Below are 56,635 nucleotides of genomic sequence, written 5' to 3'. Positions count from 1 at the left end.
ATAACTTTATTTACTCATTTCAGTCTGCTCACTTTCGTAGCTAAGTTGCCATCCTATTCCAAATTTATCTATTAAAAATCCGTAGCATTTGCTCCAAAAAGTTTCTTGAAGATCCATAACTACAGTACCATCAACTTTAAGTTTGTTGAATAATAATTTAATTTCATCCATATCCCTACTGCCAATTACCAGGCTAATATTATTTCCAACCACTAAAGGCATATCTGGAGGAACATCTGAAAACATTACTGCGCTTTCTTTTATTTTAAGCTCAGAATGCATTACCAAATTCTTTGTTTCTTCAGCAAGTGGAAACCCTTCCTTTGATGGCACATCTCCAAATAGCATAATTCTAGGCTTCTCTGTATTAAAAACCTCAGCATAAAATTCCACAGCTTCACGACAATTTCCATTAAAATTTATATATGTTTGTACAGCCATTATAATCACTCCTTAATTTTATATTTTAAATAATCCTTCTTATATATTTTCTATTGTTCTTCCTTCGGTATACTTTTTGAAATTATCTAGAATCGCTTGCCATCCCTGCTGTTGCTGCTCAGTTGGATAGGTGCTTTCCGCATCAAAGGTTTCAATTATCTCTGTTTTGTTTTCTTCATCTATAAAAGTAATCTTAACTTTTCTTCCATCACCTATAGTGTAAGAAATAACTTCATTTAATTTCACTTCATCATAAACGCCGCTAAAATCAAATCCAAAACTTCCATCCTTGGCTTCCATTCTTGAAAGAAATCTCCCACCAACCCTTAAATCATTTTCAGAAACTGGAGTGTGCCAGTCATCTGAAGCATTCATCCATTTTGTTATATGTTCTGGCTCCGTCCAATATCTCCATACTTTTTCTATTGGCGCACTGACTGTTGTTCTTATCTCTATTTTTAAATTATTACCTGTTTCCACTTTATTCATTCCTCTCATAACTTTTTTCAAAAGTATTAATTTTCCTAAATAGAATTAATTTTAATAGCTGTTAGTTCAGGATTCATATTGCTTTGCTTTCTAGCTAGCACTAAATTAACTCAAAGTTGCTTCTAACCATTGATTTATTATTTTTATCATTGAAGCTCTTTTTATTTTTATTTCATCTATACTGTAAAAAGTTAGTAGAGCTCTTTTGTCTGCAACCCATTCTAATAAACCAGTTTGATCATCAATTACGTGGCCTTTATCCTTAGTATCTTTACCTTTGGCTCCAGTATGAAAAACAAGCTGCACACGATCATTTTTATTTAGTTTGAAAGTCATTCTATCATCATTTCTATAGCAAAAGCTCGGAGCATTCCATTTTATATGTTCAGTAATTTCTTTATTGGTACTTAAAATAATTTCTCTTATTTCTTCTATTAGCTCCTTTAAAGGATGTTCTAGATTTTTCATAAAATCATTCACATCAATGTATTTAGATTTACTAGACATTTTTCCTCCTATAACTTCAATATTTTTAAAACTTGAGCTAGATATAAAACTCAGCAATTCCTTCTTTTGACCTGATTTTCTTTTAAGCAATACTCTTAATTACTTATCTATAGTTAAAACCTTTATCTATGGATTATAAATTGAATTGTATAATTTTAATATACTATAATGGATATATTGAGTCAATATTTTTTATTTTCAGATAATCATTATCTTTTATTAGCTTTTTGTTTTTGTTACTCTCTTTATCCTTCCCACTCTTTAAAATAATAATTAAATGAGCCAAGGTAGTAAATACCTCGGCCGGATGCCTTTGTACATTCCATATATAAGAAGAGCTCCATTTAGAGTTCATAGTTTTTATATTAAAGCACATTCATTATAATTTATTCTCTATGTTTAGTATACACTCCAAGTGTTATGACTTATTTTCATAAAATATTCTTCTATACTCTGGAAGCAGGTATTTACCATAAATTTTATTTCCTCTTCATTAATAATGTATGGAGGAATAAAATAGAGTACATTCCCAATAGGTCTTAACAATAATCCTTTGGTAAGAGCAATCTTATAAATCTCATAACCTACTCTCATGTGCCAAGGAAAAGGTTCTTTCCTCTTCCTATTTTTTACTATCTCAATAGCTGTTATCATACCTATACTTCTTACTTCACCTATGTATTTTAAAGCTTGTGCCTTTTCATTAGTAAGTTTTCTTATCAGCTCGCCTTTTCCCTTATTGCTTTCTATAATATTATCTTCTTCAAATATTTTTAAACTTTCTAATGCAATAGCGCAACCTAAAGCATTACCTGAATAGGTATGACTATGAATAAATGACTTACGCTCATTATAATCACCATAAAAACAATCATATATTTCATCTGTTGTCATAACTACGGACATAGGCATATACCCAGCAGAAATTCCTTTTGAAAGGCACATAAGATCAGGACTTATTTCAGCATGATTACAGGCAAACATCTTGCCGGTTCTTCCAAAGCCCATTGCTATCTCATCTACAATAAGGTGTATCTCATATTTATCACAAAACTCCCTCAGCTTCTTTAAATAAATTTGTGAATAAATCTTCATACCTGCCGCCCCTTGAACCATAGGTTCAACTATTATAGCACTTATCACGTGATGATTTTCCACTAAAGACTTTTCCATAGACTCAAAGCACTCTGCATTACAGTTTTCTCTATTACAACCATATTTACACCTATAGCAATCCGGGCCCTCTACTCTTATGGTATCTAAAAGCAAAGGCTTGTATATCATATTAAACTCATCAATATCACAAACAGACAAGGCACCTAAGGTCTCTCCATGGTATGCATCGCTTAGTGCTAAAAATCTTCTCTTTTTAGTTTTCCCCTTTTGCATGTTATAATGAAAACTCATCTTTAAGGCTATTTCTACTGCTGAAGATCCATTGTCAGAGAAAAAAACTTTTGTAAGGTTCTCTGGTGTTATATCTATCAGCTTTTCTGATAACTCTATAGCAGGCTTGTTTGAAAAGTTTGCAAATATAACATGCTCAATATTATCAATCTGTCTTTTTATCGCTTCATTAATTCTCTTATTGCTATGTCCCAAGGTATTTGCCCACCAGGATGATATGCAGTCTAAATATTTATTTCCATCAATATCGTAAAGCCAAGCTCCTTCTCCTTTTTCTATAACTATTGGATTAAGCTCCTCATAGTCCTTCATTTGTCCACAAGGGTGCCATATGTATTTCAAATCTTTTTTTACATAATCATTCATTTTTTCACCTTATCCTTTATTTAAGCTCTTCCATTACTTCTATTATCTTCTCAATTTTAAAGGCTTCTTCAGCCTTTGTTCTTATGGCTTTTATCATATTATCCTCTAAGCTTTCAATGTTTTTAAATTTTCCTATAATGGGTACTTTAGTGAGCTTTTCTATGATCTTGATGTTATCATCGCAAAGAAAATCTTCTTTATAGTTGTTTATTATAATGCCCTTGATTTTAATTCCTAAGTTTTCTATATATCTTACTGTAAGCGCTGTATGATTTATTGTTCCAAGCCCAGCTCTTGCAACAATGATAACGCTCATATTTAACTCCTTAATAAGATTTTCAAGGGTGTATACTCCTCTTTCATCATCTATCAATGGACATACTATTCCGCCACTGCCTTCAGCAATTATAAAATCATACTTTTCTTTTAGAGCATCATATTTTTCTCTTACAATATTTAAATCCATAGGGTTATTTTCCAGTTTTGCAGCAAGATGAGGAGATACTGGCGCCTTATAAATATAGGGCGTGATGTTTTTATAAACTTCTTCTAAATTACTAACTTCACTTACAAGCTTGGCATCACCTGTGATAAGCTTATTGCCTATCTTTAAAGCACCGCTTAATGCTGCTTTAAAATAGGCGGCATTATAGTTATTACTTCTCAAAACATGCATAAGCCCAGCAGCTACGATAGTTTTTCCCACGTCGGTGTCTGTTCCAACTATAAATATTCCCTTAGTCATTTTTTCTGACCTCTAGCTTTAACTCTCTTACCATTTTCTTATCATCACATATTTTATTGCCTGATGTGGTCAGATAGTTGCCTGTGATGGTAGCATTGGCTCCTGCGTTAAAGCAATTTTTACCAAACTCATCAATGAGATTTCTTCCTCCAGCAAGCCTTATAAGTGCTTCAGGATTTACCAATCTGAAAATTGCAATGGTTTTTAGTATCTCCTCTTGACTGAGACTCTTTGCGTTTTCTAAAGGTGTACCCTTAACTGGGTTCAGTACATTTATGGGAATAGATTTAACCCCTAAGTCCTTTAGCTGGAAAGCTAGTTTAACTCTATCCTCTAAGCTCTCACCAAGACCTATAATTCCCCCTGAACAAATAACCATTCCAGCCTTCTTAGCTGAATTTATAGTATTTATCCTTTCATCATAGCTGTGAGTTGTGCATATCTTTTCATAGTACTCTCTACTAGTTTCCAGGTTATGGTGGTACATAGTTATACCCTTCTCTCTCAGCTTAAGGAATTCCTCATATCCTAATATTCCCAATGAGGCGCATAAATCCATTTTTACTTCCTTATTTAACTCCTCATATATAACTAAAACCTTCTCAAAATCGCTTCCAGTAATACCTCTACCGCTTGTTACTAAAGAAAATCTATTCACTCCCTCACTTTCATTTTCCTTTGCTAGCTTTAAAGCTGCTTCCTTTGAAACCAATCCATATACTTCTACATTAGTTTTATACTGTGCAGATTGTGCACAAAACTTGCAGTCTTCAGAGCAACGCCCTGACTTTGCATTCATAATGGTGCAAAGGTCTATTTCTCTGCCACAAAAAAATTCTCGTATGTTAGTAGCACTTTTGCATAATTGATCTACATCTTCTTTTGCTTCAATGGTTGATAATTTCATAGTCTCTTCAAAAGTAATACATTCTTTTGCTAAAATCCTTTTCTCTATGTCTCTAATAAATTCTTTCATGTTATGCTACTCCTCCTTCTGATTTCTCAAACAATATACCGATTTTTCCCCTAATATAGGCAATATTTTTACCGAAATATAAGCTGTAAATACTGTTAGCACTAAGTCTCCAGCTATACAGACCACAAAGCCATAAAAAAATGCAAAGTAAAAAGAAACACTTTTTCCTAGGTAGAAATTAAAGCTAATATATAAGTGTACCACTCCAAATAAGTAGATAAAAAACAGACCTGAAAGCATCATAAGTATGGCTTTAGTAAAGGTTAATTGCTTAACATTCTCTCTTATTTTCCCTATAACATAAGCTGCTATGATAAATCCTATAAGATACCCAAAGGTAGGTTTAAATATGTAATTGAAACCACCGCCCTCAGTAAAGACAGGTACCCCTAAAAGTCCAATAGCCACATAAACTATCTGTGATAAAGCCCCTAGTTTTGAACCTAAAATTACGCCAGCTAAGGCACAAAATAGATACTGAAGGGTAAAAGGTACATAGGGTATAGGTACCTTAATAAATGCTCCAACTGCCGTTAAAGCTGCAAACATAGACACTAAAATTAAATTTCTTGTGTTTGTCATAAAATATACTCCTCTTACAATATTTATTTTCATATCAATAATAATAAATAGATTTCTTATTGTCAACTAATAATTAAGTTTTAGTTTACAATATGCTTGTAAATATATTTAATTCTACATATTTGATTACTACCATAAATAAAAATCCCTCGAGCATCAGCTTAAAGTAACATTAAAAAAGCTCTAAATGCTTCAGCACTTAGAACTTCCTTATCTTATACGTATAATATACTTCGATTTTCACTTAAAATTCTTTTGAACTAATTTCAAATGTACATTTATCAGCACCATACTTTTCTTTAATATTATACATCACTGTTTGAAATTTATTTACTATATTATTTCACCTCTCAAACTTATATCTCAGTACTATTTATAATTTTAAATTTTCTGCCTATCATATTCAGCTTATCTTACCCAACGTTTCAAATTTGGTATTACCTCCATCAATTTAACCCTAGCTTCCTCTTTGTCCTTACATTCACCATCTTTAATGAGAAATGGAATACAACTCTCTATCATTTCCTCCATAGTTTCATCTCTTGAAAATTCACCATTTGGATAACAATAGCAACAATATTCTTGGCATGAAGTTCCATCTGAGTTTTTCCCGAAATATTTTTCCTCATTCATTGACATTCCACAGCTTTGGCAAATCTTTTCACTCATAATCATTTCTCCTTACATTATAGTATTTTCAATAAAAATACTATAACATACTATACTTGACAACTATATGTCAGCTTTAATTATAAATTTATGATTTTGTGTATTAAATCTTTAGTCTTTTGGTCAGGTTCATATTCTACAAAAATAATAGAATTATTAAGCAATTTGTTAGGTTCATAATAATCTTTTGCTATATAAGCATGATAATCTTCAACATTTATAAATAAATTAAGATAATATACATCAGTTCTTCCTCTATCAGCATAGTCCAAATTTATTTGTATTAAATAATACTTCTTATCTGCAGAATCAGAAATATCAGTTATTCTCTCCTTGATAACTTTTAAGTTTTTAAGATTTAAGAATAGTTCTTTTGCAGACCTGAGTCTGTTTCCATCAGGAGTATTTTCGGAAAAGTTATCCTCCTTATTACCAGCAGAAGCATAATAATTTTCTATATCTCTTTCATATAAATCCGGCACTTTATATATAACTAGAGCCATACCACTAAAGTCATACTTCAAGACCTTATCAATTACTTTAAGATAATTTACACGCTTGTTTCCTACTAACACGTCTGTATCTCCATTATCAATACAATTTCGTACTAATAAAATTAATAATATAAGACTCATAACGATTATTATTCTTTTATTCCTCATGACTCTATTCTCCATTTTTTAAATCGATGTTGTCACACAATAATTTACCATTTATCTTTCTACTTCTAAAGCCGCATGGTCCTTAGCTTTTCAAAGAAATCAAATAAAAAATATTCAAATAGGGATCATATATAATACTGTTTCTTAATCAAAGATCAATGTTCCACCTTAGAATTTAACTCGTACTAACAACCTATTTCATTATCTATCAATTTCTGTAATCTTCCAAAGCTTAACTCTTCTTCACAACCATTGGCTTTTAAAAAGCCTTTTGTTAGATCCTCAACTGTTGATTCAAGCATTATAAAAAGCTGGTTCATTGCAAATTCTTTCTTCATATCATCTTCATTTGTTCCAAATACTTGATTTATAAATCCTTCAAGCATTTGATCCATCCCCCACAATTTTAAATGTAATAATTCATGTACTACTAACTCTTCCAGATTTGTAGATTTGGGATTATTATTAATTAGCATAACTGCTTTTTTGTCATCCATATCAATTTTTATATCCCCTGATTTTCTCCATTCTTTATCTACAATTTTAAGTTTTATGTCCCAATCCCTTAATCTTAAAATATCTTGCCATTTGTTTAATAGCTCCTCTAATTTGATAAAGTTTACTCCCATAAAAGTTCTCCTTTTAATAACTATTTATTTTCTTAGACCTTGTGTATCAAAGTAATTATATGCTGTTAATTATAGTAGTAACCATATTCATTAACTAATTGCTGTATTTCGATGTTTATGTCGTGAAATATTACTCTAGCTGTGAATTTATAAATTTGTATATAATTACAACTATAAATTAGCCTTATTATACAATATTATCACTCAATTCTATATTTTGGAATATATATTTCATAATAGAATAATCATCATTTATATATTAACAACATTGAAGTTAGATATTTAAGCTACTTTCGTGCATCAAAGTATAAATAAGTAAAAAATTTTATAACAACTTATCAGAAACAGTCTTTGTTTTAAAATTGTTTTTATTATATAATTGATCCATAATATGTAAATAAAGCACATAATTTATGAGGAGGCAATTTTAAATGAAATGTTTTAATCACCATTCTGAAGATGCAGTGGCAATATGTAAAAGTTGTAATAAAGGTCTATGCTTTCAATGCGCCACAGAAGTTGAAAATGGAGTAGCTTGCAGAGGAAAGTGCGAAGAAGAAGTGAAGCTTCTAAATGAAATGATACAAAGAAACAAAACGCTACTAAATAAAAATGCTGCTTCATATTATAGAATTTCTATAATATACGCAATAGTCGGAATTGTATTTTTGACCTTTGGCCTTTTTATTTTTGATTTTATTCCATCAATAAAATACTTTTCTATAGCTTTAGGATTTGTAATGTTTTTTGCTTCAGTTTTGCTTATAATATCCGGTAAGAAAATCAAGAGCAAATAGTAAAAAATGTTGCTTTAACACTATGTTCATTTCAAATTCCTCTATTCGTCAAATTTCTATATAAATTGTATAAAAAAGTTTTAATTTGTAGCAAATTATCTATTTCTCGAATAATATGTATTAGACTAAAGAATAAACACCTTAAATCAAAGGAGGAATTAAAATGTTTGAAGATAGATTAAAATTTTGTGGTAAAGTACACGCTGAAACACTTTCTATGTGCGAAGGTGAAAATTTAAACCCTGTAGGAGTAGAAGGACCTCTTGTATCTAAAATTCCTGTGGTTTTAGCTGAAAAAGATATTCAAATAGATATAGAAGCTTCTATAGAGTTAAAAGAAAAATTCTTTGAAATTAAGAGAATTAAAAAAGATATATTCTTAACTCAATGCAAATTGCTTCCAACAGCTGGTCGTAGAGATCCTGTTACTGGAAGATTAATATCTGGAAAATTATTCATAGAAGGCTTTGTTCTAAAGAATATAGAATTCGCCACAGCTGATTGTTCACGTGATCATGTGGTAAGCGGAGATATTAAGCATACTACAGCTAGAATACCATTCCGCTGCGTTACAGAGGTATTCTTTGTTACTCAACCACAAGTTACCCGTAGAATTAATTCTGTAGAGACTAACTTTTTCTGTGAAAGAGAGCAGGACTGTAAACATTGTAAAGATGAAGAAATAGGAAGAGATTTTTGTGAAACCGATAGAGAAGAAACAGTTTTCTTTGACGAAAAACCATTCTGTGAATTAGTTTCAGCAAGATTTATTGAAGCAGATATTAATAGAGAGCCTGAATTCAAGGATGGAACAAAAGTTTTTGAAAAATTAGTTGAAAAATTAGTAGTATTCCTAACAGTTAAAGTTCTTCAAAAACAACAAGTTAGAGTTCGTTAATACCTTTAAAAAGAGCTTTCCAGAGGCTAATGTTAGCCTCTGGAAAGCTCTTTTCTTTTGCTTTGATAACCACTGGCTATGCCAGTGGATAAAATGGCTTTAGCTCTGAACAAAAAAACTCCTATGATAAAATGAAAGCGACTGACAATCGCAAAACAAAATATCATAGGAGGTGTGTCGTATGGGTAACGACATAGAAAGCTTAACACATACAAAATGGAGGTGTCAATATCATATAGTATTTGCGCCAAAGTATAGAAGACAGATAATATATGGGAAATATAAAGCAGAAATCGGCAAGATACTACGAGAGATATGTATAAGAAATGGAGTAGAGATAATAGAAGCAAATGCATGTCCAGATCATGTACATATGCTGGTAAGTATTCCACCAAAAATGAGTGTATCAAAATTCATGGGAATATTAAAAGGGAAAAGTAGCTTGATGATTTTTGATAGATTTGCAAATTTAAAATATAAATATGGTAACAGACATTTTTGGTGCAGAGGATATTATGTAGATACAGTTGGAAGAAATAAAACTGCAGTTGCAAAATATATACAAAATCAACTTCAAGAAGATCAAATAGCAGAACAGATAAGTATGAAAGAATATATTGACCCGTTCACGGGCGAGCCAGCAAAAGGTAGCAAATAAAAAAGCCACCCAACGAGGGTGGCCGCTGTAAAAGTTTTGCGATTGGCGGTTTTTTCAGAGCGCGAGTAGCGCCGCCAGTACCATGCCCTTATAGGGCTTAATCAAGCCACCAGCTCAGCTGGTGGTACATGACTTATAATACATACTTGCATTAAAATTCTTCCATCATGTCTTGATGATAATATATAGAACTTTTGCAATGTATATCAAAATTGTATAATTACTAAAATATAAAAAAAGGGCAACTTTCGCTGCCCCTAAAAAATATACTGAGAAGAAGAAAAGTGGATTCAATATAACTAAATCATGCATGCTCTAGTTATATATTATATATTATGACAATACTCACCATTTTGTTACAAAATCTTTAAATTGCCTTTTACTATAATTTCTTATATAATATTTTTCTTCGTAAAATTGTAGAACTTTTTCATCATTTTCTTCATATAATTTTTACTACACTGGTTATCAGCCCTTTAGTATAAATGATTTTTTAATATTCAGAGATAAGTATAAATAACTTCTCTTTTTAATAGATTTTAACTTTTGTAACAATTGGGCTATTTCTTAATATAATAATATTAGGTTACTGCTTAACCTATATCCAAAAAGCATTTTATAAACTCCAATGATTTATTTTCTTGCTACGCATTTAAGCCTTAGAGTTAATAATCTAAGGCTTAAATGCATTTATGCATAAAATTATAATATAAGATTTAATCATAATCCAGCAACCATCCTATTTTTTTTGCTTTGATCTTTCTGCATTTTTAAATAAAGTTTAATAAAGGGTTTAAGCCATTATTAAATAGCCTTTCTATATAAATGTTTTCAAATTAAAGTCACCTTTGTTTCAATTCAAGCATATTTTAATATTGTAGCTAAATTACTCGGAGGTATGTAATGTATTATAGAAATGATAATCTAGACAGTAATGACGACGCTATTGATGAGCGCAACAAACACCACCATCATGATCACGAGCACCACCATCATGACTTTAACTTTATTCCTTTTATGTATTACCCAATGATGCCTCATTGTCCAATGCATCAATATTCTCCAATGATGCATAAGCCTCATATGATGAATATCCCTCAAGGAATGTATGGTACTCAAATGATGCATATGCCTTACTTGAGAGACTTTGATGATGATTTTGATGATGATGATGATTTTGATGATGATCTTAATGAAGATTTAAGTCGTTCACCTCATAGGCGTAGACGTAGATTTAGGCGTCGTCATTTCTTCCATCATCATTTCTTCCATCCCAGGTTTGGACACTGGTGGATGTAAAGATAATAATATCTATAGCATTGTATTTATAATGAAGAAAAGGGCAGATTAACTCTGCTCTTTTACTCTTATCTAGCTATATACAAAAAGTACCTAGAGTTAACCAAACTGTAGCACTTTCGAAACTTTTAATATTACTCTGTAAATTTTATACTTAAAAATTATCATATTTAAAATATTGAAATCATATTCTATATTATCAAAGTGAAAGGAGACATTTTTATGAAAAAATCTTTTTTTAAAAGAGCATCTATTTTTATTTTAGCAGTTGCTATGCTATGTGGTATAGGTTTGACCACTAGGCATGCTGTTACTGCTCACGCTGCTCCTATGTGCGGATGTAGTGATCCACAGATAGAATCTTGGAAGATAGGTACTTATATAATACGATACCATTGTAATAACTGCGGATGGTGGTATGATTGGACAATTCCACATTAATCCTTTAAATGTAATGGGCACCCACAATTAAGTGAGTGCTCATTTTATTGAACTGATTAACACCATAATATATAATCACGTTGTGGTCACTCTTATTCCATTAAATATTTTCTATGATGTTATTATAAATCATATTCATCTTAGAACAAGTTTTACTATATAATACTAACCTCTGGAAACTTATAACAAAACTAGTTTTACAATAGTAACATTATGATTAAGATAAACATATAATACTTGCGTATAGATAAATTGGGAGGAATTTCAATGGCACAACATTCTCACAGTTACTCAGGTATGACAACATACAATCAAGGTCATATTCATCATTATGGGGGAGTCACTAATAAAGCTGTAAGTGGAGTACCTCATAATCATCAAATGGAAGGTATTACAACTTTTAATATCAATCATGAGCATAATTATTCTACCAAAACAGGTCCAGCAATCAATCTACCTTGTGGGTGTCATTATCATTATTTTGAAACTAAAGTAAAACTTGCAAATGGTCATATTCACTATATAAGTGGTTATACAAGTATTGATTAATTTAATAAAGTGCTTAAACTTTCATATAGCTGCCATATTAAATGGCAGCTATCTACTTTTCCTAAATTAGAATTTTTTATCTCATTGGATAGCCATTCTAAGTAAAGTTATGTTATTTTACATGTAAAAAGAGCCCTTTTTAGAGCTCTTAGTTCTTATATCAAGGCTTCATTCATTATATTATTTAAATTTAATTTACTAATTCTTAATTTTATTTCTTCCTTATCAATAGTATATAGACCTGAATCTATCATTCTCTTAAAATATTCTGCTCCAGCAAAGGTATATCTATTTCTTCTTCCCTCCTTAGTAGTCAATTTATAATTAGCATAGGATATAATATCACCAATAGCAGTGCTTCTAGGCAAAATTAACATTGGCATTCCTAAGGCATATCTAACTGCATTATATCCTGCTAAGGATCCTGTACAGATAGCTTCTGTATGACCTACAAAAAGTCCAGACTTTTCTCCTCCTACAAACAAGTTATCAATACCTTTTACCTTCATATCATCTGTTCTAGGAGAAACAGAAAGATACCTTATAGAGTTTCCTTTGCCTCCTGCATAGGGATCCACATATCTTGCATTTTCTAGACCATGGATTTTTCTAAGCTTTTCAAGAGGATAATAGGTAGTCATCAGCTTGGCATTGCCTGTATCCAATAATATTACGTTCTCCGCAAATTCTTTTAGGGCATATTGTTGGCAGACCTTCGATTTTAATTTATCAATATTTATATCCTCAGGTGGAACTTTTAAAATTGCAACTCCATTTTCATTTAATTCCTTTACTAGCTCATCAGAAAGACTCTCTTTTGCTAATTTACAGGAACCACTAAAAGCTCCGTATACATCATCTTCCCTTTCTCCTTGTAGGTCCTCTACTCCAGCCCTAGCACTTAAGCTAACTCTAGGCCCGAAGGCGGGACATCTTAATATACACATAGAACAGCCGTTACCATATCGTAGACAATTACCCATAGGACCTGTAGAGCCTGTAGTTTCTACAAATACATCTCCCTTTATTAAGGTTCCATCACTTAAATAAATCCCTAGTATTTTGCTTCCGTCCTTTTCGATGTCTGAAACCCTTTCAGTTAATCTTAACTCTATACCAATTTTTTCTAGATATTTTTTTACTACAGGCTCGATTTTATTAACATCATATAACCAGGCATGCTTATGTCCAGGGAATTCTATATTACTATGTCTTGAATTTTCATCTGTAATATTTATTAAGTCTCCCGCTCCCATAGCGATTAACTCTTCTGCAGCTGTAAATCTGCCATTATTTCTCATTATCCCCCCTACATTACCTAAGCCTAAGATCATGTCTGTTTTTTCAAAGAGTACTACTTCTGCACCAGCCTTCTTAGCTGTAATAGCTGCAGCACAGCCTGACCATCCAGCACCAATAATTATAACCTTCATAGTAATCTTCTCCCTTCAAAAATATTTCTAGGATCTGTTTGAACCTTGCATAATCGTTTAACTATATGCCCCCTATATCTTGTACTACAACTACCGCATACTCCCTCACCACAGCACATCTTGATATTATTGCAACAGGATATTTTATAGGATGGATCTATAAAATTTAATACATTGTATATTAATATATCTGCTCCAGCACAGTGAAATAAATTTATGTTTTTGGTTTCCACTATTTCACTTAATAGTTTCTTTAAATCCTCTGATAAATCGCCATTTTTTAAGGTTTCACAATTAATTACCTCTGCTTCGTATTCCTCTAAATATTTTTCAACGAAAATGGTTTTATATTCTGCCTTATCTAAAATTACGGTAATTTTATTTCCATTGGCATAGAGCTTCTTTAATATAGGAATCATAGGCGCCATACCGATACCTCTAGCTATAATTACGCTGTGTCCTTCTCTAGAAGTTACAATATTATTAAGCCCAAAGACTCCGTTCCAAAAGGGTGCTCTTATTAACATTTTTTCATCCTCGTTGATCTTATTTATATTCTTTGTTTTAATCCCTTGGATTTCCACAGCTACTTTGATTATATTTTCTTCTAAATTTACGTCTAAAATAGATATTGGAGTATCATAGAATTGAGTAGTTTGAGGATTTCTCATAAATATATAACTTCCTGGATGAAGTAAGTCTTGGGCTATCTTATGTGGTACTAGCAGTGAAAAGATTACTAAGTTATCCTCTATGATTTCTTTTTTCATTACCTTACACAAATAGTTTTTTCTTTGAGATTTGTTTTTGTTTCCATTAAAATTATATTCCTGATATATACATACTCCTTTCCAGTTGATGCAATCACAAAAGTTTTTTCCACATAGCTGGGAGCACAAAATGCATTCACCAGATTCTGCAAGATGGCAAGGACAATATTCAGTGCCTGCATCTATACAATCAATTATTTCATATTTCATTTTCTCCATCCTTTCGTTATTTATAGATAGAGCTTTTAACTCTATAATAATAAAATATTTAAATATTTCTATTTTGTTACAAATAAAAGGAGATGCTATTAATTATTAGCATCTCGCTTAAAAAGCCTATCGAACCAGGATGGGGCTTTTGGTGTTAAAGATTCTGGTGCATAAATTATTTCCTTATAAATCTCCTCTTCATTCTCATAGACCTTTAAAACCCCTATAGGAGTTTTATTAGTAATTTTGTTCAATTTTTTATAAATGCTTACTGTATATTTATAATCAGCATTGCTCTTTATAGGTACTACAATATCTTTAGGGTTAAAAACTTCTATTTCCTTATTGTTATTTTTTATTTTTACATCACATAGCTTCTCTTTTTCTTTTACTATAGTTTTAAAATCAAACTGTTTAGATATATAATCATTAATTTTTCTGCTTTCTTCCCAACGGTTTGGGCAGTTTAAAACTACTATAATTATCTCGCTATCTTTAATTTTGAAGGAAGAAACTAAGCATTTTCCAGCGCCTCCAGTGTACCCAGTCTTTACTCCTGTAGCACTAGGTACTTGCCAAAGAATTTTATTAATATTATGATAATCCCTTGTAAAACCTACATCCTTACCGTTAAAGTCCTTACACCCTACAATTTCATTAAATAAATTTTCTTCCTTAGCTTTTGCCGTAACAATGGCTAAATCATAAGCTGTTGAATAATGGTTTAAGCTATCTAGCCCGTGTGGAGATTCAAAACTGCTGTCCAATAGTCCTATTTGCTTTCCGTATTCATTCATAAGCTTACAAAAACCTTCTATAGAACCACCTATACCTTCTGCTAAAGCTATGGCTGCATCATTACCCGACTTAAACATAAGCCCATATAATAGCTCTTTAATACTTATCATTTCACCCTTTCTGTAACCCACAGTAGATCCATGAATATTAGCGGCCTTATCGCTGATAACTACCTTTTTTTCTAAGTCACCATACTTTAATGCTACTAAAGCAGTTACTATTTTTGTAGTACTCGCCATAGGTACGATAGTATAAGCATTTTTTTCAAAAAGAACCCTTTTGGTCTTAGAGTCTATAGCGATGGCGCATCTGGCAGAGACATTTAATTTAGCATCTTTATCCTTTAATTCTAGGCTTAATGGCTTTTGATAAAAAAATAAATTCATGCTTAATATAACACTAATAACTACTGTAAAAATCTTCATAATATCACCCCGTAAAATATATCATTATTTAGTGTTACATTTTTATGATGAATTAATACTATTAAAATTCAACAATAGATTATAAATTATCAAAAAATGGTTATAATATGTAATATTAACAATATGGAGGCTTATAAATGATAAAATCCATAATTATCATTGTCTTATTATTTATTTCGATTTTATTTATACCCTTTCCTGTAAAGGTTTTATTTCAACTAGAAAATTATAAATATATTCTATCTATTTATGTTTTTAATATAAATTTAAATAAAAAGAATAGAAAAGGTGAAGAAATATCAAAAAAAAGAAAATCAAGAAAAAATTTAAGAACTCTGAAATTAGTTATCCATATGCTTAAAAATAATAAGCATAAACCTACATTAAAATTACATCTAGATTTAAACTATGGTATTGAGGATGCCGCTTTAAATGCTATATGCTATGGCCTATTACAAACTTTAGGTAGCAATGTGTATAGATTAGCCAAGGATATATTTACTATAAGAACTTATAAATATAATATAATACAGCATTATAACCAAAATTTACTTAAATTAAGGGTATCTAGTATAATTCAGCTAAGTTTAGCTCAAATTATATATGTATTGATAAAAATTAAAATTTAATATAAAGTGAGGTGAAATACTCAGATTATAATATCTGAGTTATATTATGGAAAACCATCCTATTGAGAATTTAATGAAGAGTACCATGGAAAGCATCCGAGATATGATAGATGTTAATACTATCGTAGGTGAAGCTGTAGAGACAAAGGAAGGAAGTATTATTATTCCTATTTCAAGGGTTTCTTTCGGATTTGCTTCTGGAGGAAGTGAATTTGATTCAGAATGTAATAGAGAAACCGATAGTAAATATCCCTTTGGCGGTGGTTCAGGAGCTGGTGTAAGCATTAAGCCAGTAGCTTTTTTAGTGTTAAAAGAAAACACTATACGCTTATTACAAGTAGATCATAGTAATACCTATGATAAGATTATTGATAGTATTCCTCAAGTTTTAGATTCCATTAAAAACATGTTTAATGGTGATGAGTGCTGCGACCAAGATAAATATAATGATTAATAATAAAGACCTATTATATTAGGTCTTTATTATTATCTGCTGCCACTTCTTCTAAAGCTATTAAATTAAATTCTTCTGATTTATCATTTATAATATCCTCCAATGAAGGCAATTCTCTAACATTCTTTAAATCAAACTGTTTTAGGAATTCTTCTGTAGTACTATAAAGAATAGGTCTACCAGGGACCTCCAATCTTCCACTTTCTCTTATTAAGTTTCTTTCTAATAACTTTTGAATAGCGCTATCGCTTTTTACACCTCTAATTTCATCAATGTCTACACGAGTAATGGGCTGCTTATAGGCCACTATTGCTAATGTCTCTAAAGAGGCTTGAGAGAGAGATTGCCTAGAATTAGTCTTTAATATCTTTTGTACAAATTCACTATTTTCAGGTTTTGTCACCAGCTGATATGCTTCATTTATACATACAATTTTAATACCTCTTTTATCATCCTTTAAATACATTTCACTCATTTCATCTATTAATTGTTTGGTATATTTAGAGCTACACTCTAGAATATTTGCTATGTCCTTTAATTTTATTGGCTCTCCACACACAAATAGAAGGGATTCTATAGCAGAGAAGTATAAACTTTTTTTTGATATTTGCTCAAACTCAAATTGATTTATATTATTCATTTTCCATTGCCCTTTCGATATAGATTTTACTAAAATTATTTTCTTGTACTACTTTTGCATGTCTTTCTTTAATAAGCTCTAGCAGAGCTAAAAATGTAACAATTACTTCTATCTTGGAGCTGCATGCAAGAACAATTTCATTAAATTTAATCTCTTTATTGGTATAAAGAATTTCTTTCAAGTAATTCATTTTATCTTCTATTTTATACTTATCAATAGGAATTTCCTTCTGTATTGTATTTTCTCTATTTATCTTGTTATTATATTTATTAATTAAATCATTATACAAATTATAAAGATCAAGCATAGTGATATTTTTTAACAATTCTTCATTATTAATATTAGATCCTACGTCTTCTATAATTTCTGGTTTTTTAGAAAATACTACTCCGTATTGCCCTTTTTTCAATGCTAAGAATTCTGCTGCTTTTTTAAATTTATTATACTCAATAAGCTTTTGGGCTAATATTTCTCTAGGATCTTCTTCTGAAATTTCTTCACTATTTTGCTTTTTATCTTTAGGTAATAGCATTTTAGATTTTATCTCTAATAAAGTGGCTGCCATTACAATGAATTCAGAGGTAATTTCTAAATCTAATTCCTTCATAGAATTTAAATATTCAATATAATGGTTGGTTATTTCATATATTTTAATATTATAAATATCCATTTCATTCTTTTTAATTAAATGTAATAGCAAATCAAAGGGTCCTTCAAAGTTCTCTATTTTAATATTAAGTACAGACATAATTTGATTCTCTCCCTAAATAACACGTAATACAAATATAATATCAGTTAATAAAGCATTAATCAACTTTATGAGCAACTTAAAAAAGAGAACTTTCGTTCTCTTTTATACAGCCCCTTTAAATAGATTTTTTATATTATACTTTATGTTATCCATTAAACCAGATTTCTTTATGTCTCTATCACTATATAATTCTACTTTACCAATTAATTCGTTGTTAAAATAGAATTCACAATATCCAACTACTTCCCCCTTTTTATATTGGGACTTAGTTTTATTTATTTCATACTTCTTTGTTATGGATTTATCAGTACCTTTTTCAATAGTAATATTTAGGTCATCCTTCGCCTTTGCTATAAAGAACTTATCTCCTTGCTTATTCATAGGAACTTTTTCTACTTCACTATCCTTAACAAGTAATTTTTTGCTTTCAAATTTAGAAAATCCGTGATTTAAAAGCATGCTAGCATCCCTGTTTCTGATTTTATAAGTAGGCGCTCCCATAATAACTGATAACATTCTAACTCCATCTCTAGTGGCTGTTGCTGAAATACAATATTTTGCTTCCTCAGTAAAGCCAGTTTTTAATCCGTCACAACCTTTAAAAAATCTAACTAGCTTATTGTGATTTACTAAACCTATAGGAGTTTTTCTGCCTTCTGATATAGTCTCCATATATGTTCCGCTATATTTTAATATAGTAGGATGTTTTAATAATTCTCTGGACATGATTGAAATATCGTAGGCGCTAGTTAAATGTCCAGATGCAGATAATCCAGTACAATTTTTAAAGCTAGAGTCATTCATTCCTAAGGCTTTAGCTCGCTCATTCATTAAATTAACGAAAGATTCTTCTGTACCAGCTAAATATTCACCCATAGCAACAGCAGCATCATTACCTGATGCAATAGCAATCCCTTTTAAAAGTTCTTCTACAGTTCGTATTTCACCAGTATCAAGCAGCATAGTGCTTCCACCCATTTTTTTAGCATTTTCGCTGACAGTTACTTTATCGTTTAATTTAATCTTACCACTATCAATAGCTTCCATAGTAAGTAACATCGTCATTATCTTAGTTACAGAAGCTGGAGCGAACTTTTCATGAGAGTTTTTTTCGTAGATAACCTTTCCACTATTAGCTTCAAGCAGTATAGCAGATTTAGCCTCCACAGTTATACCTTCATTTTCAGCTTTTACAGGTATCATATTTGAAAAAGGTATAAAGCTTAAAATTAAAAATAAAATTAATAGCTTTGATGTTATATTTTTCATTTTACATCCTCCTTTCAAATTTATCTTTTCCAAAAAAATTATTATTATCACATAAATTTTAAAAAGCTTTAGGATATTCCTAAAGCTCTTTGCTTAAATTTCTTTAATAATTTCTTTTACTAGGGTCACAAATTTCTTCATAGCTTTATTAGCTGTTTCTACTACTTTTAAGTGGTCTAAAGGTTCAAGATTATCAGCTAGGGCCATATCAGTAATACATGAAATTCCTAAAACCTTCATGGACATATGATTTGCTACAATGACTTCTGGTACTGTAGACATTCCTACAGCATCTCCTCCAATAATTCTTAACATTCTCAATTCCGCTGGCGTTTCATAATTTGGGCCAGACACAGGTATGTAAACTCCATTTTGTATGTTAATATTTAAATTCTTTGCGCAGGTATTGGCTATTTTGATTAACTCTTTATTGTAAGCAGAAGACATATCAGGAAATCTTGGTCCTAATTCTTGAAAATTATTTCCCCTTAGTGGATTGTCTCCCATCATATTTATATGATCATTAATAATCATCAAATCACCAGGCTCAAAATTTGGATTCATTCCTCCTGCTGCATTAGTTACAATTAAATTGTTTATTCCTAATGCCTTAAATACTCTTATTGGAAAGGTAACTAATTCCATAGAATAACCTTCATAGTAGTGAAACCTTCCATTCATAGCAATGACCTTTTTGTTCGCTAAATCACCGATAATCATCTCACCAGCATGACCTTTTACGGTAGACTCAGGAAAATGGGGTATATCTTTATAAGGTATTATAATTTTATTTTCTATATCATTTACAATGCTTCCTAAACCAGATCCTAGAACTAATGCTACATCAATTTTACAATTATATTTTGATACAATAAAATTCTTCGATTCTTCAATTCTTTTTAATAAATCCATTTTAACCCTCCGTTTATTTTTATAAAGTTTGAGTTTATTTTATGCTCTTGGATGAGATTTTTTGTATATATCTAAAAGCTTTTTTTTCTTTGTTAAAGAATAGTATATTTGAGTAGTGTTTAAATCTACATGACCTAATAATTCTTGAACAGCTCTAATATCTGCGCCATTTTCTATCATATGTACTGCAAAGGAATGTCTAAGAGTATATAAATTTATTTCTTTGCTGATATTAGCTAACCTTGCATATTCCTTTAATATTTTCCAAAAACCTTGTCTAGTCATTTGTGATCCTCTAGAATTAAAAAACAGTAATTTATTCTCAGTATCACATAAATCTTTTCTTATGTTTAAATAGTCCATTAAACTTTCTTTTGCTTTATTTCCTAAAGGTATAATCCTTTCTTTATTTTTGCTGCCTTTGCATATTATATAAGCCATATTAATGTTTACATCCGTAATTTTTAGATTAATCAATTCGGTTACCTTTATTCCTGTAGCATACATTATTTCTAACATAGCTTTATCTCTCAACCCTTTATTAGTATTAAGCTTAGGCATAGATAGTAATTGTTCTATTTCTTCTATGTTCAATATATCTGGAGTACTTCTTTTAATTTTAGGCAGTTCATAATTTATTATAGGAGACTCTTTAATTATACCTGATTTCACTAAATATTTATAAAAGTTTCTAATAGTAACTAAGTTTCTATTAATTGAAGTTCCCGACATACTTTCATTTGTTAAATGCTGAACATAAGACATTATAGTAAATTCATTTATGGAATTATAAATTTCCTCTTTAGAAATTATAAAATTAGAAAATTTAATAATATCCCTTCTATAAGCAGCTATTGTGTTATCACTGAGTTTTTTTTCAGATTTTATATAGTTTAAATAATCCTTTAAACATTGTTCCATACTTATTCTCCTAAAGATATATTTTCTTTATACAAAATTCTTTATTATTATAGGAGATATCTGTGATTCAACTATAGCTCCTACAATAATAAGTATACAACATATTACTAAATAAAAAACATAGTTATTAGAAGAGATCTTAAAATTATTATAACTATATTTATTAAATTTTCCCTTAATTTTATTAATACATAGCTGAAAGGATATGGATGATGTAATTAAAATAGTAGGAATAAAAAATAGGTTTTGTGGTAAAATGCAGGCTAAAGTCATCCATATTCCTTTTGTTCCTAAAGCAGTAATAATAAAAGAAATGCTAAACCCTAAGGTAAAGCCTTTGATAAGCACTAAAATAACTATAAAGGGAGTACCTATAACTGTCAGTCCACATAGCAATACTAATATATTAATTATAAAATTATTTTTAAGACTTTGAAGCAATATAGACATTTTATCTATACCTTGATTCTGGCTTAAATTCACAAAACTTGAAAAATAACTATACATATCCTCTTTATTTATACTATTCATATATTTTATAGTATAAATTCCAAGAACAATTCCGGTACAAATAAAAATCGTATTTATTAGAAATACAAGAAAATATCCTTCTTCAAATTTTTTAAATAAATTATTATGTAAATTTAGTTTACTCATTTTTTCATCCCCCTTAATGATTATGTTATATATAATATTTATGTGTTCAGGGGGGTGCATATTCTTAAAACTTAAAGATAAGTCCGTAATTATTATAAAGAGATTTATCTTTAAGTTTTTTAACTTACCTTATTTTTAAATCTCAACTTATCAGCTACCATAGCTATGAATTTGCTATTTGTTGGCTTTCCATTATCACTATGAATAGTAGAGCAAAATAGATATAAGAACTTTGACTATTATATATGACTCATCTAATATAAATATTGCTCTTTTCAAAATAAAAAGGAATCCACTAAGGGCAAAATCAGTGAACTTAGTACGATAGTATTTCTAGGTGTATATAATATTATGTAACACTATGACTATTTTTTAATATAATGATATTAGGTTACTGCTTAACCTATATCCCAAAAGCATTTTATATTCTCAACTTCAATGATTTATTTTCATAGCTATGCATTTAAGCCTTAGAGTTACTAACCTAAGGCTTAAATGTATTTATTTTGAAAAATATACCCTCACATCTTTTCTTAATTCAATGCAATAAAAAAGACTATTTCTAGTCTCTACTTTTCCTTTAAAGTCTATTTAATTAGTTCATAAAATTTTAAAACACCACGTAAAACTGAGTTTATATCGCTTAATAGGAATAAAGTGAAAGAAAGTTATCTGGTCGCTAATGTAATACTATATTTATACAGGTATTCCTTTTCCTCTTCATCAAAAATAGTTCCTAATAATTTACCGTTGTTCTTTTCTATAATTTTCTTTGAGGCCGTATTGTTTATATTACAAGTTAAAATTACTTTCTCTATTCCTATTTTTATAGCCTTTTCCAATGCCAGTTTTAAAATCTGAAAACCATAACCTCTATTTCTACAATCTGGTAATATATCATAGCCTATATGACCAGCGCATTCTACCTCTTGGTGTCTAATCCTCACTACTCCTACAACTTCTTTTTTATCAATTAACCAGAATGTTGAAGTTATAACCTCTCCTTGAGGTAAATCGTTTCCCTTGGAATAATTGTTCAAATCCTTTAAATAATCTTGGAAATTTTCTAATGCCTTTTTATATTTATTAAAATAATGTTCATCATTTATTTTTCTGTATGTTAGAGCATAATTTTCAAAACTCTTTTGATATATTTTATTAGGCTCAACTAAAGATAGATCTTTCATAAATTATCCTCCGTTTCATATACACTTCGTATTAATTTCATAAGCAACTTAGAATTGAGTTTACTTTGCTTAGAAATATTATATGTTAGTAACTAAAAACTAAATAAACCTATTTTGAACTATATTTTTTCAATAGCATCAATGTTAATATACCAATCCCTATTAACAATATAACTGTTGTGATAAAACTACCTTCAGGTCCAAAGTCCCCGCCTGTGAAAAATATGGAGCCCACTTGTTTCAGTGTAAAAACAGTTTCTCCAAGCCTAGAAAATCCACTCACAGGAAGTCCATAAATATTTCCCAGTACTAAATTCCATGAAAAATGTAAGCCGCAAACTCCCCAAATATTATTCGAATAAATTGCATATTGAGCAAAAAAAATACCTGACAAAACTAAATTTGTGAAAGATAACACTGTTACACCTGAACTAAAGAGATGAAGTATACCAAATATAATTGCTGTCATCACAACTGCAGTAACAGGGGTACTTCGGTTACCCAGCATAGGAATTAGCCAACCTCTAATTGCTATTTCTTCTGACGCACTTTGAATTATCCATCCCAAAGCTATTTCTCCCAAGAGTAAAGGGGCAAAATTAGCATTGTAACTCTCAATTTCTACCTTACCTAAAAAAGTTAAAATAACAGTAATTGTTGAAATGACGATAAAGCCGAGCAAAAAGCCTAATAAATAGGATTTTAATGGATTAAAGGTTTGAAACCCCATGGTTTTTATTGGACGTTTCTCAACATTGCGTACCCATATGAAAAAAATTAATATTTGTATTCCACATATTATAAATTTTTCAAGTGCAAAGATTAAGCTATTGTTAAGGGTTAGAGTAGTTGTTAAAGTGGTTAAGACTAAATTTGCAGTTAAACGCCCTATAAAAAATCCTGCTAGCCACAAAAGGAAATAAACAATAACAATCATAAAAATATTAAATTTGAATTTACTTTTTGCTGACTGCGTAAAAAAAGTATTTTGCTTTAATTTATAATCTATTTCTTTCATCATACCCCCACATTTATGCCAAATAAATAATGCTTACTTCATATCTTAAAACATAACTGTCTTAACTTCCTTAAGGAATATTATACTAAATTTTATGCTAATATGGAATAAAGAGTTAGTCCTTAAGTATATTGAATAACCTCTTATTGCACATTATCTCCCTTCAATAAATTTACTTCTTATTTTAATTCTTCTATTTATATTGTTAAGTCAATTATAGCTTCTGTCATAGGTACTTGAAAATCATTTTTCATAAATAAATAGACCCCCTCTATTCAACTAAGAATGAAGAAAGTCTATTGATTATTTTTTATAAGTTAATACACTATTATAAGGTATGCATATCCTATTTCGTCCTTAATTATCATGGATTTTTCTTTTAATAGAAAAATGGTCCACTAAGGACAGAATCAAGTCAACTTACTAAAATAATATTTCTAGCTAAATATAATATTATGTGGCACTTTGATTATTGATAAATATAATAATATTGAACCCAATAATCTTTATCCCCTTACAATTTTGCTTAGAATAAGATTCACCTCTTATAAAGCAGAAAAACCCTAGGTTAAAATTAATCTGGGGTTTTTAAGATATCTGTAATGCTTCGATTACTAAACAAAATTTTAACTCAAAAAATATTTTTCCTAAAAATTTATCAGTTACTTCATTGAAATTTTTGATAACCAACGAATTCTTGGAGACAAATTTACTTGCTCTTCTGATGACAAAGGTTCATTCATATCAATTAACCTATTTCAAAGAATATTGTTGTGTTTTCATTTATAATAATTTACTTCGTGATTTTTCATATTGTTCATTAATCATATCCTCCCTTTGCTTCAGGTAATTTCTTTAACTCTTCCTTGCTCTCTATTATTTCTTGAATCTTTTTAAATAGTCCTCTCAATTGAACAGCATCTTTTGATTGAGATGTATTTTTGTCTTCCCAAGATATATTTTTTTAAAATTTCATAGCACAGGATGTATTATTTTTTTGCTAAACTTTTCTGATGGCGCATTTGTTTCAGCTCATTACCTACTGCATTAATAACATCTTCTTCTTTTATAACTCTTACAACTCCACCATCATAGGAAGCGCATGTCCAAAATCCAAGCCTATAACCATAATTATTTACCCCTATCTTCTCTAACTCTTGCCTTGTTGTTGATTGTCCAAGATAAAAGCCTATAATCATTGCATAAATGGACATAAAATAAGTGTTAACCTCATTCTTAAAAGCTAACACAAAATACTAAAGTAAGCATTAAAGATTTCAACTCTTTAAATCTATCTTCATTTTTCAAACTATCATCACCTAGCTATATAAGAAATTTATGCATCATCACTCCTACTTTAAAAATTACTTGTGTATATTATTATCGTCATCATTTGTTGAATGCTCTTTAGCATAATTATTACTTATACTATCACCACCATAAATATTGATACCTTTCTTTATAGGAGAAAGCAAAAAACCTAAAACAATCCCCAAGGAAAATACTGTTGATGATAACATAAAGATTTCTCTTTTTTTCATTCTTATCCCCCCTCATACTACTTTACAATATATTACATAGTTGTATTAACTTCTTTAAGGAATATTACATAAATATGGAATACAGAGTTTGATGTTAAATATATTGAAGAATGTTCTACTTATATGACACAGTTATAGAATATTGTTAAAACCAATAACTAAATCACTTCATACATAAATAAATTCAATTCATTATCTACCACAGTATTTAAAGCTGTTCTAAAAAACTTAGTTTTAATACTTCTTTTATTTACCAACTTTAAAGGAGCGTTATTTCGGATTAAATACCTATGATTTTCATATATATCTCCACCATAACCTATTATAAATATATATTTTTTACATCCTTGTTCCTTTTGAAGTTTTAAAACATCACTTTTAATATCGTTATCGTCATCTTTTATCCAGATTTTAAATTCAATTAGTGAATCCAAAGTTCCATCTTCTTTTAACAGGGCAAGATCACAATGATTTTTTGAATTACTAGGATACGGGTACTCCCAATAAATAGTAAATGGATACTCTATTCTTAAAAGCTCCTTAAAAATCAAATAAACAAAAGTAGTTTCATAAAGATTACATACGCCATGATGACTCTTTTTATAGTAGCTTGCGTTTAATTTAAAAAGCTCATTTAGTTCATTCTCTTCACTTAAAATAGCTTCAAGAGCAGAATTAAAAAAAATATTTATCATTTCACTCTACCTCCTCATTAATTTTTAGGATTATGCTTTTTAAATACAAATACCTCAACATAATTATTCGTATAGCTTACCCTTTTGGCCGGTGCCATAATAACCGCCTCCATATTGGGGTAAATACCCTCTAAAATATCTGCATTAGTTTCTTTAAGGAATATTATACTAAACTTTACACTAATATGGAATAAGATGCTTGACACTAAATATATTGAATAATATTTTTTAATCGTGGCTAAATTCAAATACAGTGCCGGGTTTTACAATCCCTCCAAAATCTTTTGCTTCTTTAAACACTAAACCTTTATCTTTGATAGTAAAGACATATTTCTCTTTATCTGAAACAACAAGTATCAATTCCTTATCTTTGATATCAAAAGTTCCCTCTGGTAAGTGACTAGCTGCAATATGTCTATTAAAACTAAATTTGTTATTTTCCTTTAGATCAACCCATGAATTTCCATTAGATGTTTTATATCTACCAAGTTTTAATTTATCATTACTGTTATATCTCCAGACTGCTGCCATGCATAATATAAGGATTAATAGTAAAATAATTTTCTTTTTCATGATTTCCCTCTCTTCTAACTAATTTATAATATTTTACAGGTTTGTATTAACTCATCTCAAGGAATATTATACCAAATATTCTATGAGTACGGAATAAATTGAATAGCTACATAATCACGATACTCATGGAATTTTGTTGTATCTATATGTCTTAATAATTCTGCAAATTGATTAACTGTGATAAATTCTTTTAGTTTTCTATCGTTTTTAAATTGTTTAATGTTTTTAACAATATCTTTTTATATATATCCTCGTCCTAATAAATATCTAATATCTTTTTCAGTGATTTTGTAATGTCTATAACGTTTTTTCTTCAAGTAAATATTATGAAAAAAATCTTAAAGTTTGCTCATAACTCATCGTAGTTTTTTAAATAAATTTTTTTGATTCATAATAAACTATAAATTCATCAATCATAAAATCTAATTTTTTCATAAATAAGTAGACTCTCTCCATTTTCTATAAATGAAGAAAGTCTATTGGTTATTTTTTATAAGTTAATATATTATTGCTTTGCAATTGACCACATTTTCTGACGCTTTTTATATAGTTTATTGCTTTTTCAATTCCTACAAATCTTGTATTCAAGAAAATATAGCAAATTTGAATTAAGGTGCAGCCAGTTCATCATCCCCTTAATCACTATGGACTTTTCACTATTATTTATCATCTTAATAGCATAGTCAGATTATATATCAAATATAGATTCCTACATGAATATAATAAAACCCCGGAGTAATCGAGGCCACTGAAAAACTCTATGAAAAGTCGTCATCAGAATAAAGATGACGATTTTTTTCGGCTTAATTATAAAGACAAAAAGGATTTTAGAAAGTTACGTCGAATAGGTATAATAGGATAAAAATATAAGGAGCGAAACTATTATGCTAAAAGGACAGTTAGAAATAGAAGTTAACAAATGCCATAATTTATATTCATTAATAATACCTAAAGATAATATTTTAAGGCAAATCAATGATCTCGTTGATTTTACATTTGTTTATGATGAGTTAATGATGAACTATAGTCTATCAATGGGCAGAGGCGCTATTGATCCAATCATGCTATTTAAATATTTGCTTTTAAAAGTTATTTATGAATTATCAGATGAAGATGTTGTTGAAAGAACACTTTATGATATGTCTTTTAAATATTTTCTAAATTTAGCTCCTGAGGAAACTAATTTAATTGACCCAAGCACATTGACAAAATTTAGAAAACTTCGTCTTAAAGATATGAATTTATTAGATATTTTAATCAATAAAACAGTAGAAATAGCTATAAAAGAGGGTATTTTAAAAAGTAAAGCAATAATAGTTGATGCTACGCATACAAAATCACGCTATAACCAAAAGTCAGCACAAGAAGAATTATTAGAACGTGCAAAAAACTTACGTAAAACATTGTATTGTGTAAAACCAGAGATTAAAGAAGAATTGCCAACAAAAGTAACAACAGGAATAATAGAAGACATTTTAGAGTACTGCAGATTATTGGTAGACAGCATAAATGCTAAGCCGGAACTTGCAGCAAATCCAACTGTAAAAACTAAATTAAATTATCTAACTGAAGCTGTTAATGACGATTTGGAAAATTTAAAATTATCAAAAGATAAGGATGCAAAAATAGGCCATAAAACTGAAGATAGCTCTTTCTTTGGTTACAAATCACACATTGCAATGACTGAAGAGCGTTTAATCACTGCCGCTGTAATTACTACTGGCGAAAAGAGTGATGGAAAAGAATTGATAACCTTAATAGAAAAAAGTCAAGAAGCAGGTATAGATGTTAAAGAAGTTATTGGAGACACAGCTTATTCAGAGAAGAAGAATTTAGAATATGCTAAAAAAAATGAAATTGCATTAATTTCAAAACTTAACCCTGTGATTTCACAAGGAAATAGAAAAAAAGAAGATGAGTTTGAGTTTAATAAAGATGCAGGTTTATTTGTATGTCCATCAGGACACATGGCTTTAAGAAAAGCAAAGCAAGGAAAGAAAAATCTTGGTCAAAATCAAGTGATAACTTACTATTTTGATGTAGAGAAATGCAAAAACTGCGATAAAAGGAATGGCTGTTATAAAGAAGGTTCTAAAACAAAAACTTATTCTATAAGCATTAAATCAGATATTCACAAGGAGCATATAGAATTTGAAAAAAGTGAATATTTTAAAAAACGTGCTAAAGAGCGTTATATGATCGAAGCTAAAAATAGCGAACTTAAATATCAGCATGGCTATGATGTAGCTACATCGTCAGGCTTAATTGGTATGCAAATGCAAGGTGCATTATCAATCTTTATAGTCAATCTAAAGAGAATCATTAAGTTAAAAACATGAAATAAGGCTTCTTATACTTTGATATAAAAAGATAAAGCATGAAATATTCAATAATTGGGATATTTCATGCTTTTTTCTGGTTGAATTTCAAGATTGACTGAAAAAAGAAGTTATTTTTCAGTGACCTCGAGTAATCCGAGGTTATTTTTATTCTACTGGTATAAAAGATGTTTCTTCGCTTGTTGTTGTACCATTATATGATATAGTTACATCAACCTTTACTATATACCCTATTGTCGCTCTTACTATATCTACTGGAATAGTAACTTTGCCGGTGTTATCAATTGTTCCAGTATAATGTGTAGAGGTTGGTTTATAATGAAACAATAAATTTACAGTAGATCCAGCCTTGCCTTTTACTGTTATATTTATAGTAGAATTTTGCTTAGGTAACGGATTATCTATCGTAACGATCTTTTCTTCATCTCCTGCATATTCAGGCATCTTATCAGAGATAGGCATACCGATATGCTTTTTAAATTTGTTTAATTCATCGTGTAAATATACTCTACTGTAATCATTTTTTATTTTAGTAATAGACCCTTCTGCAAATTTAATTGCTTCTTTCAGATTTTCATCTACTGATTCTGCTGTATCAAGATATACATATAAGTAAATTATATCACCTACAGCTCCATTATAATCTTCTGTAAACACAAGGTTCCTTCCCCATGAAGTCACTTCACCTAAAAAATAAGACTTATCTATTTCATTAATTTTAGCATTATTAATTTGAACCTGTATTTGGTCATAAATTTTCCCACTTCCTGTTTTAGCAAGTAGCTCCATTTCTGCGTTAATACTTTTAATATCTTCCGTCCATATATCATTTGTTATAGCTGCTAGTTGTCCTAAAAGAATATTCTTTTCATTACCATCCTGTAGTTTCATAATCTCCTCATAAGCTTTATTGTAATAATAAAAAGACTTCTGATGGGTAGCTTGAGCTATATAATTCTTAGCATCTGTTATATCGGCCTTTGCTACTGTTGGTAATAACATAGAAAATACTAATAGTAATGAAGTAAGTAATTTGAAAAATCTTTTTTTCATATAATCCCTCCTAAAGTATGTAATACATTAATATAATATCATACAATCCAGGAAAAATTAAGTATAATTTGCATTAATATGTCAAAAATATTAACGAGGTGATTGCATTGGAAACCAAGTTAATGGAAATTATAAAATTACTTTGTGTAGCTATTGTAAACAGCTCAATAATTTATACTTCATTAATTGCATTCCTAGGGATGAAAATTATTAAGTTGAACAAAAGATTTTTAGAAGAATAAAAAAAGAAAGTAGATCCCTAAAGTATTTCTCCCTAAGCTACCTTTTAATAATAATTTGACTTAAATTAATAAAGATAATATTAACAATATTTATCATTCGGCTAAAATACTCTCTATGATACCTGCTAATGCTTCATGATTTTCAACCATTGGCATATGGCAGGAATTTTCAACGAATCTAAAGTCTATTTTTGCAACAATATCATCATCAAGACACAAATCACTAATTCTATTGGCATAGCATTTTTGCCCTCTATCTCCATATATCCCATAAACTTTAGAGTTTATTTTCCTAATATAATCTGTATAATCAAACTCCTCTTGCAATGCCTTTTTTAAACTATCATTATAGTGTCTTGCCTCTCCCTTTATCATAGAAATGATTTTTCCACCATACTGTTCCATATTTGAAGGAAGCATCAAGTTTCGGTAAAAGTTATTTGCAGGTTTCAAATTGGACTCGATAAGAATTATTTTGTCACATCTTAACTTGAAACCTGCAACCAATTCTAATCCAATAATTCCTCCCATACTATGTCCGAGAATAAAATCGAACTTCTCATTTCCATAAGTTGCATATATCCAATTAGTAATATCTGAAACATTGTTTGCTTTCTCTGTAATATTATGTGGATATTCTACAAATGTAACATTATGTACTGTTAATTCACATTTCAGTGTATCCCAGACATCAAGAGTGCAGTTTGCACCATACAAAATTAATCCTCGCATGAGAAAAGTCCTCCCCAATTCATGAATATTGTTAACTTCATTTTATCTAACTATTACTTCTATAAAATCTATTCAACACTTATAGTAAAAATCCTCTTAAAAATAATAATACTGATTAAAAGCATACAATATCGCCACCTATTTTTAAATTGTCCATATTGAACATTTAAAGTTGTGCACTATACGCAACCAAAAAGGAAGGTCATTTTCGACCCTCCTTCATATGAATAAATTATAAACAAATGTAAACTCAATCACTGAATGCGATTTAAATAAAATATATGCCTTCCTCACTTTGAAGAAACCAAAATTTATTCTTCCTTAATACTCCAAAACAAATCCCCTAACCTTCCTCTAAGCCCTTCACATTTTCCTTTTCCCAAATACTGACTTTCCACCCATACACCTTTAGGAGTATACCCTAAATGAATTATAAAATCAAAATTTTATACACTTATTGTGCTTTTTTATCCAGTTTAATTATATTATCAAATCCTAGAACACTCTCATCTAAATCAAATTTATCTTCTTCTCGTTGATCTTCAGTGACATCTTTTATTTTACTAGTTGGAGTACCGTATATTCTATTCAATAAATATTGCAGATTCTCACTTCTTATCTTCTCCGATTTACTTGTAAGAGCTAGTTTTTTTATTTCATCAATCAAAACGTCAACTGATTGAGTTAACTTCTTTTCAGCTTGATTTTTCATTTCAGTTAAGCATTTGTCCACGCCAGTCTTAACATCCTTATTATCTAAATCCGTATATATAGTTTGCCTACTAACTCCGCAAATCTTAGCAAAGCCCGTGATTGGAGTCCCTTGAGCATATAATTCTATAACCTTCATTTGCCTATCATTTAAAGCCATTTGTCTCACTTCCTTTCATTACAGCTTTACATCTACTTTGCCTTTCTCTGACCTTCATAAAAAAATAAAAAAGAGCCTTATTAAAGACCCTTAAGACTTTATAAATCTCCTGATTCAACTGCTATTAATAAATTAAGACACATTTCATAAAAACCTCGGTCAATATTCTTTCCTATCTCATGTTTAGAACTAATATAAATGAAATAAATAGTAGCAATTAATAGTAGTGCAGAAAATGAAATTAACATGATAAATTCACGAAATGCTTTAGTATCTAAAAATTCTTCAGCAAAAGCTCCAATAAAGAAACCTAAAAAAGTAAATAAAGCTCCTTGAACAGTTCTCTTAAATTATCTTTTATTCCATCATAGTATTTTGAATGTTTTTTACGCATATAACCACCTCACTATATAAATATAAATTAATTATAATATAGAATTACATTTACATAGTTTTGTGGATAACTACTTTTGACGTAAGGCGCCATTTACTCTCCTATAGCTTCTCTCCTGCATACATTCCTTTAAGTTATCTGCCATATGTTGCTTTCTAATCTTTTGACTACTACAGTAAGGACATACTAAATATCTATTTCTATCCATAGATTGTATATCTTCTGTTAACGCAACAAATTCTTTTGTACAAGAGCAGCATATATAAGAGCTATAAATACTTAGCATATTCTCACCGCCTTTTATAAATTAAATACTTTTAAAGATACTTTCACCTTTCTTTAAGTTACTGCATATTTTAATATTGTAGATAAATTGCCCGGAGGTATGTAATGTATTATAGAAACGACAAGCTAGATATTAACGACGATGTTATTGATGATCGTAACAAACACCACCACCATGATGATCACTATCATCATGATTTTGGTTTTAGTCCTTTCATGCGTTACCCTTATTTCGAAGATTTTGACGACGATGACTATGACGATTTTGATGATTATTTTGATGACTACGACGATTATTTTGATGATTACAGGCGTCCTCCTCGCAGACGTAGACGCAGACGTAGACGTCGCCATTTCTTCCATCCTGTTTTCTTTCCTTGGTGGATGCATAGACCATGGTGGAGATAATATAAAACAAAGAGCAGAGATAATCTGCTCTTTACTGTTATCTTACTCTTATATAAAAAGCACCTGGTACTAACCAAGTGCGTTCTAGGATGGGAACTGCTTGCCATCGCAGTATGTAATCCCCGCTATGATGGCAGTCGTTAAATATTTTTCTATGATATTATTATAAGTCATATTTATCAAGTATTTTATAATATCTCTATAGTTTTACTATAGTATTCCTATAGTCACTTACAAAAACCAAATATATCATCCATAAATAAAACCCAATCATAAATTTATAAAAGACTCCCTAAAAAGAGAGCTTTCACCACTAAAACTTTCAAATCATAAAAATTCAAAACACTAAACCTATCAAAACATTAATTACCCAAAACAACTATTCGTTTTTTATCTTTTCAAGAAAACTTTTTAAAAATTCCAAATATTTTTTCATTCAATTCTAGTATTCTCTCTAATGCTTCAATTTCTTTATCTTTATATTCTAATTGGTCTTCTAGCTGCTTAACTATTTTTGTATAGCTAAATATTACTAACATAGCCATAAGAGCAAATAAGTTCTCTAAAGCTCCACTTACATCTGCTTTATATGCATTTATAGTTAAAGCAGTAAAACTAGCGGCTATAGAAATGCAATAAACTAAATCTAAACTCTTATTTTTTATATTCTTTATTTTATTTAACATAGTCATCTACTCTTTTATATCATATTTTCTTGAATAAAATTCATTGTATCAATAAAGATTTCACTATTTACTTCTCTAAAAGTCCTTAAAAAAGCTTGTGAATCCGCATATGCTTTTTCAGTAACTTCTACACTACTATGACCTAAAACCTGAGATAGAGTATATACTACCTCCAGCCATTAAAAATCTCTTTCCAGAATTATTCCTGAAATGGTGACAAGAAATATTAGGATTTAATCTTGCTCTTAATACATATTTTTTTAAATTCTTTTCTATATTGGTTACTTCTAATTTATTTCCTTTTGTGGATGGAAATAGTAAATCTGTACTTAAATATCTTTCTTTATAATCCATCACCTCTGTAAAATCTTTTGCATTGTAACAAAATAAAAAACATACCTATCTTTTCGTCCCTTATATATATCTGCACTTATAAATATAGCTCTTTTATCTAATATTACATCCTTCTCTTTTAATGCCAATGTTTCACCAATTCTCATACCAGTGTCCATTAGTAAATGAATAATCACATAATCTCTATGTCCGAAAAAAACAGTAGTATCTATAACTTTAATAAGCTTTTTAAAGTCTTCATCTGTTATATTCTCTTTTGGTCTACGGGTAGCCTTAAATTGTTTTATACGCATTGCTGGATTAGCCTTAATGTATTTATCTTCAAGAGCAAAATTAAAAAATACTTTTATATTCCTTAAATAATTATTTATAGTTGCAATGCTAACTTCTTTTCCAAAGTCTAAACGATTATTAGGTTTATTTATATCAATGCTTTCTGCACTTGCTATAAAAGAATATTTTCCTCTTTCCTTGGTAAAGTCTAAATACCCTTTTATATGTTTTTCCTCTACCATTTCAATTTCTTTAATGTTAAATTCTTCTTCTAAATACTTAAAAAATAATTTTAATGTACTCTCATAGCTATTTAATGTTTTTTTAGTTAAATCTTTATTAGTACAGTTAATCATAAACGCTCCTAAAGCATCCTTTAATGTCATAAGATTTTTTTTAATTCTAGGCAAAATAAAAACACCTCCGTACCAAAATTAGTAAATTCTGATACAGAAAGTGTTTTTTAATTTTAACATATAAGTTGGTTTGAAAAGTTATCAGTTGGATATAGGTTAGGTGTATATACACATCTTAACCCGTTGATATATCTAGCTTAACTTACCTTATTTTTAAGTCTTAACTTATCAGCTACCATTGCTATGAATTCACTATTTGTTGGCTTGCCCTTATCATTATGAATAGTATAGCCAAATAATTTGTTTATAGCTTCTACTTGACCTCTACCCCAAGCTACTTCAATAGCATGTCTAATAGCTCTTTCTACTCTGCTAGCAGTAGTATTATATTTTTTAGCTATTGATGGATATAATTCCTTTGTAACAGCAGACAACAGCTCCATATCATTAACTACCATAGTAATTGCTTCTCTTAAATACATATATCCTTTTATATGAGCTGGAACTCCTATTTCATGAATTATATTAGTAATTTCTGCCTCCAAATCTAAAGGTTCTTTTTTGTTGATTTTAATTTCAGTAGTATCTATTAAAGAAATAGTTTTTCTTGTATCATCGCTAGAAATAGTATTATTGAACATTTGTCTGATTCTCTTAGTGAATACATCCATATCAAAAGGTTTTACTACATAATAATCAGCACCTAAAGTGATAGCTCTTTGAGTTATCTTGTCTTGTCCAACTGCAGATAATACAATTATTCTTGGCATAGGATTTAAATTCATAGTATTTAGTCTTTCTAAAACTCCTAGCCCGTCTAAATGAGGCATTATTATATCTAATACAACTAAATCAGGCTTTCTCTCTTCTATTAATTTTAGAGCTTCTACTCCATCTTTTGCTATACCTGTTACAACAATATCCCTTTGATTTAGTAGATAATCGTTTAGTATGTTACAAAATTCTTTGTTATCATCAGCAATTAGAACCGTTATTTTAGAATCTTCCATATATATTCTCCCCTTTAATATTATATTCCATTTCTTAACAACTAAGTAATTCGACAAAACTATAATAATTCCTTCTACTTTTAAATTTTTCTTATTATTTTTTTTATGTAAATAATGATATAGGTAGTAAAATATTACCAAATTACTATCTATACCATTAATTTTTTTATTTTGAAAGTATATTGGAATCTTTTATCATCCATTCAATATATATTCCATATCCTGTATCAGGCTTATTTATTAGTACATGAGTAACTGCACCTACCAATTTTCCATTTTGTATTATTGGGCTACCACTCATGCCCTGAACTATTCCACCGGTTTTATCTAAAAGAACAGGATCAGTTATTTTTATTAGCATGCTTTTAGGTCCAGGAGATTCTTGCTGTAACAGTTTCTGTATTTCTATATTATATAATTTAGGACCATCTTCATCTATGGTTGTAATTATTTTTGCTGGTCCTTCTTTTATTTCATTTCTTAATGCAATCTTAATAGGTTTAGAGTAAATACTATTTGCTAAGTTTTCTTTTGATTCTCCAAAAATACCGCATTCAGTATTATTTGATATACTTCCAATATTTCTATTCTCTTCTATAAAGATACCTTTAAGCTCTCCAGGATTACCTTTTTCGCCTTTTCGTATATTTACTATAGATGACTTTACAATATTTCCTTTACTGACACTTAGTAATGTACCTGTATCTACATCCGTTATAGGATGGCCTAAAGCTCCAAAAATTTTACTTTTAGCATCATAGAAAGTTAAAGTTCCAACTCCAGCTGTTGAATCTCTTACCCATAATCCAATCTTATATTTACTCTCATTAGAATGCTTCACGGGAGTAATCTTTTTATTTATTATCTGACCTTTTCTACTAATAACTAGCTCTATTTCTTTTCCTTCACTTTCATTAATTAACTTAACTAACTGCTCTGCACTTTCAATACTTACATTATTTACTTTTAATATAGAGTCTCCAATATTTACGCCGCTTTGCGCTGCTGGACTAGGTAATTTGCCATCTCTTGCTTCCACATCTGAAAAGGCTACTACTAATACACCTTTTGTTGATAATTTTACTCCAATACTAGTACCACCTGGGTATACTTCCATATCAGGTACAGCTCTTACAGAAACAGATTTAACAGGAAATAAACCAAGAAACTTAAGATCAATTCTATTAGAGTTATTATTTCTGTTTATGGAAGAAGTATACAGGTTCCCAACTTTTATTATTTTATCTGTGTTATATAAAGCATTCTCTTTTACAAATATAATACTAGGTATTTTATTAAAATTTATATAAAAATTAAGGAATATTATTAAAATAGGAGTTAAAATACAACCTAGTCTAAATAGCTTCTTCTTTTGCATGTTTACTCCTCCTTTTTAATTCTTTATCTTTAAATTTCCCTCTTTCAATTTTATTTATGCTATAGTAAAGCTGTTATTGTAGTTAATAGATTATTTTAATTGTTAAATTATGATAATTTTAAAGATATTAAATTTTAAAGATGATAAAGATAAAAAATAAATATAAGCACAAAAAAACCATAAGTATCAAAACTTATGGTTTTATTTTCTCTATATTGGTAAAAATTATGTATTAATTAAATTATTTTTTTTACTTTGAGCTATTTCTATTAGCTCTTTGGCATTTTCAATAGTTACATTAGTTACATCAGAGCTAGCAATCATTTTAGCAATCTCTTTAACCTTTTCTTCAATAGATAGTCTACATAAATTCGTATAGGTTTTATCATCTATAATTTGTTTGTACACTAGATAATGAGTATCTGACATGGATGCTATCTGCGGCAAATGAGTTACGCAAAAAACTTGATGTTTAGTGGATATTAAAAACATTTTTTCTGCAACGCACTGAGCTATTCTTCCACTTATACCTGTATCGATTTCATCGAATATTACAATAGGAATTTCATCCTTATCTATAAAAACGGTCTTTAAAGAGAGCATTATTCTAGAAAGTTCCCCACCAGATACAACCTTTTCTAGCGGTTTTAAAGGTTCACCAGGATTAGTTGAAATTAAAAATTGAACTTTATCCTTACCATTTATATTAAAACTTTCTTCCTTGCCTAACTCAATATGAAATCTGCTCTTTTCAAGCCCTACATATTTTAATTCAGACTCTATAGCGTTGATAAGCACCTCTGAAATTTCTTTTCTTATCTTGTGTAATTCTTCAGCTTTAGTATTAAGCTGTAATTCAGTTTCTTTCTTTTCATTATTTAAATCATTAATAATTTTTTCTGAATTTACAAGTTCTTCATATTTATTTTCTAAAGAAGCTTTATATCCTAAAATATCTTCGATAGTCTTTCCATATTTTTTCTTATACTGGCTTATTTCATAAATTCTATTATTTACTTTCTCTAGTTCAACTTCATTATATACTACAGTTTCTTTAAGATCCCTTAATTCGCGAATTATTTCTTCAAGAGAAAAATACATTTCCTCTAAAGATGAAGATAGTGTTTTTATCTTATCTATATGTTTTTCAGCTATCCTTAATTCTTTAACTGCGTTGCCTATCATATCAAAAGCATTGGAAGTATCTCCTGTAGAATATAAATAATTAAAAGAATTATTTAAACTATTACTTATTTTTTCAGCATTAGACAATATACTATAACTTTTTTCTAATTCTAAGTCTTCTCCAATTTTTAGCTTTGCTGAATCTATATCCTTAATTTGAAATACTAAATAATCTGCTACTTTATCGATATCTTTATTTCCCTTAAGCTTATCGATCTTCGCAATTATTTCATTGTATTTTTTGTATAATTCAATATACTCTAGCTTTACATTTCTTATATTATTTTCTCCAAAACTATCTAGATAAAAAATATGATTACTGCTATCTAGTAGATTTTGATTTTCATGTTGACCATGAATATCTATTAATGTTTTTGATATTTGCTTTAAGGTTGAAATCAAAATAGATTTTCCATTAACTTTAACTATACTTTTACCATTATAAAAAGTCTCTCTAGTTATTATTAGTATATCTTCAAATTCAATATCTAATTCTTCTAATAGTATTTTAGTTTTACTATTCTCAATAAAAAAAATAGCTTCTACGGAAGTTTTTTCCTCTCCTGTTCTAATAAAATCTTTATTGAATTTTTCTCCTAAAACAAAATTAATTGCATCAATTAAAATAGATTTACCAGCTCCGGTTTCTCCGGATAAAACGTTAAATCCTTTAGTAAAGTCTATGGATAATTTCTCAATTAATGCAAAATTATTTATATTTATTTGTAGAAGCATTACTCTACCACCTTACTAATAAATTAATGTTTATTAATCATTCTTTTAATTTTGTCTACTAATTCTTCCGCTTTCTCAGTAGATCTAACTACTATAAATATTGTATTGTCTCCAGCGATAGTTCCAGCTACTTCCATTAAATTTAATGAGTCCAAAGCTTCAGCCGCCGCCGAGGCTGAACCAGTAATAGTTTTAAGTATTACAAATTTATCTACATTTTCTACATGAATTACAGTATTTGAAAATATGTTAACCAATTTATCAGCTATTTCATTTTGCTGAGCATTAATAGCTACATATTTATATTTACCGCTAGAGGATAATACCTTTATGAGCTTTAATATCTTTATATCTCTTGATACAGTAGCTTGTGTTACGTCAAAACCACTTAATTTTAACTCATCCGCAAGCTCTTCTTGAGTTTCAATATCTTTTGTAGAAATTATTTCCAAAATTTTATTATGACGTTTTGATTTCATTCTAAATCACCTACACATTCTCTAGTTCTCCACATAATTTTCTTTCTTAAAATATCGAAATAATCATAGTTATTAAGTTTAACTATTCTGCATGAATTTTGAGAACAATAAATTTGAACTTCATTATTATCCTTATTAATTGGCACTGACTCTTGACCATCAGCTGTAAGATAAACATTTTCTTTTAAATTTTTTACTGTTATTCCAATTTTACTTGATGAATTTAAAATCATAGTTCTAATTCCTTGAGTATGTGGACAAATTGGTGTTATAGATATTAAGCTTAAATTAGGATAAATAATAGGCCCTCCAGCAGACAAGGAATAAGCAGTGGAACCTGTAGGTGTTGATATTATTATACCGTCTCCTGTAAATGATGTGCAAAAATTTCCATCTACTGTTACATCATATCTTACAATTCTTGATAAGGTATCCTTAGCTATAACAATATCATTAAGGCAAATTAATTTATCAGAATCGTTTAAGCCCATAGTACATTCCAGCATGATTCTTTCTTCAATAAAAAAATCCCCTTGTAAAATTGAATTTATAGCTGCTTTAAATTCTGAGATTTCCACACTGGTTAGAAATCCAAGATTTCCTATGTTTACTCCTAAAATAGGTACTTTGTATCTTGAAACTGATCTAGCAGTACTTAAAATAGTACCATCGCCACCTAATGATATTATTAAGTCTAAATTTTTTACCTTTTCATCGCTTAAGCCTATGGAATCCTTAAATATATGAATGTTTCCATCCTTTATACAATGATTTAAGGTTTCTGTAATTTTATTTAATACATTATTATTTGGATCCTTAGATGAATTTATATTTAAGCCTATATTTTTCATAATAAAAAATTTTACAGCTCCTTTGAAAAAATTTATAAACTGTTATGCGCTAACTCCACTATATCACAAATTTTATTTTCTTCCAAATTTTCTACTGCATTTTCATTTTTAGTAAAATAAATTAGAAATTCAATATTACCCTCAGGACCTTTAATTGGAGAATAATTAAGGTCTTTTATTTTAACATTTAAGGTTCTAAGGAGATTAACCACATTGCTTATTACCTCATAATGCACTTTCTTATCCCTCACAACTCCCTTTTTTCCAACTTTCTCTTTACCGGCTTCAAATTGAGGCTTTATGAGTGCTATTACTTCGCCATTTTCATTAAGTAAATTTAATACAGGTGGAATAACCTTTTCTAAAGATATAAAGGATACATCAATACTAGCAAAGTCTCCTTGGAAATCGAAATCCTCTTTTTTTACATATCTTACATTGGTCCTCTCTAAGCAGATTACTCTAGGATCAGTTCTTAATTTCCAAGCAAATTGGCCATATCCGACATCTATTGCGACCACCTTTTCAGCTCCATTTTGTAACATACAATCTGTAAATCCTCCAGTAGAGGCACCTATATCAAAACATTTTTTTTCATTTAAATTAATTTTAAATTCCCTTATAGCTTTTTCTAGCTTGAGACCGCCTCTGCTTACGTAAGGCATAGTCTCTCCTTTTATTTCAATTAAAGCATCTACTTTAACTTGTTCTCCACATTTATCAATTCTAAAACCATCTACAAAAACATTACCTGACATAATGTTAGCCTTAGCTTTTTCTCTTGATTCAAAAAATCCTTTATTGGTCAGTAATATATCTAATCTCTCTTTAGCTTCCTTCATTTAACTCTCCTCAGACATTCAATTTAATACATAGTCTTAATAAATTCAACTATGCTATCAGCATCTAATTTATATAATTTATATAAGGTTCCTAAATCACCATGAGTAATAAATTCATCCTTAAAGCCTAATATATTTATTCTTACATCAATATTTTTATTACTAAAGTAATTATTAACAGCAGAACCCAATCCTCCAGTTACTACATTATCTTCTAAGGTTATTATATCATATTTGTTTTTAGCCAAATAATCTAAAGCTTCATAATCTAGAGGCTTTATAAAGCAAGCATTAACAACAGTTATATCTAATCCTAAGACTTTCAACTGCTCCTTAGCTATTAACGCATGCTGAACCATCTTGCCTGTAGCAATTACTGCTATTTTTCCGCCTTCATCCATTATCTCCCATTTGCCATAATCTATTTTAGACAAAGCTTTAATATTAATGCTTTTATAGTCACCACCTCTAGGATATCTAATAGCTATAGGAAATTTTTGATCTACAGCCCAATTTAACATGATCCTTAATTCATCTATACATTTAGGTGCAATTACGGTAATATTGGGTATATGATTCAAATAAGATAGATCAAAAACTCCTTGATGGGTTTCTCCATCTTCTCCTACAATACCAGCTCTATCTATAGCAAAAATAACGGGAAGGTTTTGAATGCACACATCGTGAAGTACTTGATCGTAGGCTCTTTGCAAGAAAGTAGAGTACACCGCAAATACGGGGTTCAGACCTTCATTAGCTAGCCCCGCTGAAAAAGTAACTGCATGCTGTTCCGCTATACCCACATCGAAAAATCTCTCTGGATAAACCTGAGAAAACTTTCTTAATCCTGTTCCATCAGGCATGGCGGCAGTAACAGCCACTACTTTTTCATTTTTTTCAGCTATTTTTATGAGTTCTTCTCCAAAAGCTTTAGAATAAGTTTCCTCCGAGGTTATGCATATCTCACCATTATCGCAATTGAAAGGGCCTATCCCATGGAACTTATTTGGATTTTTTTCAGCAAAATTATACCCTCTTCCTTTTTGAGTCATAGCATGAATAAGCACAGGACCATCTATATTTTTAGCCATAGATAATACCTTGCTTAGTTCTCTAATATCATGGCCATCTATTGGACCTAAATATTTTATTCCCATTTCCTCAAAGAGCATTCCTGGTACTATAAATTGTTTGATACTATCCTTAAGTTTATTTATAGAGTTTACAAGCCCCTTACCTAATGCTGTCTTAGTCATAGTAGAATTAAAATCATTTTTTAATTTATTATAGCTAGGATCTAATCTTAATTTGCTTAAATATGTAGATAAGCCTCCTACATTATTTGCTATGGACATTTGATTATCGTTTAGAATAATTATCATTTTAGTTTTTCTAAATCCCACATCATTTAATGCTTCAAAAGCCATGCCTCCTGTTAAGGCTCCATCCCCTATTATAGGTATTACATTAAATTGTTCCTTTTTTATATCTCTAGCTCTTGCTATTCCTAATGCAGCAGAAATAGAAGTGCTACTATGACCGGTTTCAAAAGTATCATACTTGCTCTCACATCTTTTAGGAAATCCGCTAAGTCCGTTATACTGTCTTAAGCTATTAAACTTATCTTTTCTTCCAGTAAGTATTTTATGTATATAGGCTTGATGACCAACATCCCAAACAAGTTTATCTATGTCTAAATCAAAAACTTTATATAAGCTTAAGGTTAGTTCTACTACACCTAAGTTAGAAGCCAAATGACCTCCAGTTCTTGATACATTTTCAATCAAAAAATCTCTTATTTCTTTACTCAACTCGTCCAATTCATCAAAACTCATTTTTTTAATATCTTTAGGATTACTATATTTATCTAAAAGTTTATACATTACTACCTATCCCCTTTTATCTAATTATTTCTTTCTAGGAGATTTAATGTCAAATTTTCAAGGAGCTCAGTATCTTTATCTAATTTTTTTAACTCTAATAGGCACTGTTCTGTAAGTGCTTTGCATATATCTTCACATTTCTCTAATCCATATAAGCTTACATAAGTGGTTTTATTATGATTCATATCTTTTTTTATTGTCTTTCCTAATAAAGCGGAGTCCCCTAGTACATCTAACAAATCATCTTTTACTTGAAAAGCAAGCCCTAATTTATCGCCAAAAGAGCCTAATATTTCTATATGTTTTTCCGAGGCTTCGCCCAAAATAGCCCCAGAAAGAATGGAAGCTTTTATCAAAGCGCCAGTTTTATTTCTGTGCATATAGCTAAGTTCTTCTTCTGATATTAACTTACCTTCATTAATTATATCAACTACTTGACCAGCTATCATACCTTCAGCTCCTGCACTATTACTTATTAGTTTACAGGCACTTATAGCATGATGATGTTCTGTACAAAAATTAAATAAAACATTCATAGCTTCGTTTAGAAGTCCGTCTCCTGCTAGAATTGCTAAAGCTTCTCCATAGACTCTATGATTTGTGGGCTTCCCCCTTCTTAAATCATCATTATCCATGGAGGGCAAATCATCATGAATTAGAGAATAGGTATGTATCATTTCTACGGCTCCAGCAATGGGCATAATTTTTTCATAATCAGGTTTATACAGACTATAACAGAGTAAAGCTAGTATAGGTCGAATTCTCTTTCCACCAATGCTTAAGCTATAATTCATTGCTTCATATATAATTTTATGGTAGCCATTCTTAGCTTCGAAATAATTATTTAACCACAAGTCAATTTCACTTTTCAATTCCATAAGCTTCATAAAATTACTCCTTAAAATCTTCTTCTATATTTTCATTTAAAATTTTAACTTTACTTTCTGCTTCATTTAAAATAGTATAAAGCTTATTGCATAGTTTTACTCCATCTTCATAAGCTTTTAATGAATCCTGTAAAGCCATTGGTGTGTTCTCCATGGTATGGACTATACTTTCTAATTTAGATAAAACTTCTTCATAGCTTTCGCTTTTTTTAGGCATATTGTCACTCCTATTTAACTATTAATTTAGCATCTACAGTACCATCTTTCATTGTGATCTTTATATCCTTACAATTTTTTAAAGTTTCAACAGAATCTATAATGAAATCATCGCTATCAGTTATCATAGAATAACCTTTATTTAAAATGTTTAAAGGATTGAAAGAATTTAATATTTGGTTAAGAGAGGATATCCTATCCATTTCCTTTTTTATTTTCCCTTCAGTAATGTTAGAACATCTATTAATTAGCATATTTATATGATTATACTGATTGCTAATATACTCTTTAGGGTTATAATACTCTAATGTTTTTCTTAAGGCTTCAACTTTTGTTTTGCTAGAATATAACTGAAATTTCAAGCTATTATCTAACTTACTTTTATAGCTTTCTACATAAAGCAATATATCTTCTAACTTTGGAATAAGAATTTCTGCTGCAGCAGAAGGCGTAGGTGCTCTAAAATCACTAACAAAATCAGCTATAGTGAAATCAGTTTCATGCCCAATACCTGATATTATTGGAATTTTAGATTCAAAAATAGCATAGGCTAGTTCTTCATCATTAAATACGTTTAATTCCTCAAAAGAGCCACCGCCCCTTGCTAGTATTATAGCCTCTACATCTTTTATTGCATTTAGCTTCCTTATACCTTTAACCATACTTTTAGCTGCTTCTTGTCCTTGAACTAAAGCAGGGCAAATTAGTATATTTGTCAACTTATTTCTTCTTCTAGTTACATTAAGAATATCCCTAAGGGCAGCTCCAGTAGGCGAAGTAATTATTCCTACCTTTTTAGGATATTTAGGTAAAGGCTTCTTATTGATTTCATTGAATAATCCTAATTTTTCTAATTTATCTTTTAGTTTCAAAAAAGACAAATATACTTCTCCTAGCCCTTGCAAATTCATTTCATTGCAATAAAGCTGATAGCTTCCTTCTTTTAGGTACAGGCTTATTCTCCCTTTGATTTCAACACCATCCCCATCCTTAGGATGAAATTTAAGTCTTTTAACCTCTTCACTAAACATCACACAATTAATTTTAGAAAACTCATCTTTTAAGGAAAAATAGGCATGACCACTGCTATGTTTTTTAAAGTTAGATAATTCTCCTTTTACGTACACATTGCTTAATATAAAATCATTGTCAAAACTTCTTTTTATATAATTATTTAAAGATGAAACTGTAAAACTTTTAATATTCATTATTTACTAAAGCCTCACATACATTTTTTAATAATAAGGTAGTAGTCATTGCACCTACTCCTCCAGGTACAGGTGTTACATGGGATGCTACATCAATGACTTCATCAAAACATACGTCTCCACATATTTTCCCATCTAAGGAGGATGTTCCAACATCAATGACTATAGCACCTTCTTTAACATAATCCTTAGTTACAAATTTAGGTTTACCTATAGCTACAACTAATATATCCGCATTTTTACAAACAGATTTTAAATTTTGAGTTTTAGAATGACAAATTGTTACTGTGGCATTCTCATTTAATAGCAATTGTGCAGCAGGTTTACCTACAATATTGCTTCTTCCTAAGACCACTACATTTTTTCCTTCAATAGATGCACCTGTATTTCTTATAAGATGCACTACACTATTGGGAGTACAGGGTATAAAGCATTTCTCACCTTTATAGAATTTACCATTATTAATATCAGTTAATCCGTCAACATCTTTTTTATAATTTACTCTAGAGGTTATATTAATTTCATTAAGGTGCTTTGGAAGTGGTAGCTGTATCATTATGCCATGAATATCATTATTTTCATTTAAATCTTCAATTTGATTAATTAATAGCTTTTCAGAAATATCCTGAGGCAGTTTTATTACTTTTGTCTCTATTCCTAATTCTTGGCATAATTTGCTCTGATTATTCACATAATATAAAGATCCAGGATCCTCTCCAACAATAATTGTTGCTAGACAAGGCACACTTAATCCCTTACTTTTTCTATTCTCCGTAAATCTTTTTATTTCTTCTCTTAAGTTCATTGCAATCCTCTTACCAGCTATAATTTCTCCCATAAAAAACCCTCCTCTATCTATTCTTTAAAATTCTATCTAAAACTCCATTTATAAAAGATACTGAACCTTCCTCAGAGTATTTCTTTGTAAGCTCTAAGGCTTCATTAATAGATACTTTTTCAGGGATATCCTCTTCAAAAATAATTTCATAGGTTGCTAATCTAAGAATAGATAAATCTACTTTAGATAGCCTTGACATTTTCCAATTAAGTAAAAATTTCTCTATAGTATTGTCAATGGTTTCTAAATTCTCTTCTACACCAGTAATAATTCTGCTTATATAATTAAAATCTAAGTCCTTTAGGTCATGTTCTGTGTTCTCTCTAAACTCTCTAATGGTCTCTTCAACATTTTCTTTATTTATGGACCTTTGAAATAATATTTCCATGGCCACTTCTCTCGATTTTTTTCTATTCATATATTCCTCCTAAAATCTTTAAGTATAAATTATACTATATTATATATATTATCAACTTTTTAATAAAAAAAATATACCTTTTATTCATAACTTTGGAATACACATATAAACACCCTCTGACATCAGAGGGTGTTTATTAGGCTTCTTTTTCCTCATTTTTTAAATTAGGCTTTTGAACTATAATGTTTTGAACAAAAACATTTATTGCAGAAACTTTCAATCCAGTCATACTTTCTACAGCTCTTTTTACATTCTCTTGAACTTGAGAAATAACTTCTGGAATCTTAACTCCATATTCTACCGCAACAATTATATCAATAGAAGCACTTTCTTCCTCTACATTGACCTTTACACCCTTTGAAGTACTCTTCTTACCTGTAAATATCTGAGTTATACCGCCAGTTACCCCAGCATTCATGCCTACGATTCCTTTTATTTCACCAGCAGCTATTCCTGCAATTACACTTACAACTTCATCGGATATCTTAACTATACCAATATTAACTTCGTCTTTTCTGTTTTCTTCCATTAGAAAAACCTCCTACTTTTGCATAGCAAAACTTGTTAATCTTACGTACATTATAACAAATAAAATTGTTATTTACAATTACTATTGTTTCCTTTCAATCTCTACATTCTTTATTTTTGCAACACTCATAACCACTTCTTGGATTTGCTTTCTTTGATTAGCAGTTAGCTCTTCCTTAGTTTTTACAAAAACTCTTGCCTTTTCCCCACTTTCTATGGAGCATACAGCCTCTTCGAATCCCTTGCCCTTTAATGCTGTCTCTATTTTTCTTTCATTTTCACCAGTCATAGCTAAAGTAGCAACTTGCCTAGCAATTTCATCTCTTTGAGTTTGAGATATGTTTTTATTTTCTTTTAAATCATTTAATGTTTGTATAGCATCTGCACTTTGCTTTTCTCTGATACTTTTAGCTTCATAAAAAAAATCTGAAGTTTTGTTTGATGTATTCTTATCTCCATTATTAAAGGTATTTTTTCCTATGTTAAAATCCCCTGCTACATCTCCCACAGAGCCATTTACCTTCGCTGCCAATATACCAGCACACACTATTAATGCTAGCAATGCTAAAATAATACCTGCTTGTTTTTTGTTCATATTAATTCCTCCCATCTATTATCTAATAAATTATATGCTAACTTTCCATAGAACATACATTAACTTTATTTTGAGGTATATTATAAAGAGTAGATACCACTTTTGTTATTTCATATTGAATCTTCTTATCTTCAGCTCCTTGGGCTACAATTAGTACTCCCGTAATTTTAGGTTTATATGTTTTTAAAATCAAAGGCTCACTCCCATTAGACTTATTGGTAATTACCACCTTACTTCCATCTGAAGTTTGATTATTCACCCTATTGCCTCCAGAATTATCTTTTTCCTGTGTAGTACTATAGGTCCTATTTACATCTACAGCTGGAACTTGTTCTTCTCCACTTTCAAAATATATAACTACCTCTACACTACCTACACCCCTTATCTTACTAAGTGCATATTTTAACTCGTTTTTCATCTTTTGTTCATAGCTACTCATATCATTAAGCGTCTCCCCCTTTTCTTGATGATTTTCATTACTGATGCTAGCTTTTGTACCATTATTAAAAAAGCTAGTTACAATTACTATAAATACTCCTAGTAATAAAATTATTACTAAATTGTACATACTATTCTTAGAGTTTTTAAAAAGATCAAAAATCTTTTTAAAATTCATTTTAGTCCCCCCTAATTTATTTATTATTTATTTTATATAAAGTTATGGTTTCTTTGTTTATATTTAATTCTTTGCTTAAAAACTGAGCTATTTCAGAATAGCTTTTATCATATGTCCTATTATCCTCGTTGTTTGAATTAGTTTTTATCTCCACTTTTTTTACAGTCTCTACTCTCTTATCCTTAACACCTATATCTAGATTTTTTATACTGTATTTATTGCTCTCATATGAAGCTTTAGCTTGTACAATGAAATCATGTTCAGGAAATTTAGATTTTAGTATAACTAAGCAGTTACTTTGTATATTTGTTTCAAAATTCTTTAAGGTCAATTCAATGTTCTTTTTCTTATACTCATCGGATTTTTTACTTTCCGTTAGGTTATTTAAAGAATTAGCATTATTTATAATAGCCTCTTTTATACTTGAAGTATCCTTAGAAAAAAGGCTTAATAATGGATTAGATATAACCACTATCAAAATTAAACCTAATACAAACTTTGAGTACTTTTTCAATGTATTGTCTGGAAGAATTATTTCTATAGCGGTGATAAAAAATGCTGATATACATACATTAATAACCCACTGTCTTAACATAACCATTAAATACACGTCCCCCTTTAAGCTCCAATAATAAATTTACCTGCTGTAGCCATTATTGAAATCATAATAAAAAACATCACAGACACACTTATAAGACAAGACATTATTAGAACTAAAGATTCCCCCACAGAAGATATACAATTTACAATCCTTCCATCACAAATAGGTTCAAGTAGAGCTGCTGTAAATTTATACAGCAAGGACATAATAAACACCTTAATAATAGGTATTATCACAATTATAATTATTATAAATAGCCCTAAGGAGCTTAATGCGTTTTTTAAGAGAAGAGAATATCCAGCTACAGTAGCCACCGCATCAGATAGAGCCTTACCCACGATAGGAATAAAATTGTCTATAGCAAATTTAGCTGTTTTAGCTGTCACTGCGTCTAGGGTATTGGTAGTCATGCCTCTTATAGTAAGAATTCCTATAAAAACTGTAACTAATATTCCCTGAATCCATAAAACTATTTGATTAACTAATTTAGTTAATTTTGATATTTTATAGTCTTCAGATATATTACTTGCGAACTGAAGCATAAATCCCATAAGAATCAGTGGTATAATTAAGTCCACATAAATTCTGGGACTTAGATTTACTGCAGCTAGTATTATAGGATCCATAGTAGCAGCTTGAGCTAATCCGCCTACTGTAACTAGAAGCATCATTAATACTGGCAATAAAGCTGCCATAAAATTTGTTAGATCTATTATTGTAGATTTTACTAAATCTACCCCTATCATAAAACTTTTGGATAATATAATTATCAGTAAAGCATAACAAGCGAAATACGCTATATTGGATAAACTTTCATTATTAAAGGCACTTTGTAAATTTTTCATAAGTGCACATATCACTGCTATAACCACTACTATTCCCATCATTTTCAAAGATATGAGAAGCTCTTTAAATACTATATTTAAAATATTTTTATAAAACTGACTTTTATTTAATTCACCTTGTCCATTTTTTATGAAATACTGTACATAATCTTTAGGATTCATATTATTTAATAGTTCAAATTCACCTTTCATATTTGTTATGTAATTATATAATGTCTCAATTTTTCCATCATCAATATCCTTAGTTTCTATAACTTCCTCTGCCATAGCAAATTTACCTGGCAGCAGACTTATTATTAAAAGGAGAATAATAATAAATTTTTTCATAGCTTTACACCTACATTATCTTTAAAATAGCTTCTAATACGGCCATTAAGATAGGTATTGCTAAAAATAGTATGAGTATCTTTCCAGAAAACTCAACCTTTGAGGCAATACTATTAGCTCCAGCATCCTTGCATATTTCACTACAGAAGGAGGCAATGTACGCTATGCCTATTATCTTAATAACTGTATTTAAATAAATAGTATCTATATTAGCTTTTACTGCCATGGTTTGCAAGAATACAAATATTGCATTTATCTTATTCAACATAAATAAGAAAATTAGCACTCCTGCTATAATACTAATATTTACCACTATATCTTCTCTGTTATTCTTAAAAAATAGTATTAAAAATAGAGAAATAAAGGCAAAGGATACAATTTTAAATATCTCCATAATGCCTCCTATAATTGAAACATAGTCTTTACCGAATCAAAAAGCTTGCTTATTAAAGTAATTACCATCAGTAAGATTATCACTACTCCTGCTATATTAGTGATAGCAGCTATATCATCTTTACCACTACTTTTTAAAACTTTATCTAAAATCACAAGTAGTATACCTGCTCCGCCTATCTTAAACAACAAGGAAATATCAAGCATAATAACCATCCTTTCTATATAAGAAATATTACAACCAGAGCTCCTATACAAAGACCTAAGTATCTGTATAGCTTAATATTATTTTGAGCTGTGATTTCTGAATCCTTTATTTGCATTGCAACTCTTTCTAATGTCATCTCAAAAATATTAATTTGAAAATTTCTATCTAAATCTCCAAGATTCTTTGAAAAATCTTTAATTATCTCTATATCTTCTTTAATTAAATAAAGGATATCTTTATAGTCCTCTAAAGATTTAACAGTGGCTTCAAACACACTATTACAGGTACCTTCTTCTAAATAGGATGAAATTCTAATGTATAATAGACTAAAAGGTTCTTTGCTTCTTTCCCCTATTTTTTTTAAAGCCTCTGGCAAAGGAGAATGTAGAAACATTATTTCATTTTTTAATTGGACTAGAGTTCTTTCTAATTCCTTTAATTCTAAACTTCTTTTCCTTAAAGATTCAGCATAAAAGAATCCTGTTAGAGTACATGCTATAAATATTAATAACAGACCAAATAATCTTAACATTTAAAGCCTCCATAAATATTTTTCAGACTTAAATTCATAGACACCTTCCAAGGTGCCTGTTCCCCTTCTATTGCTTAACACTAAAGCTAAATCAAAGAGTTCAAAGTCTATCATATTCTTATATATAACTTTATTTTTAAGGTCATCTATTCCAAATCCATGTATGGTAGCAATAATATTTACTCCTGAATTAATTGCGTGTAATATGCTCTTCATATCTTCCTCTGTTCCAATCTCATCACATATTATAACTTCAGGAGACATAGATCTTATTGCCATTATAATCCCATTACTTTTCTTACAATTATCATAAACATCCGTTCTAATACCCACATCTAGCTGTGGAACCCCTTCATAACATGCAGCTATTTCACTTCTTTCATCAATTACGCAAACCTTCCTACCTTTGACACTATTATTGATTCCATTAGATATATTTCTAGATAAATCTCTTATTATAGTTGTCTTGCCACACTTGGGAGGGGAAATTATGATTGCATTGTTGATTTTTTCGCTATTTACAATATAATTGATTATCTTATTAGAACAACCTATAAATTCTCTACTTATCCTAATATTAAGGGAAGATATATGTTTAATAGTCTTAATATTTTCTCCTTGAAAAACACAATCTCCTGAAATTCCAATTCTATGCCCTCCACGAAAGGTTAGATATCCTTGTTTTATCTCTTCTTCAAAGGCATAAATTGAATAGTTGCTTATTCTTTGCATTATGTGTTTTAGATCTTCCCTAGTTGCAATGTGAGCCTCCACTATTTCTTTACTACCTACTTGAAATATTAGAGGCTTGTCTACTTTTATTCTTATTTCTTGAAGCTCTTCTAGTTTAGATTGTTTTTCTAATAAACTTCTAATGTTCTGTGGTAAAATGGTTAATAAATCTTTAGTGTTCTTCATTTTTATATCTCCCTGAAAATAATTCAGAGATGTTTCACCTCCTTTTCTCTTATATAATTTTTATTTTAAAAGTTCATAAATTATTACTATAAATAAAAAAAACACATCTGTTTTTTAAAGATGTGTTTAAAAATATTTTATAAATCAAAAAGGTAAGCTAAGCTTACCTTTTTAAACATACTTATACTCTTTCCATGTATTCTCCAGTTCTTGTATCAATCCTAATAATGTCTCCTTCATTTACGAATAAAGGTACGTTTACAACAGCACCAGTTTCAACAGTAGCTGGTTTTAAAGTATTTGTTGCAGTATTTCCTTTAAATCCTGGGTCTGTTTGTGTAATCAATAATTCAACAAAGTTTGGAGCTTCAACAGAGAAAGCCTCTCCTTTATAGAATTTTATTATTGCAAACATGTTTTCTTTTAAGAATTTTATCGCCTCTTCAACCTTTTCATGGTTTAAAGGTATTTGTTCGAAAGTTTCTTGATCCATGAAATAATATAATTCTCCATCAGAATATAGGTATTGCATTTCTTTTCTCTCTATTACAGCTTCTTGAAGTTTTTCTGGTGGGTTGAAAGTTCTATCTGTAACTCCTCCAGATATAACGTTTCTTAATTTTGTTCTTACGAAAGCCGCTCCCTTTCCTGGTTTTACATGTAAAAAATCTATTACAGTAAACACTTGTCCATCTAATTCAAAAGTAGTGCCTTTTCTTAAATCTCCTGCTGATATCATTAAGTATCCCTCCAAAATAAATTAATTCATTTATATTATAACCCTTTCAGGTAAATTAATACCATTAGCTCTTTGAGTAAAAATCTATTAAGGCATTTATAGCCATTATATAAGAATAATGTCCAAATCCGCTAATTACACCTAGGCAACCTTCACCAGTGATAGTTTTTTTCCTATATTCCTCTCTACTATGAATATTAGATAGGTGCACTTCCACTACAGGTATATTAATGCCTCTAATGGCATCTAAAATGCCAATACTATAATGGGAATAGGCTCCAGGATTTATTACTATACCATTATATTTTTCTTCAGAATTTCCAATTTCAGAAATAATCTTACCCTCATCATTGCTTTGTATGAAATCTATAAAAGTATTTTTATTCTTAAAATAATTTTGAATTATTTCATTTATTTCATTCAATTTTAAACTTCCATAAATATTTTTTTCTCTCATACCTAGCCTATCTAAATTAGGTCCATTAATTACAAGTATCTTCATTTTAATAACATCCTATTTAATAATTATTTCCTTAACAATTTAACAATGATATTTTATCAAAAGTATTAAATATTTGCAATTAGTTTATATATTTTTCTTTCATTTTATGAAATCACCTTAATTATAGTTTCTACAATTTGACTACATACCAAATTATTACAATTTATAATAATATGAGCTTTTCTATATATATCTATTCTGTCTTCATACAATTTTATAAGCTTAGCCTCTACCCCGTCCTTTAAAAGAGGTCTTATTAAATCTTGCTTTTTTACTCTCTGAACAATATTACCAATATCTAAATCTAAAAATATAACAGTGCCCATTTGACGTAAACAGTGTAAATTATTATTATAAATTGGTGTGCCTCCGCCAGTGGAAATAACATATCCTTTTAAGCTTTTATAGAAATTCAATAATTCTGTTTCTTTTTTTCTAAAATAGGCTTCCCCACGAAGGCGAAAAATATCAGGAATTTTTATGCCTTCTTTTTCCTCAATGTAGTTATCCATATCTATAAAATCATACTCTATTTTCTCACTAAGCAATTTGCCAATAGTACTTTTACCTGAACCAGGCATTCCAATTAATATTATATTTTCTTTCATAAAACCACCCGTAAATATCAAGAATATTCAATAAAAAATTTAATAAATCTTAGCTCATCATTAGAGCTTTTTATCAAATAAAGCTCCTCTACATAATCTCTATCATGAGGATATTTTACTCTAATATATTTAACACTAGAATCATAAATTAAGGTCACTTTATCTCTTTGCATACTAACCTTATCATTTTGAAGAAGATGATCTCTCTCTTTAATATCCATAGAAGTTAAAGTATCATAAAAAGAGGTTAGTATTATTACTACATCTTTTTTATAACTATTTTCTTTTATTATACCATACTTTAACAATCTAGATTGTTTTAATGTCATATTAATCAAAGATACTTCAAAAACTAGTATATCAATAACTATAAGCATTATAACTAAAGATATTAAGCTTATGTTTCCCTTACGCTTATTAAATTTAAGTTTTCTATACATTTACTAATTATAACTCCTTTTTTCGAAGTAAGTGCTATAAGAATCAAATTATCTTTTCTATATACTTGAAATTTTTCAATATTATTAGCTATAAGGTTGGAAGCCTGAAAAGTGTTTCCTCTATAATATTCAATTATCAATTTATCCCCATTTAATCTAATAACCTCATAACTAGAATTAGTTAAACTTAAATTCTTATCATATTTCTTTAATCGCATTGAATCATTATAAACCTCAGCGTATGTATTAGCTTCTTTAATTTTGCCTTCTAGAAAAATCCATATTTCATCGATATGAGCTCTATGAGAATTTAATTTTATATTATTTTTATAGTCTTTATAAAAATAAATAAAAATACTAAAGGCGCAATCTAAAACTACAATTAATAAGGATATATAAATTATTACCTCAATTAAGGTAAAGCCTTTTTTCTTCAAAGATAAAACTCCTTTTTTAAAATTACTATTTATACTTGCCTATAAAAATTTTTTTATTTAGTTCGCTCCCTCCCTTAAGCTTTGGTAGCTTGAGAGTTAAATTCACTGTCAATATCTCTGCTTCTTCTATCACTATTTGAATTGAATCTTTATTTACATCAGAAATTTCTTTGTTAAAAAAATTTAATATGGTATTAGATTTAATACCATCTATATTAATTAAATTTATATCTAAATAATAATTTTCTCCCCTGTTAAGCTTATTAAAGGCCTCATAGTTACAATTATTATCCAAGTAATTTATTATCATACTAAATTTATTTAATGCTTCTATATATTTATCATTAGTATTACTTTGAATTGAATTATATTGCTTTAAAAATAATATGGTACAAAGGAGTATTGATATAATAGATAAGGAAATTATTATTTCTATTAAAGAAAAGCCTTTTTTATTTTTGTACTTAAGGTTTGATTTCAACATTAGCACTCCCTACGGCAATAGTTATTTTGTGTAGCTTACCTTCTAAATCCTTATATTGTATAGTACAAGCATCATTAGTAAAACCCTTTTTGTCAAAATAAATAAAATTTTTATTTACGTAATCTAGCTTATTTCCATTAGTCAAATATAATTTTTCCTGAGTTTTATTATTAGCCACGAAATACATATAGTTTTCTGAAAAATTAAAAGCTATGTAACCAATGTTTTCATTAGTGACACAATAAAGTCTTGAGTTATTAATAAAATTATGAATAGATAAGTTATTAACTTCTATACTACAATTGTTCTTTAACTTAATAAAGGTTTTAATTGGTATATAGAAAATTGCCGAGATTACTGAGATTAAGGATAAACATATCAATACCTCTATCAACGAAAAACCTTTTTTATTTTTCAAAGCTTAAACTCCTTTTCTTAATAATTAAAAGAAGACAAAGAATCAAAAACGGGTGAAAGGATTACTAAAAAAATACTAAGCACAAAAATACCTAATAAAATCATTATAAAGGGATGTACTAATTCAGATATGGTTTTTAGCTTTTTATAATACTTTTTTTGCAATATATCCTTTAAACTTATCATCATATGATCTAATTTTCCGCTTTTCTCCCCTATGGTTACCATGGAAACTACCATTTTATTAAAACCTCCTAATATCAAAAGAGCTTCAGATAAGCTAATGCCATTATTTATCAATTCAATTAGCAGACTAATATTCTGTTTATAAAACTTATTTTTATTGCTATCTTCAATTAAAGTTAAGGCTTTGGATATATTAATTCCGCTATTTAATAAAATACTAAAAGACTCAATAAAATTAATTTGAAATAATTCAAAAAAATATTTTTTCATTATAGGCATCTTATAGAATATATTCCATCGCTTATGTGCCCTTGCTACTAAAATTGTAAATAACAAAA

At 29.3% G+C, this 56,635-nt stretch carries 71 protein-coding genes and 1 pseudogene (1 of these 72 cut by a window edge); 10 read left to right on the top strand and 62 right to left on the bottom strand.

Features of this window, described 5'->3' with window-relative positions:
• Positions 1-6: 6 nt before the first annotated feature.
• The 10 genes from BN2665_RS14095 to BN2665_RS14045 form a co-directional block, all read right to left on the bottom strand.
• Complete coding sequence (locus tag BN2665_RS14095; protein ID WP_055667738.1) at positions 7-441, bottom strand: VOC family protein; 435 nt, start codon at positions 439-441, stop codon at positions 7-9.
• Positions 442-480: 39 nt separating this feature from the next.
• Positions 481-951 carry an SRPBCC family protein gene (locus BN2665_RS14090; RefSeq protein ID WP_242865954.1) on the bottom strand — a complete coding sequence of 157 codons (471 nt, stop codon included), beginning with the start codon at positions 949-951 and terminating at the stop codon, positions 481-483.
• Between the two features lie 84 nt (positions 952-1,035).
• On the bottom strand, positions 1,036-1,437 hold the full coding sequence (locus BN2665_RS14085) for a DUF1801 domain-containing protein (RefSeq protein ID WP_055667737.1): 402 nt from the start codon (positions 1,435-1,437) through the stop codon (positions 1,036-1,038).
• A 399-nt stretch (positions 1,438-1,836) separates the two neighbouring features.
• Positions 1,837-3,210: an adenosylmethionine--8-amino-7-oxononanoate transaminase gene (bioA, locus tag BN2665_RS14075; RefSeq protein WP_055667735.1), complete on the bottom strand. Its 1,374-nt coding sequence runs from the start codon at positions 3,208-3,210 to the stop codon at positions 1,837-1,839.
• A 16-nt stretch (positions 3,211-3,226) separates the two neighbouring features.
• A complete protein-coding gene (bioD, locus tag BN2665_RS14070) occupies positions 3,227-3,955 on the bottom strand; it encodes a dethiobiotin synthase (protein WP_055667734.1) in 729 nt (242 codons plus the stop codon).
• The gene (gene bioB, locus BN2665_RS14065) at positions 3,948-4,931 is read right to left on the bottom strand and encodes a biotin synthase BioB (protein WP_055667733.1); all 984 of its coding nucleotides are present in this window, start codon (positions 4,929-4,931) and stop codon (positions 3,948-3,950) included. The genes bioD and bioB overlap by 8 nt, the downstream gene beginning before the upstream one ends.
• 6 nt (positions 4,932-4,937) lie before the next feature.
• Positions 4,938-5,513: a biotin transporter BioY gene (locus BN2665_RS14060; RefSeq protein ID WP_055667732.1), complete on the bottom strand. Its 576-nt coding sequence runs from the start codon at positions 5,511-5,513 to the stop codon at positions 4,938-4,940.
• A gap of 408 nt (positions 5,514-5,921) precedes the next feature.
• Complete coding sequence (locus tag BN2665_RS14055; RefSeq protein ID WP_055667731.1) at positions 5,922-6,182, bottom strand: zinc ribbon domain-containing protein; 261 nt, start codon at positions 6,180-6,182, stop codon at positions 5,922-5,924.
• 80 nt (positions 6,183-6,262) lie between these two features.
• Entirely contained in the window at positions 6,263-6,844 is a 582-nt protein-coding gene (locus BN2665_RS14050; protein ID WP_055667730.1) for a hypothetical protein, read from the bottom strand.
• 185 nt (positions 6,845-7,029) lie between these two features.
• Positions 7,030-7,473: a hypothetical protein gene (locus tag BN2665_RS14045; protein ID WP_055667729.1), complete on the bottom strand. Its 444-nt coding sequence runs from the start codon at positions 7,471-7,473 to the stop codon at positions 7,030-7,032.
• A 431-nt stretch (positions 7,474-7,904) separates the two neighbouring features.
• On the opposite strand from BN2665_RS14045, the gene BN2665_RS14040 reads away from it, so the two are divergent.
• From BN2665_RS14040 to BN2665_RS14015, 6 genes are all read left to right on the top strand, one after another.
• Positions 7,905-8,270, top strand: a complete 366-nt coding sequence (locus tag BN2665_RS14040; RefSeq protein WP_055667728.1) for a hypothetical protein — start codon at positions 7,905-7,907, stop codon at positions 8,268-8,270.
• A gap of 163 nt (positions 8,271-8,433) precedes the next feature.
• A complete protein-coding gene (locus BN2665_RS14035) occupies positions 8,434-9,168 on the top strand; it encodes a CsxC family protein (RefSeq protein WP_055667727.1) in 735 nt (244 codons plus the stop codon).
• 181 nt (positions 9,169-9,349) lie between these two features.
• The gene (tnpA, locus tag BN2665_RS14030) at positions 9,350-9,826 is read left to right on the top strand and encodes an IS200/IS605 family transposase (protein WP_055665884.1); all 477 of its coding nucleotides are present in this window, start codon (positions 9,350-9,352) and stop codon (positions 9,824-9,826) included.
• A gap of 1,047 nt (positions 9,827-10,873) precedes the next feature.
• Entirely contained in the window at positions 10,874-11,125 is a 252-nt protein-coding gene (locus BN2665_RS27595) for a hypothetical protein (protein ID WP_242865953.1), read from the top strand.
• A gap of 222 nt (positions 11,126-11,347) precedes the next feature.
• On the top strand, positions 11,348-11,566 hold the full coding sequence (locus BN2665_RS14020) for a hypothetical protein (protein WP_055667725.1): 219 nt from the start codon (positions 11,348-11,350) through the stop codon (positions 11,564-11,566).
• Positions 11,567-11,833: 267 nt separating this feature from the next.
• A complete protein-coding gene (locus tag BN2665_RS14015) occupies positions 11,834-12,115 on the top strand; it encodes a YmaF family protein (protein WP_055667724.1) in 282 nt (93 codons plus the stop codon).
• A 155-nt stretch (positions 12,116-12,270) separates the two neighbouring features.
• Here BN2665_RS14015 and BN2665_RS14010 read toward each other — a convergent pair whose 3' ends face one another.
• From BN2665_RS14010 to BN2665_RS14000, 3 genes are all read right to left on the bottom strand, one after another.
• The gene (locus BN2665_RS14010; RefSeq protein ID WP_055667723.1) at positions 12,271-13,548 is read right to left on the bottom strand and encodes an FAD-dependent oxidoreductase; all 1,278 of its coding nucleotides are present in this window, start codon (positions 13,546-13,548) and stop codon (positions 12,271-12,273) included.
• A complete protein-coding gene (locus BN2665_RS14005; protein WP_055667722.1) occupies positions 13,545-14,528 on the bottom strand; it encodes a sulfide/dihydroorotate dehydrogenase-like FAD/NAD-binding protein in 984 nt (327 codons plus the stop codon). Before BN2665_RS14005 ends, BN2665_RS14010 begins: the two co-directional genes overlap by 4 nt.
• A 98-nt stretch (positions 14,529-14,626) precedes the next feature.
• Positions 14,627-15,751, bottom strand: coding sequence for a D-alanyl-D-alanine carboxypeptidase family protein (locus tag BN2665_RS14000; protein ID WP_055667721.1), 1,125 nt, complete (start codon positions 15,749-15,751; stop codon positions 14,627-14,629).
• 137 nt (positions 15,752-15,888) lie between these two features.
• On the opposite strand from BN2665_RS14000, the gene BN2665_RS13995 reads away from it, so the two are divergent.
• Both BN2665_RS13995 and ytfJ read left to right on the top strand, forming a co-directional pair.
• Positions 15,889-16,380 carry a DUF2953 domain-containing protein gene (locus tag BN2665_RS13995; RefSeq protein ID WP_055667720.1) on the top strand — a complete coding sequence of 164 codons (492 nt, stop codon included), beginning with the start codon at positions 15,889-15,891 and terminating at the stop codon, positions 16,378-16,380.
• Between the two features lie 46 nt (positions 16,381-16,426).
• Positions 16,427-16,834 (top strand): GerW family sporulation protein, encoded by a 408-nt coding sequence (gene ytfJ / locus BN2665_RS13990; RefSeq protein ID WP_055667719.1) that lies wholly within the window; start codon positions 16,427-16,429, stop codon positions 16,832-16,834.
• A gap of 13 nt (positions 16,835-16,847) precedes the next feature.
• On the opposite strand, the gene scpB is transcribed toward ytfJ, so the two are convergent.
• From scpB to BN2665_RS13930, 13 genes and pseudogenes are all read right to left on the bottom strand, one after another.
• Positions 16,848-17,474 (bottom strand): SMC-Scp complex subunit ScpB, encoded by a 627-nt coding sequence (gene scpB / locus BN2665_RS13985; RefSeq protein ID WP_055667718.1) that lies wholly within the window; start codon positions 17,472-17,474, stop codon positions 16,848-16,850.
• Positions 17,467-18,222: a segregation/condensation protein A gene (locus tag BN2665_RS13980; RefSeq protein WP_055667717.1), complete on the bottom strand. Its 756-nt coding sequence runs from the start codon at positions 18,220-18,222 to the stop codon at positions 17,467-17,469. The genes scpB and BN2665_RS13980 overlap by 8 nt, the downstream gene beginning before the upstream one ends.
• 105 nt (positions 18,223-18,327) lie before the next feature.
• Entirely contained in the window at positions 18,328-19,494 is a 1,167-nt protein-coding gene (locus BN2665_RS13975) for a D-alanyl-D-alanine carboxypeptidase family protein (RefSeq protein WP_055667716.1), read from the bottom strand.
• A 93-nt stretch (positions 19,495-19,587) separates the two neighbouring features.
• On the bottom strand, positions 19,588-20,406 hold the full coding sequence (locus BN2665_RS13970) for a purine-nucleoside phosphorylase (protein ID WP_055667715.1): 819 nt from the start codon (positions 20,404-20,406) through the stop codon (positions 19,588-19,590).
• 39 nt (positions 20,407-20,445) lie between these two features.
• Complete coding sequence (gene xerD / locus BN2665_RS13965) at positions 20,446-21,327, bottom strand: site-specific tyrosine recombinase XerD (protein WP_055667714.1); 882 nt, start codon at positions 21,325-21,327, stop codon at positions 20,446-20,448.
• Between the two features lie 27 nt (positions 21,328-21,354).
• Positions 21,355-21,984, bottom strand: a complete 630-nt coding sequence (gene spoIIM, locus BN2665_RS13960) for a stage II sporulation protein M (RefSeq protein WP_074042314.1) — start codon at positions 21,982-21,984, stop codon at positions 21,355-21,357.
• A 119-nt stretch (positions 21,985-22,103) separates the two neighbouring features.
• A pseudogene (locus BN2665_RS26310) lies at positions 22,104-22,205 on the bottom strand (sporulation transcription factor Spo0A); the annotation flags it as partial.
• A gap of 447 nt (positions 22,206-22,652) precedes the next feature.
• A complete protein-coding gene (locus BN2665_RS13955; protein WP_055667713.1) occupies positions 22,653-23,171 on the bottom strand; it encodes a GNAT family N-acetyltransferase in 519 nt (172 codons plus the stop codon).
• Positions 23,172-23,280: 109 nt separating this feature from the next.
• The gene (locus tag BN2665_RS13950; RefSeq protein ID WP_055667712.1) at positions 23,281-24,189 is read right to left on the bottom strand and encodes a CPBP family intramembrane glutamic endopeptidase; all 909 of its coding nucleotides are present in this window, start codon (positions 24,187-24,189) and stop codon (positions 23,281-23,283) included.
• Between the two features lie 989 nt (positions 24,190-25,178).
• Positions 25,179-25,403, bottom strand: coding sequence for a hypothetical protein (locus tag BN2665_RS13945; RefSeq protein WP_055667711.1), 225 nt, complete (start codon positions 25,401-25,403; stop codon positions 25,179-25,181).
• A 150-nt stretch (positions 25,404-25,553) separates the two neighbouring features.
• Positions 25,554-25,730 carry a hypothetical protein gene (locus tag BN2665_RS27050; RefSeq protein ID WP_154674948.1) on the bottom strand — a complete coding sequence of 59 codons (177 nt, stop codon included), beginning with the start codon at positions 25,728-25,730 and terminating at the stop codon, positions 25,554-25,556.
• A 158-nt stretch (positions 25,731-25,888) separates the two neighbouring features.
• A complete protein-coding gene (locus BN2665_RS13940) occupies positions 25,889-26,425 on the bottom strand; it encodes a hypothetical protein (protein WP_055667710.1) in 537 nt (178 codons plus the stop codon).
• Between the two features lie 228 nt (positions 26,426-26,653).
• Entirely contained in the window at positions 26,654-26,998 is a 345-nt protein-coding gene (locus tag BN2665_RS13930) for a hypothetical protein (protein ID WP_055667708.1), read from the bottom strand.
• Positions 26,999-27,882: 884 nt separating this feature from the next.
• Here BN2665_RS13930 and BN2665_RS13925 point away from each other — a divergent pair.
• Positions 27,883-29,337, top strand: a complete 1,455-nt coding sequence (locus tag BN2665_RS13925; RefSeq protein WP_055667707.1) for an IS1182 family transposase — start codon at positions 27,883-27,885, stop codon at positions 29,335-29,337.
• Positions 29,338-29,484: 147 nt separating this feature from the next.
• Here the strand turns inward: BN2665_RS13925 and BN2665_RS13920 are convergent, their stop codons facing one another.
• The 4 genes from BN2665_RS13920 to BN2665_RS13905 form a co-directional block, all read right to left on the bottom strand.
• Positions 29,485-30,390, bottom strand: a complete 906-nt coding sequence (locus BN2665_RS13920) for a hypothetical protein (RefSeq protein WP_055667706.1) — start codon at positions 30,388-30,390, stop codon at positions 29,485-29,487.
• A gap of 335 nt (positions 30,391-30,725) precedes the next feature.
• Positions 30,726-31,364, bottom strand: a complete 639-nt coding sequence (locus tag BN2665_RS13915) for an alpha/beta fold hydrolase (protein ID WP_055667705.1) — start codon at positions 31,362-31,364, stop codon at positions 30,726-30,728.
• A gap of 454 nt (positions 31,365-31,818) precedes the next feature.
• A complete protein-coding gene (locus BN2665_RS13910; protein ID WP_055667704.1) occupies positions 31,819-32,235 on the bottom strand; it encodes a helix-turn-helix domain-containing protein in 417 nt (138 codons plus the stop codon).
• Between the two features lie 464 nt (positions 32,236-32,699).
• The gene (locus BN2665_RS13905) at positions 32,700-32,915 is read right to left on the bottom strand and encodes an FmdB family zinc ribbon protein (RefSeq protein WP_055667703.1); all 216 of its coding nucleotides are present in this window, start codon (positions 32,913-32,915) and stop codon (positions 32,700-32,702) included.
• A 104-nt stretch (positions 32,916-33,019) separates the two neighbouring features.
• Between BN2665_RS13905 and BN2665_RS13900 the strand changes: the two genes are divergently transcribed.
• A complete protein-coding gene (locus BN2665_RS13900; RefSeq protein ID WP_055667702.1) occupies positions 33,020-33,322 on the top strand; it encodes a hypothetical protein in 303 nt (100 codons plus the stop codon).
• Between the two features lie 398 nt (positions 33,323-33,720).
• Here the strand turns inward: BN2665_RS13900 and BN2665_RS13895 are convergent, their stop codons facing one another.
• From BN2665_RS13895 to BN2665_RS13745, 32 genes are all read right to left on the bottom strand, one after another.
• Positions 33,721-34,008 carry a hypothetical protein gene (locus BN2665_RS13895; RefSeq protein WP_055667701.1) on the bottom strand — a complete coding sequence of 96 codons (288 nt, stop codon included), beginning with the start codon at positions 34,006-34,008 and terminating at the stop codon, positions 33,721-33,723.
• 135 nt (positions 34,009-34,143) lie between these two features.
• Positions 34,144-34,362, bottom strand: a complete 219-nt coding sequence (locus BN2665_RS27590; protein ID WP_242865952.1) for a site-specific integrase — start codon at positions 34,360-34,362, stop codon at positions 34,144-34,146.
• Entirely contained in the window at positions 34,362-35,045 is a 684-nt protein-coding gene (locus BN2665_RS13890) for a tyrosine-type recombinase/integrase (RefSeq protein WP_242865951.1), read from the bottom strand. The genes BN2665_RS27590 and BN2665_RS13890 overlap by 1 nt, the downstream gene beginning before the upstream one ends.
• A gap of 143 nt (positions 35,046-35,188) precedes the next feature.
• A complete protein-coding gene (gene spo0A / locus BN2665_RS13885) occupies positions 35,189-36,001 on the bottom strand; it encodes a sporulation transcription factor Spo0A (RefSeq protein ID WP_055667700.1) in 813 nt (270 codons plus the stop codon).
• Positions 36,002-36,167: 166 nt separating this feature from the next.
• Positions 36,168-37,379 (bottom strand): SpoIVB peptidase, encoded by a 1,212-nt coding sequence (spoIVB, locus tag BN2665_RS13880; RefSeq protein ID WP_055667699.1) that lies wholly within the window; start codon positions 37,377-37,379, stop codon positions 36,168-36,170.
• Between the two features lie 225 nt (positions 37,380-37,604).
• A complete protein-coding gene (gene recN / locus BN2665_RS13875; protein ID WP_055667698.1) occupies positions 37,605-39,299 on the bottom strand; it encodes a DNA repair protein RecN in 1,695 nt (564 codons plus the stop codon).
• Positions 39,300-39,322: 23 nt separating this feature from the next.
• Entirely contained in the window at positions 39,323-39,778 is a 456-nt protein-coding gene (locus tag BN2665_RS13870; RefSeq protein WP_055667697.1) for an arginine repressor, read from the bottom strand.
• On the bottom strand, positions 39,775-40,629 hold the full coding sequence (locus tag BN2665_RS13865; protein ID WP_055667696.1) for an NAD(+)/NADH kinase: 855 nt from the start codon (positions 40,627-40,629) through the stop codon (positions 39,775-39,777). Before BN2665_RS13865 ends, BN2665_RS13870 begins: the two co-directional genes overlap by 4 nt.
• 32 nt (positions 40,630-40,661) lie before the next feature.
• The gene (locus tag BN2665_RS13860) at positions 40,662-41,471 is read right to left on the bottom strand and encodes a TlyA family RNA methyltransferase (protein ID WP_055667695.1); all 810 of its coding nucleotides are present in this window, start codon (positions 41,469-41,471) and stop codon (positions 40,662-40,664) included.
• A gap of 23 nt (positions 41,472-41,494) precedes the next feature.
• Positions 41,495-43,354: a 1-deoxy-D-xylulose-5-phosphate synthase gene (gene dxs / locus BN2665_RS13855; RefSeq protein WP_055667694.1), complete on the bottom strand. Its 1,860-nt coding sequence runs from the start codon at positions 43,352-43,354 to the stop codon at positions 41,495-41,497.
• Between the two features lie 20 nt (positions 43,355-43,374).
• On the bottom strand, positions 43,375-44,241 hold the full coding sequence (locus BN2665_RS13850; RefSeq protein WP_055667693.1) for a polyprenyl synthetase family protein: 867 nt from the start codon (positions 44,239-44,241) through the stop codon (positions 43,375-43,377).
• Between the two features lie 4 nt (positions 44,242-44,245).
• Entirely contained in the window at positions 44,246-44,458 is a 213-nt protein-coding gene (locus BN2665_RS13845) for an exodeoxyribonuclease VII small subunit (RefSeq protein ID WP_055667692.1), read from the bottom strand.
• 10 nt (positions 44,459-44,468) lie between these two features.
• On the bottom strand, positions 44,469-45,665 hold the full coding sequence (gene xseA, locus BN2665_RS13840) for an exodeoxyribonuclease VII large subunit (protein ID WP_055667691.1): 1,197 nt from the start codon (positions 45,663-45,665) through the stop codon (positions 44,469-44,471).
• The gene (locus tag BN2665_RS13835; protein ID WP_055667690.1) at positions 45,655-46,503 is read right to left on the bottom strand and encodes a bifunctional 5,10-methylenetetrahydrofolate dehydrogenase/5,10-methenyltetrahydrofolate cyclohydrolase; all 849 of its coding nucleotides are present in this window, start codon (positions 46,501-46,503) and stop codon (positions 45,655-45,657) included. The genes xseA and BN2665_RS13835 overlap by 11 nt, the downstream gene beginning before the upstream one ends.
• A gap of 13 nt (positions 46,504-46,516) precedes the next feature.
• Positions 46,517-46,921 (bottom strand): transcription antitermination factor NusB, encoded by a 405-nt coding sequence (nusB, locus tag BN2665_RS13830; protein ID WP_055667689.1) that lies wholly within the window; start codon positions 46,919-46,921, stop codon positions 46,517-46,519.
• Between the two features lie 136 nt (positions 46,922-47,057).
• Positions 47,058-47,450 (bottom strand): Asp23/Gls24 family envelope stress response protein, encoded by a 393-nt coding sequence (locus tag BN2665_RS13825; RefSeq protein ID WP_055667688.1) that lies wholly within the window; start codon positions 47,448-47,450, stop codon positions 47,058-47,060.
• A gap of 81 nt (positions 47,451-47,531) precedes the next feature.
• Positions 47,532-48,044, bottom strand: coding sequence for a SpoIIIAH-like family protein (locus BN2665_RS13820; protein WP_055667687.1), 513 nt, complete (start codon positions 48,042-48,044; stop codon positions 47,532-47,534).
• Positions 48,045-48,081: 37 nt separating this feature from the next.
• Positions 48,082-48,660: a stage III sporulation protein AG gene (gene spoIIIAG / locus BN2665_RS13815; protein WP_055667686.1), complete on the bottom strand. Its 579-nt coding sequence runs from the start codon at positions 48,658-48,660 to the stop codon at positions 48,082-48,084.
• A 16-nt stretch (positions 48,661-48,676) separates the two neighbouring features.
• The gene (spoIIIAF, locus tag BN2665_RS13810; RefSeq protein ID WP_055667685.1) at positions 48,677-49,261 is read right to left on the bottom strand and encodes a stage III sporulation protein AF; all 585 of its coding nucleotides are present in this window, start codon (positions 49,259-49,261) and stop codon (positions 48,677-48,679) included.
• A 17-nt stretch (positions 49,262-49,278) separates the two neighbouring features.
• The gene (gene spoIIIAE / locus BN2665_RS13805) at positions 49,279-50,433 is read right to left on the bottom strand and encodes a stage III sporulation protein AE (protein WP_055667684.1); all 1,155 of its coding nucleotides are present in this window, start codon (positions 50,431-50,433) and stop codon (positions 49,279-49,281) included.
• A gap of 10 nt (positions 50,434-50,443) precedes the next feature.
• Entirely contained in the window at positions 50,444-50,827 is a 384-nt protein-coding gene (gene spoIIIAD, locus BN2665_RS13800; RefSeq protein WP_055667683.1) for a stage III sporulation protein AD, read from the bottom strand.
• An 8-nt stretch (positions 50,828-50,835) separates the two neighbouring features.
• Positions 50,836-51,033: a stage III sporulation protein AC gene (gene spoIIIAC, locus BN2665_RS13795; protein WP_055667682.1), complete on the bottom strand. Its 198-nt coding sequence runs from the start codon at positions 51,031-51,033 to the stop codon at positions 50,836-50,838.
• 14 nt (positions 51,034-51,047) lie between these two features.
• On the bottom strand, positions 51,048-51,566 hold the full coding sequence (spoIIIAB, locus tag BN2665_RS13790; RefSeq protein ID WP_055667681.1) for a stage III sporulation protein SpoIIIAB: 519 nt from the start codon (positions 51,564-51,566) through the stop codon (positions 51,048-51,050).
• The gene (spoIIIAA, locus tag BN2665_RS13785; RefSeq protein ID WP_195892699.1) at positions 51,567-52,484 is read right to left on the bottom strand and encodes a stage III sporulation protein AA; all 918 of its coding nucleotides are present in this window, start codon (positions 52,482-52,484) and stop codon (positions 51,567-51,569) included.
• 181 nt (positions 52,485-52,665) lie between these two features.
• On the bottom strand, positions 52,666-53,223 hold the full coding sequence (efp, locus tag BN2665_RS13780) for an elongation factor P (protein ID WP_055667679.1): 558 nt from the start codon (positions 53,221-53,223) through the stop codon (positions 52,666-52,668).
• A 64-nt stretch (positions 53,224-53,287) separates the two neighbouring features.
• Complete coding sequence (aroQ, locus tag BN2665_RS13775; protein ID WP_055667678.1) at positions 53,288-53,725, bottom strand: type II 3-dehydroquinate dehydratase; 438 nt, start codon at positions 53,723-53,725, stop codon at positions 53,288-53,290.
• 104 nt (positions 53,726-53,829) lie between these two features.
• Positions 53,830-54,333 carry a shikimate kinase gene (locus BN2665_RS13770; RefSeq protein ID WP_055667677.1) on the bottom strand — a complete coding sequence of 168 codons (504 nt, stop codon included), beginning with the start codon at positions 54,331-54,333 and terminating at the stop codon, positions 53,830-53,832.
• A 17-nt stretch (positions 54,334-54,350) separates the two neighbouring features.
• Entirely contained in the window at positions 54,351-54,773 is a 423-nt protein-coding gene (locus BN2665_RS13765; protein WP_055667676.1) for a hypothetical protein, read from the bottom strand.
• Positions 54,731-55,210: a type II secretion system protein gene (locus BN2665_RS13760; protein ID WP_055667675.1), complete on the bottom strand. Its 480-nt coding sequence runs from the start codon at positions 55,208-55,210 to the stop codon at positions 54,731-54,733. The genes BN2665_RS13765 and BN2665_RS13760 overlap by 43 nt, the downstream gene beginning before the upstream one ends.
• A 25-nt stretch (positions 55,211-55,235) precedes the next feature.
• Positions 55,236-55,691: a prepilin-type N-terminal cleavage/methylation domain-containing protein gene (locus BN2665_RS13755; protein WP_055667674.1), complete on the bottom strand. Its 456-nt coding sequence runs from the start codon at positions 55,689-55,691 to the stop codon at positions 55,236-55,238.
• Positions 55,675-56,112, bottom strand: a complete 438-nt coding sequence (locus BN2665_RS13750) for a prepilin-type N-terminal cleavage/methylation domain-containing protein (RefSeq protein WP_055667673.1) — start codon at positions 56,110-56,112, stop codon at positions 55,675-55,677. The genes BN2665_RS13755 and BN2665_RS13750 overlap by 17 nt, the downstream gene beginning before the upstream one ends.
• Before the next feature lie 17 nt (positions 56,113-56,129).
• Positions 56,130-56,635, bottom strand: partial view of a type II secretion system F family protein gene (locus BN2665_RS13745; RefSeq protein ID WP_055667672.1) — the 3' portion only. 685 nt of this gene lie beyond the right edge of the window; the window shows 506 of its 1,191 coding nt (coding positions 686-1,191); its start codon lies off the right edge, out of view; its stop codon occupies positions 56,130-56,132.

Origin of the sequence: Desnuesiella massiliensis, assembly GCF_001403615.1 — a bacterium.
GTDB classification, from domain to species: domain Bacteria; phylum Bacillota; class Clostridia; order Clostridiales; family Clostridiaceae; genus Desnuesiella; species Desnuesiella massiliensis.
The sequence above is the reverse complement of the archived record's forward strand: the minus strand, read 5'-3'. Positions and strand labels throughout refer to the sequence as shown.

What these genes read in the sequence shown, in the direction of transcription:
- BN2665_RS13860 (WP_055667695.1), bottom strand. Translation starts at nt 41,471, where the DNA reads ATGAAGGAAGCTAAAGAGAGATTAGATATATTACTGACCAATAAAGGA.
- BN2665_RS13905 (WP_055667703.1), bottom strand. Translation starts at nt 32,915, where the DNA reads ATGCTAAGTATTTATAGCTCTTATATATGCTGCTCTTGTACAAAAGAA.
- recN (WP_055667698.1), bottom strand. Translation starts at nt 39,299, where the DNA reads ATGCTTCTACAAATAAATATAAATAATTTTGCATTAATTGAGAAATTA.
- spoIVB (WP_055667699.1), bottom strand. Translation starts at nt 37,379, where the DNA reads ATGCAAAAGAAGAAGCTATTTAGACTAGGTTGTATTTTAACTCCTATT.
- BN2665_RS13870 (WP_055667697.1), bottom strand. Translation starts at nt 39,778, where the DNA reads ATGAAATCAAAACGTCATAATAAAATTTTGGAAATAATTTCTACAAAA.
- ytfJ (WP_055667719.1), top strand. Translation starts at nt 16,427, where the DNA reads ATGGAAAACCATCCTATTGAGAATTTAATGAAGAGTACCATGGAAAGC.
- BN2665_RS13845 (WP_055667692.1), bottom strand. Translation starts at nt 44,458, where the DNA reads ATGCCTAAAAAAAGCGAAAGCTATGAAGAAGTTTTATCTAAATTAGAA.
- BN2665_RS14020 (WP_055667725.1), top strand. Translation starts at nt 11,348, where the DNA reads ATGAAAAAATCTTTTTTTAAAAGAGCATCTATTTTTATTTTAGCAGTT.
- tnpA (WP_055665884.1), top strand. Translation starts at nt 9,350, where the DNA reads ATGGGTAACGACATAGAAAGCTTAACACATACAAAATGGAGGTGTCAA.
- BN2665_RS14085 (WP_055667737.1), bottom strand. Translation starts at nt 1,437, where the DNA reads ATGTCTAGTAAATCTAAATACATTGATGTGAATGATTTTATGAAAAAT.
- scpB (WP_055667718.1), bottom strand. Translation starts at nt 17,474, where the DNA reads ATGAATAATATAAATCAATTTGAGTTTGAGCAAATATCAAAAAAAAGT.
- BN2665_RS13920 (WP_055667706.1), bottom strand. Translation starts at nt 30,390, where the DNA reads ATGAAAAAAAGATTTTTCAAATTACTTACTTCATTACTATTAGTATTT.
- dxs (WP_055667694.1), bottom strand. Translation starts at nt 43,354, where the DNA reads ATGTATAAACTTTTAGATAAATATAGTAATCCTAAAGATATTAAAAAA.
- BN2665_RS13820 (WP_055667687.1), bottom strand. Translation starts at nt 48,044, where the DNA reads ATGAACAAAAAACAAGCAGGTATTATTTTAGCATTGCTAGCATTAATA.
- BN2665_RS14000 (WP_055667721.1), bottom strand. Translation starts at nt 15,751, where the DNA reads ATGAAGATTTTTACAGTAGTTATTAGTGTTATATTAAGCATGAATTTA.
- BN2665_RS13915 (WP_055667705.1), bottom strand. Translation starts at nt 31,364, where the DNA reads ATGCGAGGATTAATTTTGTATGGTGCAAACTGCACTCTTGATGTCTGG.
- BN2665_RS13895 (WP_055667701.1), bottom strand. Translation starts at nt 34,008, where the DNA reads ATGTTAAATAAAATAAAGAATATAAAAAATAAGAGTTTAGATTTAGTT.
- BN2665_RS13945 (WP_055667711.1), bottom strand. Translation starts at nt 25,403, where the DNA reads ATGTCCATTTATGCAATGATTATAGGCTTTTATCTTGGACAATCAACA.
- BN2665_RS13970 (WP_055667715.1), bottom strand. Translation starts at nt 20,406, where the DNA reads ATGGATTTATTAAAAAGAATTGAAGAATCGAAGAATTTTATTGTATCA.
- BN2665_RS27590 (WP_242865952.1), bottom strand. Translation starts at nt 34,362, where the DNA reads ATGGATTATAAAGAAAGATATTTAAGTACAGATTTACTATTTCCATCC.
- spo0A (WP_055667700.1), bottom strand. Translation starts at nt 36,001, where the DNA reads ATGGAAGATTCTAAAATAACGGTTCTAATTGCTGATGATAACAAAGAA.
- bioA (WP_055667735.1), bottom strand. Translation starts at nt 3,210, where the DNA reads ATGAATGATTATGTAAAAAAAGATTTGAAATACATATGGCACCCTTGT.
- BN2665_RS13765 (WP_055667676.1), bottom strand. Translation starts at nt 54,773, where the DNA reads ATGTATAGAAAACTTAAATTTAATAAGCGTAAGGGAAACATAAGCTTA.
- BN2665_RS14045 (WP_055667729.1), bottom strand. Translation starts at nt 7,473, where the DNA reads ATGGGAGTAAACTTTATCAAATTAGAGGAGCTATTAAACAAATGGCAA.
- BN2665_RS13975 (WP_055667716.1), bottom strand. Translation starts at nt 19,494, where the DNA reads ATGAAAAATATAACATCAAAGCTATTAATTTTATTTTTAATTTTAAGC.
- efp (WP_055667679.1), bottom strand. Translation starts at nt 53,223, where the DNA reads ATGATATCAGCAGGAGATTTAAGAAAAGGCACTACTTTTGAATTAGAT.
- BN2665_RS14060 (WP_055667732.1), bottom strand. Translation starts at nt 5,513, where the DNA reads ATGACAAACACAAGAAATTTAATTTTAGTGTCTATGTTTGCAGCTTTA.
- bioD (WP_055667734.1), bottom strand. Translation starts at nt 3,955, where the DNA reads ATGACTAAGGGAATATTTATAGTTGGAACAGACACCGACGTGGGAAAA.
- BN2665_RS27595 (WP_242865953.1), top strand. Translation starts at nt 10,874, where the DNA reads ATGCATCAATATTCTCCAATGATGCATAAGCCTCATATGATGAATATC.
- spoIIIAE (WP_055667684.1), bottom strand. Translation starts at nt 50,433, where the DNA reads ATGAAAAAATTTATTATTATTCTCCTTTTAATAATAAGTCTGCTGCCA.
- BN2665_RS14010 (WP_055667723.1), bottom strand. Translation starts at nt 13,548, where the DNA reads ATGAAGGTTATAATTATTGGTGCTGGATGGTCAGGCTGTGCTGCAGCT.
- spoIIIAG (WP_055667686.1), bottom strand. Translation starts at nt 48,660, where the DNA reads ATGAATTTTAAAAAGATTTTTGATCTTTTTAAAAACTCTAAGAATAGT.
- bioB (WP_055667733.1), bottom strand. Translation starts at nt 4,931, where the DNA reads ATGAAAGAATTTATTAGAGACATAGAGAAAAGGATTTTAGCAAAAGAA.
- xseA (WP_055667691.1), bottom strand. Translation starts at nt 45,665, where the DNA reads ATGAATATTAAAAGTTTTACAGTTTCATCTTTAAATAATTATATAAAA.
- spoIIM (WP_074042314.1), bottom strand. Translation starts at nt 21,984, where the DNA reads ATGAGTAAACTAAATTTACATAATAATTTATTTAAAAAATTTGAAGAA.
- BN2665_RS13900 (WP_055667702.1), top strand. Translation starts at nt 33,020, where the DNA reads ATGTATTATAGAAACGACAAGCTAGATATTAACGACGATGTTATTGAT.
- aroQ (WP_055667678.1), bottom strand. Translation starts at nt 53,725, where the DNA reads ATGAAGATACTTGTAATTAATGGACCTAATTTAGATAGGCTAGGTATG.
- spoIIIAF (WP_055667685.1), bottom strand. Translation starts at nt 49,261, where the DNA reads ATGGTTATGTTAAGACAGTGGGTTATTAATGTATGTATATCAGCATTT.
- BN2665_RS14095 (WP_055667738.1), bottom strand. Translation starts at nt 441, where the DNA reads ATGGCTGTACAAACATATATAAATTTTAATGGAAATTGTCGTGAAGCT.
- BN2665_RS14035 (WP_055667727.1), top strand. Translation starts at nt 8,434, where the DNA reads ATGTTTGAAGATAGATTAAAATTTTGTGGTAAAGTACACGCTGAAACA.
- nusB (WP_055667689.1), bottom strand. Translation starts at nt 46,921, where the DNA reads ATGAATAGAAAAAAATCGAGAGAAGTGGCCATGGAAATATTATTTCAA.
- BN2665_RS13950 (WP_055667712.1), bottom strand. Translation starts at nt 24,189, where the DNA reads ATGAAAGAAATAGATTATAAATTAAAGCAAAATACTTTTTTTACGCAG.
- BN2665_RS13770 (WP_055667677.1), bottom strand. Translation starts at nt 54,333, where the DNA reads ATGAAAGAAAATATAATATTAATTGGAATGCCTGGTTCAGGTAAAAGT.
- BN2665_RS13925 (WP_055667707.1), top strand. Translation starts at nt 27,883, where the DNA reads ATGCTAAAAGGACAGTTAGAAATAGAAGTTAACAAATGCCATAATTTA.
- BN2665_RS13930 (WP_055667708.1), bottom strand. Translation starts at nt 26,998, where the DNA reads ATGAAAAAGAAAATTATTTTACTATTAATCCTTATATTATGCATGGCA.
- BN2665_RS13980 (WP_055667717.1), bottom strand. Translation starts at nt 18,222, where the DNA reads ATGTCTGTACTTAATATTAAAATAGAGAACTTTGAAGGACCCTTTGAT.
- spoIIIAB (WP_055667681.1), bottom strand. Translation starts at nt 51,566, where the DNA reads ATGTTAAGATTATTTGGTCTGTTATTAATATTTATAGCATGTACTCTA.
- BN2665_RS14055 (WP_055667731.1), bottom strand. Translation starts at nt 6,182, where the DNA reads ATGAGTGAAAAGATTTGCCAAAGCTGTGGAATGTCAATGAATGAGGAA.
- spoIIIAA (WP_195892699.1), bottom strand. Translation starts at nt 52,484, where the DNA reads ATGAAGAACACTAAAGATTTATTAACCATTTTACCACAGAACATTAGA.
- BN2665_RS13825 (WP_055667688.1), bottom strand. Translation starts at nt 47,450, where the DNA reads ATGGAAGAAAACAGAAAAGACGAAGTTAATATTGGTATAGTTAAGATA.
- xerD (WP_055667714.1), bottom strand. Translation starts at nt 21,327, where the DNA reads ATGGAACAATGTTTAAAGGATTATTTAAACTATATAAAATCTGAAAAA.
- BN2665_RS13850 (WP_055667693.1), bottom strand. Translation starts at nt 44,241, where the DNA reads ATGAAGCTTATGGAATTGAAAAGTGAAATTGACTTGTGGTTAAATAAT.
- BN2665_RS14040 (WP_055667728.1), top strand. Translation starts at nt 7,905, where the DNA reads ATGAAATGTTTTAATCACCATTCTGAAGATGCAGTGGCAATATGTAAA.
- spoIIIAD (WP_055667683.1), bottom strand. Translation starts at nt 50,827, where the DNA reads ATGGAGATATTTAAAATTGTATCCTTTGCCTTTATTTCTCTATTTTTA.
- BN2665_RS14015 (WP_055667724.1), top strand. Translation starts at nt 11,834, where the DNA reads ATGGCACAACATTCTCACAGTTACTCAGGTATGACAACATACAATCAA.
- BN2665_RS27050 (WP_154674948.1), bottom strand. Translation starts at nt 25,730, where the DNA reads ATGAAAAAAAGAGAAATCTTTATGTTATCATCAACAGTATTTTCCTTG.
- BN2665_RS13865 (WP_055667696.1), bottom strand. Translation starts at nt 40,629, where the DNA reads ATGAAAAATATAGGCTTAAATATAAATTCATCTAAGGATCCAAATAAT.
- BN2665_RS13995 (WP_055667720.1), top strand. Translation starts at nt 15,889, where the DNA reads ATGATAAAATCCATAATTATCATTGTCTTATTATTTATTTCGATTTTA.
- spoIIIAC (WP_055667682.1), bottom strand. Translation starts at nt 51,033, where the DNA reads ATGCTTGATATTTCCTTGTTGTTTAAGATAGGCGGAGCAGGTATACTA.
- BN2665_RS13910 (WP_055667704.1), bottom strand. Translation starts at nt 32,235, where the DNA reads ATGGCTTTAAATGATAGGCAAATGAAGGTTATAGAATTATATGCTCAA.
- BN2665_RS13955 (WP_055667713.1), bottom strand. Translation starts at nt 23,171, where the DNA reads ATGAAAGATCTATCTTTAGTTGAGCCTAATAAAATATATCAAAAGAGT.
- BN2665_RS13940 (WP_055667710.1), bottom strand. Translation starts at nt 26,425, where the DNA reads ATGATAAATATTTTTTTTAATTCTGCTCTTGAAGCTATTTTAAGTGAA.
- BN2665_RS13835 (WP_055667690.1), bottom strand. Translation starts at nt 46,503, where the DNA reads ATGGGAGAAATTATAGCTGGTAAGAGGATTGCAATGAACTTAAGAGAA.
- BN2665_RS14005 (WP_055667722.1), bottom strand. Translation starts at nt 14,528, where the DNA reads ATGAAATATGAAATAATTGATTGTATAGATGCAGGCACTGAATATTGT.
- BN2665_RS14050 (WP_055667730.1), bottom strand. Translation starts at nt 6,844, where the DNA reads ATGAGGAATAAAAGAATAATAATCGTTATGAGTCTTATATTATTAATT.